52 protein-coding genes (2 of these 52 running past the window's edge) are annotated in these 56243 nt (G+C 71.0%); 33 read left to right on the top strand and 19 right to left on the bottom strand.

The window, feature by feature from the left end; all coding sequences use genetic code 11:
* Positions 1-325, bottom strand: partial view of a glycosyltransferase family 2 protein gene (locus G4G93_RS27280; protein WP_206290047.1) — the start only. 554 nt of this gene lie to the left of the window's left edge; the window shows 325 of its 879 coding nt (coding positions 1-325); the start codon lies at positions 323-325; the stop codon falls past the left edge of the window.
* Positions 315-2384 carry an HAD-IIB family hydrolase gene (locus tag G4G93_RS27275; protein WP_165089070.1) on the bottom strand — a complete coding sequence of 690 codons (2070 nt, stop codon included), beginning with the start codon at positions 2382-2384 and terminating at the stop codon, positions 315-317. The genes G4G93_RS27280 and G4G93_RS27275 overlap by 11 nt, the downstream gene beginning before the upstream one ends.
* Positions 2385-2444: 60 nt before the next feature.
* Here G4G93_RS27275 and G4G93_RS27270 point away from each other — a divergent pair, with 60 nt between their 5' ends.
* Positions 2445-3485 (top strand): glycosyltransferase family 4 protein, encoded by a 1041-nt coding sequence (locus G4G93_RS27270; protein ID WP_165089018.1) that lies wholly within the window; start codon positions 2445-2447, stop codon positions 3483-3485.
* Positions 3485-4666: a glycosyltransferase family 4 protein gene (locus G4G93_RS27265; RefSeq protein WP_165089016.1), complete on the top strand. Its 1182-nt coding sequence runs from the start codon at positions 3485-3487 to the stop codon at positions 4664-4666. Before G4G93_RS27270 ends, G4G93_RS27265 begins: the two co-directional genes overlap by 1 nt.
* Positions 4667-4749: 83 nt before the next feature.
* On the opposite strand, the gene G4G93_RS27260 is transcribed toward G4G93_RS27265, so the two are convergent.
* The gene (locus G4G93_RS27260) at positions 4750-5754 is read right to left on the bottom strand and encodes a hypothetical protein (RefSeq protein ID WP_165089014.1); all 1005 of its coding nucleotides are present in this window, start codon (positions 5752-5754) and stop codon (positions 4750-4752) included.
* A gap of 144 nt (positions 5755-5898) precedes the next feature.
* Here G4G93_RS27260 and G4G93_RS27255 point away from each other — a divergent pair, with 144 nt between their 5' ends.
* On the top strand, positions 5899-6555 hold the full coding sequence (locus G4G93_RS27255) for a hypothetical protein (RefSeq protein WP_246737034.1): 657 nt from the start codon (positions 5899-5901) through the stop codon (positions 6553-6555).
* 10 nt (positions 6556-6565) lie between these two features.
* Positions 6566-7210, top strand: coding sequence for a hypothetical protein (locus G4G93_RS27250; protein WP_165089012.1), 645 nt, complete (start codon positions 6566-6568; stop codon positions 7208-7210).
* 214 nt (positions 7211-7424) lie between these two features.
* Here the strand turns inward: G4G93_RS27250 and G4G93_RS27245 are convergent, their stop codons facing one another.
* From G4G93_RS27245 to G4G93_RS27215, 7 genes are all read right to left on the bottom strand, one after another.
* On the bottom strand, positions 7425-8087 hold the full coding sequence (locus G4G93_RS27245; protein ID WP_165089010.1) for a glutathione S-transferase family protein: 663 nt from the start codon (positions 8085-8087) through the stop codon (positions 7425-7427).
* Positions 8084-9313, bottom strand: coding sequence for an ABC transporter substrate-binding protein (locus tag G4G93_RS27240; protein WP_165089008.1), 1230 nt, complete (start codon positions 9311-9313; stop codon positions 8084-8086). Before G4G93_RS27240 ends, G4G93_RS27245 begins: the two co-directional genes overlap by 4 nt.
* 177 nt (positions 9314-9490) lie before the next feature.
* Positions 9491-11104 (bottom strand): acyl-CoA synthetase, encoded by a 1614-nt coding sequence (locus tag G4G93_RS27235; RefSeq protein WP_165089005.1) that lies wholly within the window; start codon positions 11102-11104, stop codon positions 9491-9493.
* A gap of 122 nt (positions 11105-11226) precedes the next feature.
* Positions 11227-12051, bottom strand: coding sequence for a carbohydrate ABC transporter permease (locus G4G93_RS27230; protein ID WP_165089003.1), 825 nt, complete (start codon positions 12049-12051; stop codon positions 11227-11229).
* Entirely contained in the window at positions 12048-12980 is a 933-nt protein-coding gene (locus tag G4G93_RS27225; protein ID WP_165089000.1) for a carbohydrate ABC transporter permease, read from the bottom strand. Before G4G93_RS27225 ends, G4G93_RS27230 begins: the two co-directional genes overlap by 4 nt.
* The gene (locus G4G93_RS27220) at positions 12980-14332 is read right to left on the bottom strand and encodes an ABC transporter substrate-binding protein (RefSeq protein WP_165088998.1); all 1353 of its coding nucleotides are present in this window, start codon (positions 14330-14332) and stop codon (positions 12980-12982) included. Before G4G93_RS27220 ends, G4G93_RS27225 begins: the two co-directional genes overlap by 1 nt.
* A 207-nt stretch (positions 14333-14539) precedes the next feature.
* On the bottom strand, positions 14540-15688 hold the full coding sequence (locus G4G93_RS27215; protein ID WP_165088996.1) for a sensor histidine kinase: 1149 nt from the start codon (positions 15686-15688) through the stop codon (positions 14540-14542).
* Between the two features lie 431 nt (positions 15689-16119).
* Here G4G93_RS27215 and G4G93_RS27210 point away from each other — a divergent pair, with 431 nt between their 5' ends.
* On the top strand, positions 16120-16329 hold the full coding sequence (locus tag G4G93_RS27210) for a hypothetical protein (protein ID WP_246737053.1): 210 nt from the start codon (positions 16120-16122) through the stop codon (positions 16327-16329).
* Between the two features lie 4 nt (positions 16330-16333).
* Here G4G93_RS27210 and G4G93_RS27205 read toward each other — a convergent pair whose 3' ends face one another.
* Positions 16334-16708: a helix-turn-helix domain-containing protein gene (locus G4G93_RS27205; protein WP_165088991.1), complete on the bottom strand. Its 375-nt coding sequence runs from the start codon at positions 16706-16708 to the stop codon at positions 16334-16336.
* Positions 16709-16806: 98 nt separating this feature from the next.
* On the opposite strand from G4G93_RS27205, the gene G4G93_RS27200 reads away from it, so the two are divergent.
* On the top strand, positions 16807-17823 hold the full coding sequence (locus G4G93_RS27200; protein ID WP_165088988.1) for a zinc-binding alcohol dehydrogenase family protein: 1017 nt from the start codon (positions 16807-16809) through the stop codon (positions 17821-17823).
* Between the two features lie 271 nt (positions 17824-18094).
* Here the strand turns inward: G4G93_RS27200 and G4G93_RS27195 are convergent, their stop codons facing one another.
* The 3 genes from G4G93_RS27195 to G4G93_RS27185 all read right to left on the bottom strand — a co-directional run bounded on the left by G4G93_RS27195 (position 18095) and on the right by G4G93_RS27185 (position 19250).
* Entirely contained in the window at positions 18095-18541 is a 447-nt protein-coding gene (locus G4G93_RS27195) for a hypothetical protein (RefSeq protein WP_246737033.1), read from the bottom strand.
* Positions 18542-18572: 31 nt separating this feature from the next.
* Positions 18573-18944, bottom strand: coding sequence for a hypothetical protein (locus G4G93_RS27190; protein WP_312892272.1), 372 nt, complete (start codon positions 18942-18944; stop codon positions 18573-18575).
* A gap of 90 nt (positions 18945-19034) precedes the next feature.
* The gene (locus G4G93_RS27185) at positions 19035-19250 is read right to left on the bottom strand and encodes a hypothetical protein (RefSeq protein ID WP_165088983.1); all 216 of its coding nucleotides are present in this window, start codon (positions 19248-19250) and stop codon (positions 19035-19037) included.
* Between the two features lie 621 nt (positions 19251-19871).
* Here G4G93_RS27185 and G4G93_RS27180 point away from each other — a divergent pair.
* Positions 19872-21950 (top strand): methyl-accepting chemotaxis protein, encoded by a 2079-nt coding sequence (locus tag G4G93_RS27180; protein ID WP_246737032.1) that lies wholly within the window; start codon positions 19872-19874, stop codon positions 21948-21950.
* Between the two features lie 79 nt (positions 21951-22029).
* Here the strand turns inward: G4G93_RS27180 and G4G93_RS27175 are convergent, their stop codons facing one another.
* Positions 22030-23250, bottom strand: coding sequence for an LL-diaminopimelate aminotransferase (locus G4G93_RS27175; RefSeq protein ID WP_165088980.1), 1221 nt, complete (start codon positions 23248-23250; stop codon positions 22030-22032).
* A gap of 100 nt (positions 23251-23350) precedes the next feature.
* On the bottom strand, positions 23351-23734 hold the full coding sequence (locus G4G93_RS27170) for a hypothetical protein (protein ID WP_246737031.1): 384 nt from the start codon (positions 23732-23734) through the stop codon (positions 23351-23353).
* Positions 23735-23880: 146 nt separating this feature from the next.
* Here G4G93_RS27170 and phaC point away from each other — a divergent pair, with 146 nt between their 5' ends.
* Entirely contained in the window at positions 23881-25689 is a 1809-nt protein-coding gene (gene phaC, locus G4G93_RS27165; protein WP_165088978.1) for a class I poly(R)-hydroxyalkanoic acid synthase, read from the top strand.
* 315 nt (positions 25690-26004) lie between these two features.
* Here phaC and G4G93_RS27160 read toward each other — a convergent pair whose 3' ends face one another.
* Positions 26005-27303: an OmpP1/FadL family transporter gene (locus G4G93_RS27160; RefSeq protein WP_165088975.1), complete on the bottom strand. Its 1299-nt coding sequence runs from the start codon at positions 27301-27303 to the stop codon at positions 26005-26007.
* 422 nt (positions 27304-27725) lie between these two features.
* Between G4G93_RS27160 and G4G93_RS27155 the strand changes: the two genes are divergently transcribed.
* From G4G93_RS27155 to G4G93_RS27135, 5 genes are all read left to right on the top strand, one after another.
* The gene (locus tag G4G93_RS27155; RefSeq protein ID WP_165088972.1) at positions 27726-28610 is read left to right on the top strand and encodes a fumarylacetoacetate hydrolase family protein; all 885 of its coding nucleotides are present in this window, start codon (positions 27726-27728) and stop codon (positions 28608-28610) included.
* A gap of 47 nt (positions 28611-28657) precedes the next feature.
* Entirely contained in the window at positions 28658-29284 is a 627-nt protein-coding gene (locus tag G4G93_RS27150) for a response regulator transcription factor (RefSeq protein WP_165088970.1), read from the top strand.
* Positions 29285-29520: 236 nt separating this feature from the next.
* Positions 29521-29886, top strand: a complete 366-nt coding sequence (locus G4G93_RS27145; protein WP_165088967.1) for a septal ring lytic transglycosylase RlpA family protein — start codon at positions 29521-29523, stop codon at positions 29884-29886.
* Positions 29887-30206: 320 nt separating this feature from the next.
* A complete protein-coding gene (locus tag G4G93_RS27140) occupies positions 30207-30443 on the top strand; it encodes a hypothetical protein (protein WP_165088965.1) in 237 nt (78 codons plus the stop codon).
* Between the two features lie 527 nt (positions 30444-30970).
* A complete protein-coding gene (locus tag G4G93_RS27135) occupies positions 30971-32446 on the top strand; it encodes a PAS domain-containing methyl-accepting chemotaxis protein (RefSeq protein WP_165088962.1) in 1476 nt (491 codons plus the stop codon).
* Between the two features lie 381 nt (positions 32447-32827).
* On the opposite strand, the gene G4G93_RS27130 is transcribed toward G4G93_RS27135, so the two are convergent.
* A complete protein-coding gene (locus tag G4G93_RS27130) occupies positions 32828-33046 on the bottom strand; it encodes a hypothetical protein (RefSeq protein ID WP_165088960.1) in 219 nt (72 codons plus the stop codon).
* 358 nt (positions 33047-33404) lie between these two features.
* Between G4G93_RS27130 and G4G93_RS27125 the strand changes: the two genes are divergently transcribed.
* The 20 genes from G4G93_RS27125 (at position 33405) to G4G93_RS27030 (ending at position 56107) form a co-directional block, all read left to right on the top strand.
* Positions 33405-34355, top strand: coding sequence for a glycosyltransferase family 2 protein (locus tag G4G93_RS27125; protein ID WP_165088957.1), 951 nt, complete (start codon positions 33405-33407; stop codon positions 34353-34355).
* Between the two features lie 245 nt (positions 34356-34600).
* Positions 34601-35419, top strand: a complete 819-nt coding sequence (locus G4G93_RS27120) for a GntR family transcriptional regulator (RefSeq protein ID WP_165088954.1) — start codon at positions 34601-34603, stop codon at positions 35417-35419.
* Positions 35416-36633: an ABC transporter substrate-binding protein gene (locus G4G93_RS27115; protein WP_395409707.1), complete on the top strand. Its 1218-nt coding sequence runs from the start codon at positions 35416-35418 to the stop codon at positions 36631-36633. Before G4G93_RS27120 ends, G4G93_RS27115 begins: the two co-directional genes overlap by 4 nt.
* A gap of 2 nt (positions 36634-36635) precedes the next feature.
* Positions 36636-37508 (top strand): branched-chain amino acid ABC transporter permease, encoded by an 873-nt coding sequence (locus tag G4G93_RS27110; RefSeq protein ID WP_165088952.1) that lies wholly within the window; start codon positions 36636-36638, stop codon positions 37506-37508.
* Positions 37505-38488: a branched-chain amino acid ABC transporter permease gene (locus G4G93_RS27105; protein WP_165088949.1), complete on the top strand. Its 984-nt coding sequence runs from the start codon at positions 37505-37507 to the stop codon at positions 38486-38488. The genes G4G93_RS27110 and G4G93_RS27105 overlap by 4 nt, the downstream gene beginning before the upstream one ends.
* A gap of 4 nt (positions 38489-38492) precedes the next feature.
* Positions 38493-39254 carry an ABC transporter ATP-binding protein gene (locus tag G4G93_RS27100; protein WP_165088946.1) on the top strand — a complete coding sequence of 254 codons (762 nt, stop codon included), beginning with the start codon at positions 38493-38495 and terminating at the stop codon, positions 39252-39254.
* A complete protein-coding gene (locus tag G4G93_RS27095) occupies positions 39247-39948 on the top strand; it encodes an ABC transporter ATP-binding protein (RefSeq protein WP_165088943.1) in 702 nt (233 codons plus the stop codon). Before G4G93_RS27100 ends, G4G93_RS27095 begins: the two co-directional genes overlap by 8 nt.
* A 2-nt stretch (positions 39949-39950) precedes the next feature.
* Positions 39951-41345: an MmgE/PrpD family protein gene (locus G4G93_RS27090; RefSeq protein WP_165088939.1), complete on the top strand. Its 1395-nt coding sequence runs from the start codon at positions 39951-39953 to the stop codon at positions 41343-41345.
* A 322-nt stretch (positions 41346-41667) separates the two neighbouring features.
* Positions 41668-42534 (top strand): oxaloacetate decarboxylase, encoded by an 867-nt coding sequence (locus G4G93_RS27085; protein WP_165088936.1) that lies wholly within the window; start codon positions 41668-41670, stop codon positions 42532-42534.
* Complete coding sequence (locus tag G4G93_RS27080; protein ID WP_165088934.1) at positions 42531-44216, top strand: hydantoinase B/oxoprolinase family protein; 1686 nt, start codon at positions 42531-42533, stop codon at positions 44214-44216. The genes G4G93_RS27085 and G4G93_RS27080 overlap by 4 nt, the downstream gene beginning before the upstream one ends.
* Positions 44213-46279: a hydantoinase/oxoprolinase family protein gene (locus tag G4G93_RS27075; protein ID WP_165088931.1), complete on the top strand. Its 2067-nt coding sequence runs from the start codon at positions 44213-44215 to the stop codon at positions 46277-46279. The genes G4G93_RS27080 and G4G93_RS27075 overlap by 4 nt, the downstream gene beginning before the upstream one ends.
* Complete coding sequence (locus tag G4G93_RS27070) at positions 46276-46887, top strand: cysteine hydrolase family protein (RefSeq protein ID WP_165088929.1); 612 nt, start codon at positions 46276-46278, stop codon at positions 46885-46887. Before G4G93_RS27075 ends, G4G93_RS27070 begins: the two co-directional genes overlap by 4 nt.
* Entirely contained in the window at positions 46884-48278 is a 1395-nt protein-coding gene (locus G4G93_RS27065; protein WP_165088926.1) for an FAD-dependent oxidoreductase, read from the top strand. Before G4G93_RS27070 ends, G4G93_RS27065 begins: the two co-directional genes overlap by 4 nt.
* Positions 48279-48548: 270 nt before the next feature.
* Positions 48549-49955 (top strand): 3-isopropylmalate dehydratase large subunit, encoded by a 1407-nt coding sequence (leuC, locus tag G4G93_RS27060; protein ID WP_165088923.1) that lies wholly within the window; start codon positions 48549-48551, stop codon positions 49953-49955.
* A gap of 2 nt (positions 49956-49957) precedes the next feature.
* The gene (leuD, locus tag G4G93_RS27055) at positions 49958-50566 is read left to right on the top strand and encodes a 3-isopropylmalate dehydratase small subunit (RefSeq protein WP_165088920.1); all 609 of its coding nucleotides are present in this window, start codon (positions 49958-49960) and stop codon (positions 50564-50566) included.
* A gap of 153 nt (positions 50567-50719) precedes the next feature.
* On the top strand, positions 50720-51985 hold the full coding sequence (locus tag G4G93_RS27050; RefSeq protein WP_165088917.1) for an ABC transporter substrate-binding protein: 1266 nt from the start codon (positions 50720-50722) through the stop codon (positions 51983-51985).
* A gap of 348 nt (positions 51986-52333) precedes the next feature.
* Positions 52334-53209 (top strand): branched-chain amino acid ABC transporter permease, encoded by an 876-nt coding sequence (locus G4G93_RS27045; RefSeq protein ID WP_165088914.1) that lies wholly within the window; start codon positions 52334-52336, stop codon positions 53207-53209.
* Between the two features lie 33 nt (positions 53210-53242).
* Positions 53243-54181: a branched-chain amino acid ABC transporter permease gene (locus G4G93_RS27040; RefSeq protein ID WP_165088911.1), complete on the top strand. Its 939-nt coding sequence runs from the start codon at positions 53243-53245 to the stop codon at positions 54179-54181.
* A gap of 40 nt (positions 54182-54221) precedes the next feature.
* On the top strand, positions 54222-55751 hold the full coding sequence (locus G4G93_RS27035) for an ATP-binding cassette domain-containing protein (protein WP_246737030.1): 1530 nt from the start codon (positions 54222-54224) through the stop codon (positions 55749-55751).
* Between the two features lie 104 nt (positions 55752-55855).
* Entirely contained in the window at positions 55856-56107 is a 252-nt protein-coding gene (locus G4G93_RS27030) for a DUF6894 family protein (protein ID WP_165088909.1), read from the top strand.
* A gap of 108 nt (positions 56108-56215) precedes the next feature.
* Here G4G93_RS27030 and G4G93_RS27025 read toward each other — a convergent pair whose 3' ends face one another.
* Positions 56216-56243, bottom strand: partial view of a methyl-accepting chemotaxis protein gene (locus G4G93_RS27025; RefSeq protein WP_165088906.1) — the 3' portion only. It continues 1961 nt past the right edge of the window; the window shows 28 of its 1989 coding nt (coding positions 1962-1989); the start codon falls outside the window, past its right edge; the stop codon is at positions 56216-56218.

Genomic DNA, 56243 nt, shown 5'->3' with positions numbered 1-56243 from the left:
GCGTCGCCGCCTGCGCATAGGCGGCGACGAGGCTGCGGCCCGGGATGCAGTCGACGTCGAGGAAGACCAGGATGTCGCCCGCCGCGGCCTCGGCCGCCCGGTTGCGGGCGGCGGCGAGCGGCATCGGCTCGCCCGGCACGACGAGGTGGCGGACCGGGCAGCCGGGATCCGGCAGGTCCGGCGCCGGCTCCGGCTGCATCCACGCGATCACCAGTTCGCGCGGGCGCGCGGTCTGGCGGCCGAGCCCGCGCATCAGGTTGCCCAGCCGGTCGGCCCGGCCGCGCACCAGGGTGAGCACGCTCACGGCGGCGGGATTACCCGGCATGGGAATCGAGGGGTTGCGCGAAGGCGCGGCGGAAATGCCCCACGCCCTCGATGATGCCGCGGGCATGCGAAGCGCGGGCGACGTAGGAATGCTGGAGCGCCGCGTGGCCGGCGAGGTCGTCGGAATAGTTCGCCACGATGATCGCCTGGACGCGGGCGCGCAGCATCTCGATGTCGTTGCCCGAATCGCCGGCCACGAACACCGCCCGCTCGGGCAGGCCGTAGAGCGCCCGCACGTGGTCGACGGCACTGCCCTTCGAGGCCCGCTCGGGCAGCACGTCGAGGTAGCGGCCGTGGCTGTGGATCACGCTGGCGCGCAGGCCCGTCTTGGCGATCCGGGCGCGGACCCGGGCGGCCGACGCGGCGTCGCCGAAATAGCTGAGCTTGAACGCGCGCTGCTCCAGCGGCCCCTGGGGCTCGAGCCCGTCGAGGCCGGCGAGCGCGGCCTGCAGGGCCTCCCGCTCCCAGCCGGCCGAGACCGCCTCGCGCCAGGCCGTGTCGGCGGTGTAGGTCGTGCCGTTCTCGTCGAGGTGGTAGATCTCGGAGCCGACCGAGGTGATCATCACCTGTGGGCGCGGGCTGTCCTGCTGCTCCAGAACCGCCATGGCGCTGTGGAACGAGCGCCCGGTCGCGACCCCGAAGGCGAGCGCGTCCTGCCGGCTGCGCCAGCGGCGGAAGATGCTCAAGCCCGAGTCGCAGCCGACCAGCGTGTTGTCGATGTCGCAGATCAGGAGCTGGCGCGGCGCCCGCAACGGCGGCATCGGCGCAAGGAGCGCCCGTAGCAGGGCGTGGTAGCGCGCGGCGTGCCGGTCCCAGTCATAGGCCGCCGCCGCCCGGGCCCCGCCGGCGACGCAAGCCGCATAGAGGGCCGGGTCGTCGAGGATGCGCAGGGCCGCCCGCGCGATGGCGTCGGGCCGGCGCGGATCGACCAGGATGCCGTTGCCGCAGGTCTCGACGATGTCGTTCGGCCCGCCGCTGTCGGTCGCCACGAGGGGCAGGCCGGCGGCGGAGGCCTCCAGCAGGGTCAGGCCGAAGGGCTCGTTGAGGGCCGGGTTGACGAACAGGCCGCCGCGTTCCCGGGCATGGGCGTAGAGCGCCGGCACGTCCTCGGGCCGGTGGGTCTTCGGGTAGGCGACCCGGCCGTAGAGGTCGTAGCGGTCGATCAGGACCAGGAGGTCGCGCAGGGTGCCGGCCATCTCGCCGTCGAGCGCGTCGATGTCCTGGCGGGTGCCGGCGACGAGGACGAGGTTCGCCCGCGCCTGCAGCTCCGGGCTCTCGCCGTAGGCCCGGACCAGGGCGGCGAGATTCTTGCGCGCCACCGGGCGGGCGAGCGCCAGGAGCACCGGCTTGCCCGGATCGTGCAGGAAGCGGGAGATCGTCGCATCGACCCGCGGATCGGGGCGGCTGTCGGCGAAGCGGGCGAGGTCGCTGCCCGGCGGCAGGACGCGGATCCGGCCGGGATCGTAGGCGGCATAGCCCGCATATTGCACCTCCGCCTCGTCGCGCGAGGAGGCGATGACGAGGCTCGCGCGGGCGAGGGCCGCCTCCTCGGTGGCGATCCGGCGCGCGAGGCCGGGATGGTCCGCGGCGTCCCCGCCCAGCATCACCGCCTTGACCCGGCCCAGCGAATGGGCGGTGAACACGAACGGGATGCCGAGCCGCGCCTCGACGAGCGCCGCCACCGCGGCGGCATCGGCGTAATGGGCGTGGATCAGGTCGGGAGCCCGGCCCTGCCGGGCGATCCAGGCGATCAGGCTCTCGGCGAAGCTCGCGACCTCCGCGTGCATCTCCTCCTTGGTGCGGTAACCCGGGGATGCGCTCGCCAACCGCACCAGCGCGACCTTGTCGCCGAGCCGCTCTTCGGGCACGGCGTAATCGGGGCCGGGCGGGCCGTCGAACAGGCGCGTCGCCACCACGATCCGGGCGATGCCGGGATCCTGCGCCGAGGCGGCAACGAGGTCGAGCAGGTAACGGATATGGCCGCCGGTATCGGCGGTGAGCCCATAGACGACGTCCCGGCCGCGCAGGCATCCCTGCAGGGCGACGTGTAAAACGAACATCATTCCGCTGCCGCAGCGGAGAACCCCGACGAACAGGACGGTTCGAGTGAGGTATAGTCGGTGATCCGTGTCGCCCAAGTCGCCCCGAACATCTTTCCCATCCCTCCGGAGCATCACGGCGGCACGGAGCGGGTCATTCACGACCTGAGCACGGCGCTGCGAAGCTTGGGCGTGGAGGTAACGCTGTTCGCTCCCTCGGACAGTGCGACACACTTACCCCGTATCGGTAATTACCCGAGCCTTGCCGCCCTGGAGCGGCGCTACGGCCGCGTCGCGCCCGGCGTGCCGGCCGCCCTCGACGCCCTGCAGCTCGAGGCGCTGCGCCGGCACCTCGACGCGTTCGACATCGTCCATTGCCACGGCGAGTTCGCCCACGCCGCGCTTCTCGGCGAGCGCCGCGGCCGCAGCCTGACGACGATCCACTGGCGGGTCGACGAGCTCGACCGGGCGCTGTTCTTCGAGGGGTTTCCGGACCTGCCGGTGGCGGCGATCTCGGCCGCGCAAGCGGCCGGCATCCCGGCCGCGAACCGCGCCGGCGTGGTGCATCACGGCATCGACCGCGACCGCTACGCGGCGTCCCTCCCGCCCGGCTCGCATCTCGCCTTCGTCGGGCGGATGACCGACCAGAAGCGGCCCGATACCGCGATCCGGGTCGCCCGCGCCGCCGGCCTGCCGATCCGCCTGGGCGGCACGGTCGATGCCGGCAATCCGGGCTATTTCGACCGCGCGGTGCGCCCGCTGCTCGGCGGCGACGCGGTCTATCTCGGGCCCGTCGACGATGCGGCCAAGGGCGACCTGCTGCGCGGCGCGACCGCGCTGCTGTTCCCGATCGACTGGCCGGAGCCGTTCGGCCTCGTGATGATCGAGGCGATGGCCTGCGGCACCCCGGTGATCGCCTGGAATCGCGGCTCGGTGCCGGAGATCGTCGAGGACGGGGTGACGGGCTTCGTCGTCTCGTCCGAGGACGAGGCCGTGGCGGCGCTGGCGCGGATCGGCGGGATCGACCGGGCGGGGGTGCGCCGCCGCTTCGAGGAGCGCTTCACCGCCGAGCGGATGGCGCGGGACTACCTCGCCCTCTACCGGCGCCTGCTCGCGGCCTGATGCGCACCGCCCTCCTCGCCTGGGACTACCCGCCCGCCCCGAGCGGCCTCTCGACCGCAGCCCGGGAGATCGCCGAGAGCCTCGGGCAAGCGGGCGCCGACGTGACGGTGTTCACCCTCGACCGCAGCGGAAGCGAGCGCGTCGGCGGCGTCACGGTGACGGGCCTCGCCCTGCCGCCGGCGGGCGGCCTGGCGCGTTTGCGCCTCTGGGGCTCGATCGGCCACATCGCGGCGCCGCTCGCCTTCCGGCGCGCCGTGCTCGCCGTCCACGCCCGCGCGCCCTTCGACGTCGTCGAGGCGACGAACTGGTACGCCCCGGCCGTGCTGCTCGCCGGGCGCCGCGACCTGCCGCTGGTGACGCGCTCCTCGACCCCGGCGGCCTTCACCCGCGGAACCGCACCGGATCTCCGCAACCGCCTCGACGGCGGGACCGCCGATGCCCTGGAACGGCGTCAGGCGCAGGGCAGCGCCGGCCTCATCGCCAACACCGCCGCGCACGGGGCGGTCGTCGCGCGGGCCTATCGCCTGTCGGGCCGGCAGCCCGCGGCGGTGATCGGCCTCAGCCTGCCGCCGGAGATCGCGGCGGGGGCCCGGGACGCCGCCTATCCGGCGGCGGAGGCCCCGGTGCGGCTGCTCTTCGTCGGCCGGGCCGAGGCGCGCAAGGGTTTCGACGCGCTCATGGCCGCCGCCGCGATCCTCGGCCGGGAGCAGGAGGACGGCCTCCTGCCGCCGTTCCGGCTCGATCTCGTCGGGGTGCCGCCGCAGGATCTTCCGCCCGACCTGCCCGCGACGGCCCGGTCCCGGCTCGAGGCCCGCGGCCGGGTCGATGCCGCGGCCCTGGCCGAGGCCTACACGGGCGCCCACGCGGTGCTCGCGCCCTCGCGCTACGAGAGCTTCGGTCTCGTCTACCAGGAGGCCCTGGCCTATGGCCGCCCGGTGGTGGCCTGCGCCGAGGATGCCAGCGCCCGGGCCTTCGTCGGCGCGCCCGAGGCCGGGCCGCTCGCGACGCAGGCTACCGGCCCGGCCCTCGCCGACGCCCTGCGCCCCCTCCTTTCCGACCCCGCCCTGCGGCAGGCCTACCGCGCCCGGGCGCTCGCGGCGGCCGGGCGTTTCGGCCGGGAGAGCCTGGGGCGGGAGACGCTGGACCTGTACCGGCGGGCGATCGCGGCGGCGCGCAGCTGACGCGCGTGGCCCCAGCTGCCGGTGCGGAGACGGTTCTCGGCCGAGCGCGGGCTCACCCCTCTCCCGCCCCGGACGTCGCACCCTCACGCCCGGTACGGCCGCAACAGCGCCTCCTCCTCCTCCATCCGTCCGCGCCCCGGATCGAGCGCTTCGTAGGCCCGCGAGCGGGCCCGGACATGGGCGAGGCTCAAGCCGTGGTCGATCGCCCCGGTGAGGGCGATGAGGCTGCGGGGCCAGCCCCCGTCGAGGACCGGCCGCTCGTGGACGCGGCCGGCATAGCGGATCTCCGTCCGGTTCAGCCGGTACTGCACGTCCGGATAGACGTCCGACAGGATCCCGTCGACGTGGTTGCGCCGGGCAAGCCCGATCGAGACCACCGCCCCGTCCTCGGCCAGGGCGGCGAGCGCCGGCAGGACCCGGCCGGTGGCGGGGGCGAGGCTCTCGTCGGCGTCGAGCTGGAGCATCCAGCCGTGGCGCGCGAGGGCCTGGAGGGCGTTGCGCTGCCCGGCGAAATCGCCCGCGAGAGGCCGTGCCGCGACCCGCACCGTGCCGTCGGTGAAGCCCGCGGCCGGCACCGGGCGGGGCGCGGCCTCGGGGCCGTCGGCGAGCAGGACGACGTCGTCGGTCCAGGCCGCGTGGGGACCGAGGCCGTCCAGCAGCCCGTCGAGTTCGCCGGAGCGGCAGATCAGCCCGAGGGAGACCGGGCGCCCCGCGGCCGGGGCGAGGTCGTAGAGGATGGCTTGGGCGGCGCGGGCGGCGTGGGGCTGCCGCAGGGCGGTCCGGTCCTCCGCTCCGGGCGGGCGCAGGCCGCGGCCGAGGCGGGTCGCGGCGCTGCGCAGGGTGTAGATGTCGAGGCCGTAGGCGGCCTCCGGATCGGGCGTGAAGCTCGCGCCGGCGAGGCGCCCCGCGAGGTCGCCCCAGCAGCGGTCGGGATCCGCGTCCGGTTCCGTCAGCACGCCGCAGGAGCCGCAGGCGACCGGAAAGGCGCGCTCGCGCCCGCCGGGATAGGCGAGGCGGCGCGTGCTCGGCGCCAGCATGGCGGCGGCGCACAGGAAGCAGCGGCGGGTTCGCCCGCTCTCGACGGTCATCGCGGGGTTCCCCTGCCGGCGAGGACTGGTCGGGCCGGCCTGGCGCCATACCTCCCCGGTCCATCCTCGAAAACCCCTGCCCCGAAAACCCCTGCCCCGAAAACCCCTGCCCCGAAAACCCCTGCCTCGAACCCCCCGTGCGCCTTGCCCGACGCCGTCGACCCCCTTCACGTCGCCGCATCCCTTCGGGATGCGTGGCCCGACCTGCCCGCCCTCGCCTCGGTCGCGCTCGTCGGCAACGCGCCCGGGACCGGCGGCGGGTCGGCGATCGACGCGGCCGAGGCGGTCCTGCGCTTCAACAACGCGGCCGGGTTCGGCGGCCGCGCCGGCGCGCGGGTCACCCATCTCGTCCTCGTCAACCGCGGCGGACAGATGCGCGAGTGGCTGGCGGATCCGGGCTTCATCGATCGCCCGGTCGTCCGGCGGGCGCGGGCCTTCGTGCTGCCGTTCCCGATGCTGCCCGACGCGCAGAACCGCCCCGAGCCGATCTGCTTCACCCGCGAGGCGCTGGCGCTGCTGCGGCCCCTCGGCAAGCCGGTCCACATCCTGCCCGGGATCCTGCACGACGAGGCCCGGCGCCGCCTCGGGCCGCGGACCGACGGGCGACCGAATCCCAGCACCGGCTTCCTGACGATGCTCGCCCTCCGGTTGGGGCGTCCGGCGCAGGCCGCCCCGGCCGAGGTGCACGGCTTCGGCTTCGACGGCTGGCCCGGTCATCCCTGGGCCGCCGAGCGCGCCTGGTTCGCCGACGAGGCGGCGGCTGGGCGGCTGCGCCTGCATCCCCTCGCCGCCGACGGATAATTTCTCACCCATGGCGACACTGATCACCGTCCTGAAGAGCGGCGGCCGCTACGACGCGACCTGGGTCGCGCGCCTCGCCGGCGGCGTGCGCCGCCACGCCCCGGCCTTCCGGCGGATCCTCTGCCTCACCGATCTCGACCTTCGGGTCGAGGGCGTCGAGCGGGTGGCGTTGCGGCACGACTGGCCGGCTTGGTGGGCGAAGATGGAGGCGTTCCGCCCCGGCCTCGCCGAGGGGCCGACGCTGCTCTGCGACCTCGACACCGTCCTGACCGGTCCGGCGGATGCGCTGGCCGAACCCGGCCTCGCCGCGATGGAGGATTATTTTCATAAGAACCGCGTCTCCAGCGCCCTGCTGCGCTGGCAGGGCGACGATCTCGCCGCCCTGTACGAGGCGTTCGCCGCCGAGCCGGAGCGCTGGATGGCGCCGGGCTCCTGCGGCCCGGTTCCGAACGCGGTCCACGGCGACCAGGTCGTCATCGATCACCTGCTCCGCGCCCGGGGCCTGCGGCCGGACTTCCTGCAGCGGCGCTACCCGGGCCTGCTCGATTTCTACGATCCGCGCCGCGACGCCCACGGCCCGGTCGTGATCTTCATCGGCGCGGCGAAGCCGGACACGGCCGGCGGCTCGGTCCATGCAGCCTGGGCCGGCGGCTGAGAGGAGCGACGATCCTCCATCGCGGAGCCGTCCCGGGCAGGACGAGGCGCCGGGCTTCCCTCTCCCCGACAGGGTCGGGCGCGTGCCTCGGTTCACCGCTCCCCGCCCCGATCCCGTCTCCACAGGAGAATCCGGGGCGTTCTCCGGCGGCATCGAGGCGGCGCGGGCGTTTCTCCCATGCCGGTCCCACCCGCCGTCTCAGGACGAGGCCGGGTCACCCGCCGAGCGGCGACGGCACCGGCGACACGCCCTGGTCCTCGGCCGCCCTCCGCTCGGCCGCGAGCGCCCGGGCATAGGACGGCTCTTCCTTCAGGCCCGCCCAGTAGGCCCGGGCGAAGTCCGGCAGCTGCGCGGCGAGCCCGGCGAACTCGGCCAGCATCAGGGCGTAGCCGATGCTGATGTCGGCGGCGGTGAACCGCCCGGCGCAGACGAAGCGGCGGTCGCCCAGCACCGCGCCGAACCCCTTGAGCCGCGACAGGAACCATCGCGAATAGTCCTCGACGAGGCCGGGCTGGCGCCGTTCCGGCGGCTCGAAGCGGCCGTAGCGCAGCACCAGGGTCTGCGGGAAGGTGAGCGTCGCCTCGCCGAAATGGAGCCCGTTGAGGTAGCGCCCGTATTCCGGTTCATCGGGCCGTACCCCGAGCCCCCCGGCGCCGTGGCGCGCCGCCAGATACTCGCAGATCGCCGCGGATTCGGTCATCCGCGTCTCGCCGTCCTCGAAGAGCGGGATCGTGCCGAGGGGGTTGAGGGCGAAATACTCCTTGGCGTGGACCCGGGGCGGGAACGGCAGCATCGCGAGATCGTAGGGCAGGCCCAGCGCCTCGAGGGCCCAGAGCGGCCGGAACGAGCGGGCGCCGACGCAGTGATGCAGCTTCATGGTGTCACCAAGGGGCAGTTGCCGCTCTTGAGCGGCCGGAAGGCCTGGTCGGCGGGAATCGTCGAGACCAGGCGGTAATAGTCCCACGGTCCCTTCGACTCCGAGGGCTTCTTCACCTCGAACAGGTACATCGGGTGGGTCACCCGCCCGTCGGCCCGCACCTCGGAGCGGCCGAAGAGCGGGTCCTCCGCGGGCGTCCTCCGCATCTCGGCGGTCACCGTGGCGGGGTCCTTGCTGCCGGTGGCCTTCACGGCCTTCAGGTAGTGCATCATGCCGGAATAGACGCCGGCCTGGACCATGGTCGGCATCCGGCCCTTGTAGCGCTCGGCGAAGCGGCGCGACCAGGCGCGGGTGCCGTCGTTGAGGTCCCAGTAGAAGGCTTCCGTCAGGACCAGCCCCTGCGCCACCTTCAGGCCGAGGGAATGCACGTCGCTCAGGAACACCAGCAGGCCGGCGAGGCGCTGCCCGCCCTCCGCCACGCCGAACTCGGCGCCCTGCTTGATGGTGTTGATCGTGTCGCTGCCGGCATTGGCCAGCCCGATCACCTTGGCCTTCGAGCCCTGCGCCTGGATCAGGAACGAGGAAAAATCGTTCGCCGCGACCGGGTGGCGGACCGCACCCAGCACCTTGCCGCCGTTGCGCGCGACCACCTCCGACACGTCGCGCTCCAGCGCCTTGCCGAAGGCGTAGTCGGCGGTGATGAAGAACCAGGTATCGCCGCCCTCACGCACCATCGCGCCGCCGGTGCCGTTGGCGAGCGCCCAGGTGTCGTAGGTCCAGTGGATGGTGTTGGGCGAGCAGAGGGCTCCGGTGATCTCCGAGGCGCCCGCACCCGAATTGATCATCAGCCGGTTCTTCTCGCGCACGATCTGGTGCACCGCGAGCGCTACCGATGAGAACGGCACGTCGAGCACGACATCGACGTCGTCGCGGTCGATCCACTGCCGCACGATGCCGGCGCCGACATCCGGCTTGTTCTGGTGGTCGGCCGACAGGACCCGGATGTCGAAATCCGGGTTCCGCGCCTTGAAGTCGGCCGCCGCCATCTCGGCCGCCGCCACCGAGCCCTCGCCGGCGAGATCCGAATAGGGGCCGGCGCGGTCGTTGAGGACGCCGAGGGTGACGCGGGTGGGGGGTGATGCGGCCTGGGCCGGGGCGAGGGAGAGGAGGGACGCGACGGCGAGCGCCAGCCATCGTGACGATCGGCGGAGTTTGGATGTCGGCATGGTGTCCTCCCGGTGATGAAGGGGCATCCGGTCGTTGAGCGCCGGATATTCCTCAAATCTCCATCGTCATCCCGGGGCCGCGCAGCGGAACACAGGATGACGATGTGTTCGGCACGGCAGGTTGCGCGGTGGCCATCGCTCCCGCACAGCCTCCTGTGCCGTGTCGTGTGACGGCCTTCACGCCCCTCCCCGCTCCCGCAACGCCCGCCGGATGATCTTGCCCGTGGCGGTCATCGGCAGTTCCTCCACGAAGGCGACGTGGCGCGGATACTCGTGGGCGGCGAGCCGGGTGCGCACGAAATCCTGGATCTCGCGGGCCAGATCCGGTGTGCCCTCGACTCCAGTTTTGAGCACGATGAAGGCCTTCACCGCCTCGGTCCGGACCGGGTCCGGCACGCCGACGACGCCGCAGAGCGCGACGGCCGGGTGGCGCAAGAGGCAATCCTCGATCTCGCCGGGGCCGATGCGGTAGCCGGCCGAGGTGATGACGTCGTCGTCGCGGCCGACGAACCACAGGAAGCCGTCCGGGTCGCGCCGGCCGAGATCGCCGGTGATCAGCCAGTCGCCGATGAATTTTTTGGCCGTCGCCTCCGGGTTCTGCCAGTAGCCGAGGAACATCACCGGATCGGGCCGGCGCACCGCGATGTGGCCGGTGGTGCCGTCCGGCACCTCCCGGCCCTCGCCGTCGACGATGCGCACGTCGTGGCCGGGCACCGGCTTGCCCATGGCGCCCGGACGGGCCGGAAACAGGTCGGCGCAGGACGACACGACGAGGTTGCACTCGGTCTGGCCGTAGAACTCGTTGATCGGCACGCCGAGCACCGCCTCGCCCCAGGCCAGCATCTCCGACCCCAGGCTCTCGCCGCCGCTGCCGACCGAGCGGAGGTTCAGGCCCGGATAGGGCGTGGCGCGGGTCTGGCGCATCAGCTTCATGGCGGTGGGCGGCAGGAAGACGTTGCGGACCTCCTGCTCGGCCATCAGCCGGAACGCCCCCTCCGGGTCGAATTTCTTGGCTCGGTGCGAGACCACCGGCACGCCGTGGTGAAGCGCCGGCAGCAGCACGTCGAGGAGGCCGCCGATCCAGGCCCAGTCGGCCGGGGTCCAGAGCCGGTCGCCCGGTTGCGGCAGGAAGCGCTGGGGCATCTCGACCCCCGGCAGATGGCCGAGGAGCACCCGGTGGGCGTGGAGCGCGCCCTTCGGGTCGCCGGTGGTGCCCGAGGTGTAGATGATGACCGCCGGGTCGTCGGCGGCGGTGTCGACCGGGGTGAAGGCATCGGAGGCTTGGTCGCAGAGGGCGTGGAAATCTTCCGCGCCCTCCCCCGGCCCGTCGATGCAATAGACCCGCTCCAGATCGGGGAGCGCGTCGCGGATTCCGGCCAGCAGCACGGCCCCGGCCCGGTCGGTCACCACCGCCTTCGCCCCGCTGTTGCCGAGGCGGTAGGCGAGCGCGTCGGGCCCGAACAGCACGAAGAGCGGGATGGTGATGAGCCCGGCCCGGAAGCCGGTGATGTGGGCGACCGCCGTTTCGGGCGATTGCGGCAGCAGCACGCCGATCCGGTCGCCGCGGGCGAGCCCGTGCGCGGCCAGCACGTTGGCGAAGCGGTTCGACAGCCGGCGCAGGTCGTCGAAGCCGTAACGCTGCACGGCGCCATCATGGTCGAGATGGATCAGCGCGAGCGGGTTGCCGGGGGCGTGCCGGTCGCAGACGTCGATGCCGATGTTGTAACGGGCCGGGATCCGCCAGCGGAATGTGTCGGTGAGATCGGCATAGGTGTCCGCGCGCTGCAGCATCGGCGTTCCCACCCGTCGTTCTTCATGGGGACCTCCAGGGTCCCTCGATTGAAACGATCGTTCATTCGTTTTTGAGTGTCAACAGCGGCGCAGCGAAACCGCCGCGCCGCTCTGCGGATGCCTTATCCGCCCTTCACCGCCCCCGCCGTCAGCCCGGCGACGATCTGGCGCTGGGCGAACACAGTCAGCACCAGCACCGGCAGGGTGACGATGAGCGCCGCGGCGGCGAGCGGACCCCAGCTCAGCTGGTCGAACGAGATCATGTTGTAGACTGCGACCGGCAGGGTGCGGGTCTCCCGGCCGGCGAGCACGATGCCGAAGACGAAGTTGTTCCAGGAGAAGATCACCGCCAGGATCATCGCCACGGCGATGCCGGGCTTGGCGATCGGCAGCGCCACATAGCGAAAAACCTGCCAGCGGCTGGCGCCGTCGATGACCGCCGCCTCCTCCAGCTCCATCGGCGTGGTCTCGAAATAGCCGATCATGATCCAGATCACGATCGGCACCGTGACGACGAGGTGGATGATGATCTGCGGCCACAGCGTGCCGAGGAGCCCGAGCCACTGGAACAGCAGGAAGAGCGGGATCAGGTAGGACAGGCCCGGCGTGATGCGGGCGACCAGGATCACCACCGCGGCCTTGGCGGCCTTCATCCGGGCGATGCCGTAGCCGGCTGGCACCCCGACGAGGAGGGCGAGCAACGTGGCCGTGCCGGTGACCAGCAGGCTGTTGACGAAGTAGGTCGAGAACCGGTTCGATTCGAGGACGTCGGTGTAGTTCTTCCAGGCGAAGCGCTCGGGGATCAGCACCGGCGGATAGGCGGCGTTGTCGATCTCGTACTTCACCGAGAGCGACAGCATCCAGACGAAGAACAGGATCACCGGCGAGACGATCACCAGGACGGCGAAGAGCAGGGCGGCCTGCTTGAGGAGCCAGCGAAGAGTCACGCGACCGCCCCTTGCGTGCGCTTGCGGACCACCAGCAGGGCGGCGGCGAGCGCGATGATGAGCAGGAAGAACACCACGGCGATCGCCGAGCCGTAGCCGACGTCGTAATACGCGAAGGCGACGCTGTAGAGATAGATGTTGATCGTCTCCGAGGCGGTGCCCGGTCCTCCCTGCGTGATCGCGAAGATGATGTCGAAGCTCTTCACCGCGTCGATCATCCGGATCATTGCGGCGACGAACAGGAACGGCGCGACCAGCGGCAGGGTGATGTGCCGGAACATCTGCCAGATCGAGGCGCCGTCGATCTGCGCGCTCTCATAGGGTTCGGTGGGGAGCGCCGCGAGGCCGCCGAGCACGATCAGCATGACGAGCGGCGTCCATTGCCAGGTCTCGACCAGCACCAGCGACGGGATCACCGTCGCCGGATGGAAGACCCAGAGCTGCGGCGGGATGCCGACGAGGGAGAGGAGGTAGTTCAGCACCCCGAGCTGGGGGTGGAACATCATGGTCCAGACGAGCGCGATGGCGACCGGTGTGGCCATCATCGGCAGGATGAACACGCCGCGCAGGAAGCCGCGCAACGGGAACTTGGCATGGAACACGCAGGCCGCCAGCGTGCCGAGGATCAGCGGCAGCACCACAGAGAGCGCGGTATAGACCAGCGTCTGCCACACCGCGTCGAGGAATCGCGGATCGGTCGGCAGGCGGGTGTAGTTCGACAGGCCGACGAAGGCCGGCGCCGCGCCGACCTTCCATTCGTGCAGGCTCATCCACAGGGTGAAGGCCCACGGGAAGACGATCACCCCGACGACGACGACGAGCGCCGGCACCACGAAGGGCCAGTAGCCCGGCGGGCGCCAGCGGGCGGGCGCGGCCTCGTCGGCCGATGACAGGTCGTCCGCAGGCGATGCGAGGCCGGCCCGCGCCATCACGCCTTCTCGCTGCGCTCGAGGATCGGCCGGTACTGCTCGGCCGCCTTCTTCAGCTCGGCTGCCGGGTCGGCCCCCGACAGGGTGGCGGTGACGGCGGAGCCGACGATGTCGCGGAACTCCGCCACCGGCACCACGACCGGCAGGCCGAGCTTGCTGATCTTGGCCGAGCCGATCACCGAATCGAGCCACTCGCGCGGCATCTTCACGCCTTGCTGGACTTCCGGATCGCTCAGGATCGAATCGCGGAACGGCACGCCGCCACCGGCCTGGAGCAGGCGCGCGCCCATCAGCTTCGACACCGCCCACTGGCAGTAGAGGTAGCCGGCCTCCTTCTTGGGGCTCGCCGCCGCGACGCCGATGCCGTCGCCGTAGGTGGCTGCGGCATGGTCCTTCGGCCCCTTCGGCACCACGGCGTAGCCGACCTTGCCGACGACCCGCGAGGCGTTGGGGTCTTCGAGCGGCGGCGCCCAGCCGACGCCGTCGAGCCACATCGCGGCCCGCCCTTGCGTGAACGCCGCCATCGACTCCATCCAGTTGAAGCCGACGACGCCGGGGGGCGCGGTCTTGGTCAGGAGGCGCTGGTAGAGCTTCGTCGCCTCCACGGCCTCCGGGCCGTCGATCAGCAGGTTGCCCTTGTCGTCGAGGAAGCGGCCGCCATAGGCGAGGAAGAACGCGCCCCAGAGCGCCATGTTGGCGTTGCGCAGGCCCCGGCCGACGAAGCCGTAGGTGCCGGCCTTCGGATCGGTCAGCGTCTCGGCCGCCCGCATCATGTCGTCGTAGGTCTCGGGGAGGGCGACGTTCTTCTTCTGGAACAGCTCCTTGTTCCAGTACAGGATGAAGTAGTCGACCGAGAGCGGCAGCGAGCGCATCTCGCCGTTGGGGGTCTTGGGGGTCTGGGCCTTGGCGTATTGCAGGCCGGCGGAACTGAAATCGGCCTCGTTAAGGGAGGGCTCGGTCAGGTTCGGGTCCTTCATGAACCCGGAGAGATCGGCGAGCCAGCCGGCCTTGTCGAACTGGCGTTTCTGGACGTGGTAGCTCAGATGCACCACGTCGAAGCTCGGCCGGCCGGAGGTCAGCTCGATGACGATCTTCTGGCGCTGCTGCTGCTCGGGAATCACCTCGGACGAGACCTTGATCCCGGTCAGCGCCGTGAACTCGGCGGCGCTGCGGTGGAGCAGGTCGCCCCGCGGCCCCTTGATGAGGTTGACCTCAAGCGTGGTGCCGGCGTGGCGCTTCCAGTCCACGGCCGCGAAGGCCGGGCGGGTGCCGACCAGCCCGAGTCCGGCCGCGGCAGCGCCGGAGGCCAGGATGCTGCGACGGCTCGGACCGCCGCGGGAGAACTCGCCCATCGTTTCCACCCTTGAATCTGACCCGGATCTGGCGCCCGGGCTTGGTCGAGGCGGGGCCGGTTCTCCGGTCCCCGTCGTGCCGCTCCGCCACTGGCGTCGCCAATTCGGGCGTCGCGAAGCGGCAGCGCTGCCGCAAGCGTAGTGCAAGACGCGCGGCCCTGGGAAGCGGCTCGCCGTCAGGACCCCGAAAAATCCGCCGGACGGCCGCTACGCCCTGCCGAGATCGAGCGTCAGGGCGAAGCGGGCGCCCTTCGTCCCGTCGACGGCGAGTTCGCCGCCGAGCTGGCGGGCGAGGCCGTGGATCACCCGCATGCCGAGGCTGCGGCGCGCCGCCCCCGTATCGAACCCGTCCGGCAGGCCGACGCCGTCGTCCGAGACGCTGAGGCGGACCCGGCCCTCGCCCTCGGGCAAGGCCGCGACCCGCACCGGGCCGTGGCCGCCCGGATAGGCGTACTTGATCGCGTTGGTGACGAGCTCGTTGACGAACAGGCCGAGGGGGATGGCGAGGTCGGCCGGGATCGGCATCGCCGGGGCCTCGCAGGTGACGGCGTGGCCCGGCGCGCTCTCGTGCAGCTTCTCGCACAGGGAGCCGAGGAAGCCCGACAGCTCCACCGCCGCGAGGTCGGGCTGGCGCCAGAGCTGGTCGTGGACCTGCGCCACCGCCTCGACCCGGGAGCGGGCATCCGCCAGGGCGTCGCGGGCCTGCTGGTCCTCGGTGGTGCGGGCCTGGAGCGAGAGCAGGCCCGCAACCGTCGCGAGGCTGTTCTTGACCCGGTGGCTCATCTCGCGGGTCAGCAATTCCTGCCGGTCGAGGGCGGCCTGGAGCCGGGCCTCGGACCGCTGGCGCTCGATGGCGCCGCCGAGCAGGTTGGCGAAGCCCTGCATGAAGGCGATGTCGGCCTCGTCGAACTGGCCCTCGCGGGTGTCGTCGACCTCGAGCACGCCGAAGTCGCCCTCGCGGTTGCGGATCAGCACGTTCAGCGCCCGGCGGACGCCGTGATCGGCCATCAGCTGCGGGGTGCGGAACCGGCGCTCGTTCTCGAGATGGTTGGAGATCACCGGCCGCCCGGTCTTGAGGGCGTAGCCCGCCGGCGAGGCGAGATCGGCCCCGACCAGGGCGTGGCCCACCACGTTCGGCCCCCAGCCGACGCCCGCGATGACGAGCAGCGTGTCCTGGCCCGGCTTGTATTCGAGCGCCTTGCAGAACTGGGCCGCCATGCCGTCCGCGCACAGCTCGGTCGCCTGCTGCAGCAGCCGGCCGAGATCGTCGGCGCGCAGGGCCTCGACGCCGAAATCCGACAGGATCTTCTGCTGCTTCAGGCGGTAATCGAGATCCGAACGGCTGAGCTCCGCCATCGTCTGCAATCCTGTCCTTTCGCTGCGCGAGCTGCGGGGGCTGTGCTGGGGACGATTCCGGCAGCGTGGCCGGACTCTCCGGGTGAAGTGGGGTCACGTCTCCCCGAGCGGGTCAAGCGCGCAGGCGACCGGAGCCGGACCATTTTCCGACGAGGCGGCGACCGGTTCGTCGAGGGAAAATGCGGCGAAACCAAAGACCTGGAACAGGGTCCGACGGCAACGCGATCGGGCGCTGCTCTAGGATGCCGCACTGCGCCATCCCCAGGGATGCCGCGCCCCGAGGATGGCTCCTGCCCGAGGATGGCTCCTGCCCGAAGATCCCTCCTGCCCGAAGATCCCTCCTCCCGAAGGCGATCCCCGAAAGCGGGCCTGTCCGCGCGTCGCGGGCGTTCCATATGGTGCAGTGCCGTGCACACAGGAGTGCGAGATCCGTGCCGCGCCTCGTCGCCCTCGGCATCATCGTGACGGCTGCCGTCGCGGTGGCGGTCGCCCTCCTCCGGCCGCCTGCCCTGCGGGCGCAGCAGGACGAGTCCTATTGCCGCCCGCCCCTCAAATTCGCCGCCGGCGCCTGCGTCGCCCAGTGCCCGGCCGGCTACGAGGATCGCGGCCGCGTCTGCGTCTTCCGCAGCCTGTCGCGCTGACCGGTCAGGCGGCCTCCGTCGCCTTCTCGGGCATCGCGTGGGCGTCGCCCCAGGCCTTGAGCGCCCGGATCACCGGTTCGAGGCTGCGGCCGAGCGCGGTCAGGCGGTACTCCACCCGGGGCGGCACCTCGGCATAGACGGTGCGGTGCACGAGGCCGTCCGCCTCCAGCTCGCGCAGCTGATTGGTCAGCATGCGCTGGGTCACGTTCGGCATCCGCCGGCGGAAGGCGTTGAAGCGCAAGGCTCCGTCGGGCTCCGGCGCCTCGGCCAGCAGGTGGTAGAGGATCACGCCCTTCCACTTGCCGTCGATCCTCTGGAGCGTCGCCTCGACGGCGCAGCCGGGGCTGCAATCCAGGCTGCGGTGCCGGGTGCGGGCCATGACGGTATCCTTTTCGATACTATGGGCGCTTCATGTGCGTTCTTGCGCCGCGGGAGGGTAGCGGCCATCTCGGCTCGAGTCATCCAAGGAGCCCGCCCATGCGCGCCGTCGGTTACCAGACCTCCCTGCCGATCGAGGACGAGGCCGCCCTCCAGGACATCACCCTGCCCCGGCCTGTGCCGACCGGCCGCGACCTCCTGGTCGAGGTCCGGGCGGTATCGGTGAACCCGGTCGACACCAAGGTGCGCCGCCGCGCCGCGCCCGACGCCGGCGAATGGAAGGTCCTCGGTTGGGACGCCGCCGGCATCGTCGTGGCGGCGGGGCCCGAGGCGACGCGCTTCCGCCCGGGTGACGCCGTGTTCTATGCCGGCGCCCTGGAGCGGCCCGGCACCAACGCCGAGTTCCACCTCGTCGACGAGCGCATCGTCGGCCACAAGCCGGCCTCGCTCTCCTTCGCCGAGGCCGCAGCCTTGCCGCTGACCGCGATCACCGCCTGGGAGACGCTGTTCGACCGGCTCGACATCCGCAAGGCCGTGCCGGGGGCGGCCAACGCCATCCTGATCGTCGGCGGGGCCGGCGGCGTCGGCTCGATCGCGACCCAGCTCGCGCGCCAGCTCACCGACCTCACGGTCGTCACCACCGCCTCACGTCCGGAGACGCAGGCGTGGAGCCGCGAACTCGGCGCCCACCACGTGGTCGATCACGGCGCGTCGCTGGCGCGTCAGGTCGCGGATCTCGGGCTCGGCGCCCCGGGCCTGGTCTTCTCGACCACCCACACCGACACCCATCTGGCGGCGATCGCCGAGCTGATGGCGCCGCAGGGTCGCCTTGCATTGATCGACGACCCGGCGACGCTCGACGTCTCGCTCCTCAAGCGCAAGAGCCTGTCGCTGCACTGGGAGTTCATGTTCACCCGGCCGATGTTCGCCACGGTCGACATCGCGGCGCAGGGAACGCTGCTCGACGAGGTGGCGCGCCTCGTCGAGGCCGGGCAGCTGCGCACGACGCTCGCCGAGCATTTCGGGCCGATCAACGCGGGGAATCTGAAACGGGCCCACGCGCTGCTGGAGAGCGGGCGGGCGAAGGGGAAGATCGTGCTGGAGGGATTCGCCTGAGGGAAATATCGCCGAGGACTCGATCGACCGGCATCGGTCGAGACTCGGCGCGGCCCGTCGGCCCCGAGGGGCATCCCGGGGCCGCGGCTGAGGCAATCTCGGACGGAACGCGAACCGCCCGCTTCGGAACTGCCGGAGATTCCGGCTTGCGCTCCGCGCCCCTCCGGGTCCGGGCTCCGGCGGCCTCGAAACGACCGGAAGGGTGTCGGAGGGGTTGGGGATCCTCGACGCCCATCCTCAGCGCATTACTTGCGCCAGCGCATCGTTCGCCTCAGCGCATCACCTGCCGATACGACCGTTGCGTCTTCGCCTTGGCGTGATGCCGGTGCGTGACGCCGTACCGCGCCCGCACGCTCCGCACCCGCGGGGCGTAACCGGGCTCGCCGTAATAGCCCGCAGGCGCGTAGCCGTAGCCGGGATTCTGGTACTGGTAGGCGCGCACCGGCTGCATCGGCGCCTGGATCGCGTCGTAGGGGCCGCGGCCGGTCCGGGCGCGATAGGCCGCGCCGGCGAAGTCGCCCGGGGTCGGCGGCGTGCCGGGCTGCGAGAAGCTGGTCTCGGGCCGGTAGGCCGGACCCCAGCCGATCTCGTCGTCGCCGGCCGGGTCCTTGCCCGGGAAGCCGGTGACGTAGCCGACGCTCTGGGCCGCGGCCGGCAGCGCCGTGGCGAGGGTGGCGAGGCCGGCGACGAGGCCCGCCGCGAGGAGGCGCGCACGCATGGACGTTTCCTTCGTTCAGTGGGGTCGAGGATCAGTACGCCCGGCTGCCGAGGACGTAATCGGCCATGCGGTGCGGGCGGTTGAGCGGGCCTTCGCTCACGGCATCGTTGTAATAGCCGAAGCCGGTCGGCCCGAAGGCGCCGCCATTGGTGACGGCCGCGACCGGCACCGCGCGGATCGCCACGAGGCGGGTGGGCCCGCGCGGCATCGGCCCGACGGTCACGTCGGGGGAGACCTGCAGCACGACGGGGCCGGGCGCGGCGGCGCGGTTGTAGATGTCCGGCTCGACGGTGACGGGCGGGCGCACCCGCACCGGCAGGGGCGACTGGGCGAGCGCCGGGCTCAAGCCGGCCGGGGACAGGCTTGCCAGGGCGACGAGCGGCAGGGCGAGACGACGGACCACGCGGGGCATCCTCCGGTGACGGATGCCGTGTTAACGCATGGTGAGCGGCGCCCGGTTCCGGGGCGCGGCGAGGTGTCCGGATCTAGGGTGTCAGCCCTTGGTCCGGACCACGACCTCGCGCTCGCGCCGCACGCGCTCGCAATCCGCCCAGTAGCCGTTGAGCAGCGCCGGGGTCGAGGAGCAGCGATAGGCGATGTCGGGCCCGGGGGCCGGGACCGGGTCGCGGGCGATGATCGGGTTCGGCGCGCAGGCGGCCGGGAGCGCGGCCGCGGCGGCGAGAACGACGAGCTTCAGCGAGCGACGCATCGGATACCCAGGGTGGAGCGAAACCTTGACCGCACCCTGACGCCGTGCGCAGCCCGGATCAACCCGGTGCCGGGCCCGGGCCACGGGGAGCGGACGCCTTTCCCCTCCCCTGTCTCCGACGGGCCACAAGGTGCGACGTGCTCCACGGTCCCGCCTCGGACGCCGGCAGGCGCGAGGGACGGTTCCTTCAACTCGGCCCCGTTCCTGCGTCGGCGCAGGCATGCAGCGGGGCTTCTCCCGGCAGTGGGGCGGTCCCGGCCGACGATTCATGATGCGGCGACCGGGCGACGCCAGCGCGGGATCGTCGAAAAAAGCCCATATCCCGGATAACGATGAACGAACATATTCCGATATTCAGCTCTTGTTGCCGCTTTTTACGCGAAATTGGAAGCATTGCGATTTTTTGTTAGATCAATGCCGTCGGGGCGGTTTATTAAAATTTGGAGATCGATCGATTGTTTTCATTATTTAGGGAATTCGAAAGCGGGCGGGGGTTTTGTTCCTGGGATCGGAAATGCCGTCGTGATCAGCGGGGATCGGCCGCGGGAATCGGCACCGTGCCGGGTGGTTCGGTGATGGCCGGTGGCAGAGCGGGGGCGACCAGGGAGAGATGCCTTGCTGATGAAAACGAAACTCATCCTGCTGGTCGCCGCCTTGGCCTGCCTCGCCATCGGGATGTTCGGCCGCGACCTCATCCTGTCGTGGACCAACGCGACGGCTTCGGCACGGATCAGCCGGCTGGCGGAGATCGACGGCCTCCTTCTGAATACGTCGAGTTCCCTGCGCTACGAGGTCGCCTGGGAAGACATGCTGCTGCGTGCCGAGGAGCGCGAGGCGGGAGCCATCGCCGCCAGGCTGACGGCCCTGCGCGGCGAGGTCGATCGCGGCACCCGTGCGATCCTCGAGCGCCTTCGGCAGGTCGAACCGGGGATGGTGCAGACCATCGAGCAGGTGACCGCCGACCATGCCAGGCTCCGAACCCTGCGTGACGAACTCGACCGGCAGGTCCGGCGGCCGACGCGCGAGCGCGACCAGAAGCTGAGCGGCGAATTCATCGCCCATCTGCCCAAGACCCTGAAGGTCTTCGACGTGATCGCGTCCTCGTTCGAGCGCGAGATCAGGGCCGGGGATCCCGGTCTCGTCGAGTTGGTCGAGGCCCGCCGGAAGGGTTGGGCCGCCCGCATCCTGGCGGGGGAAGCCAGCGCCGCGATCTCCCGGGCCCACACCGCGAAGCGCGGCCTGTCGCAGCAGGAGGCGGACACGATCAAGCTCCGGCACGGCCAGGTCGGCACGATGCTCCAGGAGGTCGAGCACTCGATCGGGCTGGTGGAGGGCGACACCGGTCTCGACGGCGCCTTCTCGAGCGCGAAGGCGACCTATCTGGGCGGCCGTTTCGCCGCGGAGGTCGGGCCGCTGGTGACGTCGATCACCGGCCACTACGCCCCGACGATGACGAGCGACGGTTACGCCGAGATCGCGATCCCCGCCCTCGACTCGCTGCTGGCGATCCCGAAGCTGGCGGTCGTGCGGCTCGCCGAGAAGGCCGCGGCGGCGGAAGCCGCGGCCCGGCGCAGCTTGATGCTGAGCGCGGCGGTGGCGCTGGGCGCCGTCCTCCTGTCGGCGATCGGCATCGGCTTCATCATCCGTCACGTCACGCAGCCCCTCGACCGCATGACCGGGGTGATCGGCAGCCTTGCCGACGGCGACGCCGCCGTCACCGTGCCGTACCTGACCCGACGCGACGAGATCGGGGCGGTCGCGCGGGGCATCGAGGTGTTTCGCCACAACCTGATCCGGAGTCGCGAACTCGAAGCGGAGGCCGCGCTGGCCCGCGCGGACGCCGAGACCCAGCGCCGGGCGGCGATGCACCACATGGCGGACGGGTTCGAGGAGGCCGTCGGCGGCGTCGTCCGCCTGGTAGCGGATGCCGCGTCGGAGTTGCAGGCCACCGCGCAGACGATGTCGGGCACCGCCGCCGAGACCGCCGCGCAATCGGGGGCGGTCGCGACCGCCGCCGACCGGTCCGCCGTCAATGTCGTGACCGTCGCCGCGGCGGCGGAGGAACTCGGCCAGTCGGTTCAGGAGATCGGCCGGCGCGTCCAGGGGGCGGCCGGTCTGGCCCGGGCCGCCGTCGGCGACGCGGAGACGACCACCGCCCTGGTGCAGGATCTGACCGCGTCCGCCTCCCGGATCGGCGACGTGGTGGCGATGATCTCCTCGATCGCCGGGCAGACCAACCTGCTGGCCCTCAATGCCACCATCGAGGCGGCCCGGGCCGGCGAGGCCGGCCGCGGCTTCGCGGTCGTCGCCGGCGAGGTCAAGCAGCTCGCGTCGCAGACCGCCCGGGCCACCCGGGAGATCACGCAGCAGATCGCCCGGATCCAGGAGTCGACCGGACAGGCCGTCTCGGCGATCGCGATGGTCACGGGGCGCATCGAGGAACTCGACGGCGTCGCCATCGCCCTGGCGGCCGCGGTCGAGCAGCAGGGCGCCGCCACCCAGGCGATCGTGCGCAGCGTCACCCTGGCGGCCTCCGGCACCGAGGAGGTGACGGCGAACATCGCCGGCGTCGCGGCGGCCGCGGAGGAGACCGGGGCGGCGGCCAGCCGCGTCCTGGTCTCGGCCACGGCGCTTCAGGACGAGGCGCGGCGGCTCGGCACCGAGGTCCGGCACTTCCTCGGCACGGTGCGGGCGGCGTGACCGGTCCGCGCTCCGATTCCGGGCGGGACGGGCGACGCCCGCCCCGGCCCCGGACCGGAGCGTCCCCGCCCGGTGACGATCAGCCGACCTTCTGCATCGGCACCACGTTGTGCAGTGTGCGGTCGGCGTTGTCGAAGAAGCGGCGGATGTTGCGGGCCGCCTGGCGGATGCGCTGCTCGTTCTCGACGAGGGCGATGCGCACGTAATCGTCGCCGTGCTCGCCGAAGCCGATGCCCGGCGCCACCGCCACGTCGGCCTTCTCGACCAGGAGCTTCGAGAATTCGAGGCTGCCGAGGCTCCGGAAGCGCTCCGGGATCGGCACCCAGGCGAACATCGAGGCCGACGGCACCGGGATGTCCCAGCCGGTCTTCTGGAACGCATCGACCATCGCGTCCCGGCGGCGGCGATAGGTGGCGCGCATCTCGTGGATGCACGCCTCCGGGCCGTTCAGAGCCGCGGTGGCGGCGACCTGGATCGGCGTGAAGGCGCCGTAATCGAGGTAGGACTTCACCCGGGTGAGCGCCGCCAGCAGCCGCTCGTTGCCGACCGCGAAGCCCATCCGCCAGCCGGCCATCGAGAAGGTCTTGGACAGGGAGGTGAACTCCACCGCCACGTCGATCGCGCCCGGGATCTGCAAGACCGAAGGCGGCGGGTTGTTATCGTCGAAGTAGACCTCGGCATAGGCGAGGTCGGAGAGCAGGATCAGCTCGTGCTTCTTCGCGAAGGCGACGAGGTCGCGGTAGAAGTCGAGCGAGGCGACGTAGGCGGTCGGGTTCGAGGGGTAGCAGACCACCATCGCCACCGGCTTGGGGATCGAGTGCTGCATCGCCCGCTCGGCCGCCGGGAAGAAGGCCGGGGTCGGCTCGGCCGGGACCGAGCGGACCACGCCGCCCGCCATCAGGAAGCCGAAGGCGTGGATCGGGTAGCTGGGATTGGGCACCAGCACCACGTCGCCCGGCGCCGTGATGGCCTGCGCCATGTTGGCGAAGCCCTCCTTGGAGCCGAGCGTGGCCACCACCTGGGTGTCGGGGTTGAGCGAGACGCCGAAGCGGCGCTGGTAGTAGTTCGCCTGGGCGCGGCGCAGGCCTGCGATGCCCTTCGAGGCCGAGTAGCGGTCGGTGCGCGGCTTGCCGGCGGTCTCGACCAGCTTCTCGATCACGTGGCGGGGCGCGTCGAGGTCGGGATTGCCCATGCCGAGGTCGATGATGTCGGCGCCGTTGGCGCGGGCGGCGGCCTTGATCCGGTTGACCTGCTCGAAGACGTAGGGGGGCAGTCGCTTGATGCGGTGAAAATCGGTCATGGCCGGGTCCTGGATCGGCGCCGCCGCTGCGACGCGCGTGTCACATACGCTGTCTAGAGGGGATTTCGGGCGAGAGGAAGTTCGGCGCGCCGGTCTTGCGTCACTCGGCCGGCGGGACTTTCGGCGGAGCCGGCGGCTTGACCGCGCCGCCGACCTTGGCGGCGTCGCGCCCTTTGGCCTCGTTGCGCTGGCGGCTGGCGTCGAGATCGGCTTCCAGCGCCTTCACGCCCGCGGCCGACTTGGCACGGGTCTCGCGGGGCGGGGCCGATTCGCCGACCGGCAGGAAATCGCCGCCCCCGCGGCGGGACTGGGTCACGAAGTCGGGAGCCGCGACCTCCTTGGGGCCGAAGCCGGCCGATTTCGCGGCGTCCCGCACGGAGGCGCCGTCGAGGACGCAGCCGCCGGCGGACAGGCCGATCAGGAGGGTGGCCGTGCGGATCAGGGCGGGCCGAGGACGGGGCACGGAAATGGAAAAGACGGGCATGACGTGGGGGGAACCTTGCGCAAGGGCCATGAGGCGGCGAGGAAACCCGGTCCGGTGATCTGGCGGAACCGGCGGTCTGGGACAATATTTTGTCGGAAAGGCGGCTCGCCACGGCGGGGCGCCGACAACGAGGGAGGGATGCGCGCGTGACGACCGAGAGGAGTACGGCGCCGGCTGCGCAAGTGCCAGTGGCTGACGTGGAGGCCCTGTCGCGCAATGCGGGCCTGATGACCGAGCAGTTCAGCCGGGCGCTCGCCGCCTACGCCAAGCCCCTCGAAGAGGGCAAGCCGAACACCGCTCTCGCCGAGTCGGTGACCGAGGTGGTGCGCACGCTCGGCACCGTGGCCGAGAAGTGGTTCACCGATCCCCAGAAGGCGATGGAGGCCCAGAGCCTGATCGGCGGGCAGTTCCTGGCCCTGTGGGGCTCGACGCTGCAGCGGATGCAGGGCGAGACGGTCACGCCGGTGGCCATGCCCGACCCGAAGGACAAGCGCTTCGCCGCGCCCGAATGGTCCTCGAACCCGGTCTTCGACTTCCTGAAGCAGGGCTACCTGATCACCACCCGCTGGGCCGAGATCCTGGTCGACGAGGCCGAGGGGCTCGACGACCACACCCGCGCCAAGGCGCAGTTCTACGTCCGGCAGATCTCGGGGGCGATGTCGCCGTCGAACTTCCTCGCCACCAACCCGGAACTGATCCGCGAGACGTTCCGGGAGAACGGCGCCAACCTCGTGCGCGGCATGAAGATGCTGGCCGAGGACGTCGAGGCCGGCGGCGGCGAATTGCGCGTGCGCCAGACCGACCAGGGCCAGTTCAAGGTCGGCGTCAACATGGCGAGCACGCCGGGCGAGGTGGTGTTCCGCAACGACCTGATCGAGCTGATCCAGTACGCGCCGCAGACCGACACGGTGCTCAAGCGCCCGTTGCTGATCGTGCCGCCCTGGATCAACAAGTATTACATTCTCGATCTGAACAAGGACAAGAGCTACATCGGCTGGGCGGTGAGCCAGGGCCTGACGGTGTTCGTGATCTCGTGGGTCAACCCGGACGCGCGCCACGCGTCCAAGGACTTCGAGAGCTACATGCGCGAGGGCGTCTTCTCGGCCCTGGAGGCGATCGAGCGGGCGACAGGCGAGCGCCAGGTCTCCGCGGTGGGCTATTGCGTCGGCGGCACGCTGCTCGCGGTGAGCCTCGCCTACATGGCGGCGGTGGGCGACGACCGCATCGCCAGCGCCACCTTCCTGACCACCCAGGTCGACTTCACCCATGCCGGCGACCTCAAGGTCTTCGTCGACGAGGCGCAGATCCGCTCGATCGAGGCCGGCATGAAGGGCCGCGGCTACCTCGAAGGCGCCAAGATGGCCAACGCCTTCAACATGCTGCGGCCGAACGACCTGATCTGGCCCTACGTCGTCAACAACTACCTGAAGGGCAAGGCGCCGCTGCCCTTCGATCTCCTGTACTGGAACTCCGACGCGACCCGGATGCCGGCCGCCAACCACTCGTTCTACTTGCGCAACTGCTACCTCGACAACAAGCTGTCGCGCGGCGAGATGGTGCTCGGCAACACCCGCCTCGACCTCGGCAAGGTGACGATCCCGGTCTTCAACCTCGCCACCCGGGAGGACCACATCGCCCCGGCGCTCTCGGTCTTCGAGGGCTGCCGCGCCTTCGGCGGCCCGGTCGACTACGTGCTGGCGGGCTCGGGCCACATTGCCGGCGTGGTCAACCCGCCGGCCAAGCCCAAATACCAGTACTGGACCGGGGGCCCCGCCCACGGCACGCTCCAGGACTGGATCGCGGCGGCGACCGAGCATCCGGGCTCGTGGTGGCCGTACTGGCTCCAGTGGCTCGAGCACCAGAACTCCGAGCGGGTGCCGGCGCGCAAGCCCGGCGGCGAGGCCCTGCCCTCGCTCGGCCCGGCGCCGGGGACCTACGTGCTCGAGAAGGCGTGAGATGAGGAGCGCCCCTGGGCGGTGTCCCGGGGGCGCCCGTTCGTTTCGGCGCTCTCGCCGAGGGCTGCGCGCGGTTCCTGACCGGTTTTACGCCTCGAGATCTCGTTTCACGGTCCTGTCCCATCCTCGATCTCATCCTGCGGTCGCACCTCAGGATGAGGTCGAGGATGGGATAAAGGTGTTCCTCGGAGCCAGGCAGGCGGCCTCTGTCCGATCGAACAGGATCTCAAAACGTCATGTCCCGGGCCGCGTCGTCGACGCCCCGGGACACGCGGACAGCGAAAGACGCGGCGGGGCCGGCCCGCCGCCCTCCCCTCAGTACTTGCGAACCAGCGGCACCGGGATCGGCGCAGGGGCCGGCGGGGTGTCCCAGCGGTACTTCAGGCCGACCGAGACGATGTCGGCGCTGGCGTCGGCGGTGCCCAGGAAGGCGAGCGGCGGGGTGTAGAGCGGCTCGCCCGGCACGATCGCGATCCGGTTGCGGCCGCCGACGGAGAACAGGTGCTGGTAGGAGACGTCGAACTGGATCTTCTCGTTGTAGCGGTAGCTCGCGCCGACCGAGGCGAAGTAGCGGTCGCCGTCGGGCAGGCGGGTCGAGCGGTTCGAGAGGTCGATCGGCGACTGCTCGTAGGCGAAGCCGACGCGGCCGGTCCATTGCGGGGTGAAGTCGTACTCGGCGCCGACCGAGTAGTAGAACCCGTTCTTGTAGTTCAGCGGCAGGGCCGTCACCGGCCGGCCGAGCGCCAGCGAGACGATCGCCGGCGAGCCGATCCGGGTCCAGTTGTCCCACTCGAAGCCGAAATTCAGGCGGAAGTCCTGGGTGATCGCCTGGGTCAGGCCGACCGAGACCTTCTCGGGGGTGTTCAGGCTGGCGCGGATCTGGCCGATGCCGAAGGCCGAGCCCTCGACCTGGTGGTTGATCGAGGAACGGTATCCGACGCCGACCGTGGTGCCTTCGGAGAGCCGCGCCACCAGACCGGCGGTGAAGCCCCAGCCCCAGTCGTCGCCTTTGATGAACGCCGTGTTCGCGCCGGGGGTGATGCCGGTGGCCTGGCGCAGGGTCAGCTTGAAGTATTCGAGCACCGGCCCGGCCGCGACCGACAGCCAGTCGTTGACCTTGTAGCCGATCACCGGGTTGAAGTTCAGCGAGAAGACCTTCGACGAGCGGCTGTAGGTCTGGCCGGCCCAGACGCTGTTCGGCTTGGTGATGAGGCCGAACGGCGCGGCGCCGGCCAAGCCGATGAACAGCCGGTCGTTGATCTGGTAGTTCGAGTAGGTCGCCGGCAATACCGCCGCCTGGCCGATATCGCCGGAATTGCCCAGCCCGATCAGCGGCGGGAAGGTGCCGGTGGTCGGCGTGATGGTGGCCTGGGGCACCACCAGGGTGGCGTTGAAGTCCGAGTTCCAGCCGGGCTTCATCGTGACGACGGCCGGGTTCCAGAACATCGACGACAGGCCGCCGGAGCCGGAGGCCGCGCCCGCGAAGGCCATGCCCATCGCCTGGGCGCTCTGCTCGCGCAGGCCGAACGCCCCCGCCTGCGCCGCGCCCTGCGCGCCGGCCAGAAGCGCCAACGATGCGCCGGCGAGCAGCGCCGCCCTCCTCGAACCCGTCATGACGTTACCTCGAACCCGAAATCATGTGCCGCGCGGCTTCGCAGCGCCCACAGCTTGAGCGGGATGATGCGACGGCAGGCAGTCGGCAGGCAATCCCGGCGAGGCCGCGGCTCTTCATGGTTCCGTCCGATGCAATTCCCGGACTCTACTTTTCTCCTGGTAATGGGAGGGGATAAAATAAGGAAAAATGTCCTTGTGATGCGCAGGTGCATGTAGACCTGCTTGTATTGCGGCTGCTCCCGGCGGGGGGCGTCGACACGCTTTCGCCCCAGATGTGACGAAACTGCAACGGGGCCGTGTCCCGGCCGCGCGTGTTGCGGCTTGCGGCGGCTCCGTGCGGGCGCCAATGTCCCGGCCCGCACCGGGGGTGGGCGCGACGGTCCGGCCCGCCCCCGGCGAATCGCATGTCTGGGGAGGCGACCATGAAGCTTGTGCGCTGGGGCGAGAGCGGGGCCGAGAAGCCGGGCCTCGTCGACGAGGGCGGCGCGATCCGCGACCTGTCGGGCGTGATCCGCGACATCGCCGGTCCCACCCTCGCCGCCGAGTCGCTGGCGAGCCTGCGGGCGATCGATCCCGCGACCCTGCCCGTGGTGCCGGCCGGCACCCGGCTCGGTCCTTGCGTCGGCAACGTGCGCAACTTCATCGCCATCGGGCTCAACTACGCCGACCATGCCGCGGAGACCGGCTCGCCGATTCCCGCCGAGCCGATCCTCTTCAACAAGGCGCCGTCCTGCATCGTCGGCCCGAACGACGACGTGATCCTGCCCAAGGGCTCGGCCAAGACCGACTGGGAGGTCGAGCTCGCCATCGTGATCGGCAAGCGCGCGTCCTACGTCCACGCCAACGAGGCGCTGGACTACGTCGCCGGCTACTGCGTCTGCCACGACGTGTCCGAGCGCGAGTTCCAGCTCGAGCGCGGCGGCACCTGGACCAAGGGCAAGGGCTGCCCGACCTTCGGCCCCCTCGGGCCCTGGCTGGTCACCCCGGACGAGATCGCCGACGTGCAGAATCTCGGCATGTGGCTCGACGTGGACGGGGAGCGGATGCAGACCGGCTCGACCCGCACGATGATCTTCGACTGCCGGCAGATCGTGTCCTACCTGTCGCACTTCATGCTCCTCGAGCCCGGCGACGTCATCACCACCGGCACGCCGCCCGGGGTCGGCATGGGGATGAAGCCGGCCCGCTTCCTGAAGGCCGGCGAGGTCGTCACCCTGGGCATCGAGGGTCTGGGCGAGCAGCGCCAGACCGTCGTCGCCTTCGACGACTGGACCGCCAAGGTCGCGGCCGGCGAACCGACCAACTGAAGGCAGGGCGGGCCCGCACCGACGTCGCGGGCCCCACGGAGGCCACCATGAGCGTGCTCGTCGTCGACGACCATCCGATCGTGCTGCAGGGCTGCCGCCGGGTGCTGGAGGATGCCGGCGTCGAGACCGTGCACGAGGCCACCGGCATCGCCGCCGGCTATCGCCGCTTCCGCCGCCACCGCCCCGAGATCGTGGTGGCCGACCTGACCTTCCAGGGCGCCTCCTTGAGCGGCCTCGCGCTGATCCGGCGGATCCGCTCGGTGGCGCCGGCCACCCGGATCCTGGTCTTCAGCATGCACGACGATCCCGAGATCGCGGCGCGCGCCCTCGAGAGCGGAGCGGCCGGCTACGTGCTGAAGGACACCGCCTCGTCGGAACTCCACCTCGCCTTCGAGCGGGTGCGTGACGGCGGCACCTACGTGGCGCCCTCGCTCGCCGCCGAGGTCGCCCGGCTGCGTTGCGAGGCACCGGCCGGGCCGCCCCTCACCCCGCGCGAGCGGCAGATCCTCGAGCGCCTCGGCGCCGGCCGCGCGCACGGGGCGATCGCCGAGGAACTGGGCCTGAGCTACAAGACCATCGCCAATGCCTGCACGCAGCTGCGCCGCAAGCTCGGAGCCCGCACCCTCGCCGACCTGATCCGCATCGCCCTGCGGGAGGCGGCGCGGGGCTCCTGACGAAAGGTCCGCTCCGGTCCGCGCCCGGCTCAACCTTGGCCGCATGATGGCGCCGGCGCCCGCCGGCACGCTCCGCGGTTCGACCTGCGAAAACAGTTAACGAATGTAAACCCCGACAATCCGTGAGACCAGCACATCCGAATATACGCAAGATTATCTCGATTTTCACTGTTCCATAATGTCGCCTTCTTCGGTTTTATGTTGCGCGGCGTCGAGCAACAAAACGGGAATGCGAAATGGTTTCGAAGGCAAAGCTGGCGATCATCGGCCTCGCAGCTGCGGGCGCCGTCGGAGTGACGATACAAGCCAGCACGCCCGCCGAAGCCCAGTCCGGTCGTGCCTCCTGGTACGGTCCCGGATTTCAGGGCCGGCGCACTGCGAATGGCGAGCGCTTCAACACGCACGCCCTCACGGCGGCGCATCGCCGCCTCCCCTTCGGCACCCGGGTCCGGGTGACCAACACGACGAACGGCCGCTCGGTCGTGGTCCGCATCAACGACCGCGGTCCTTATGTCGGCGGCCGGGTGATCGACCTGTCCCAGGCCTCCGCCCGGGCGATCGGCATGTCGGGCGTCGCCCGGGTGCGCCTCAGCCGGCTCTGAGCCGGTCCCGCCGCGGACGACCGGTCCGGCGGCCGGGTCTCCCTGGGAACCGGCCACGCGCCGATCTCCGGCCCATCGACCTGCCCCGCCTCGCCTGCCGTCCTGACTTGTCCGGGGCAGTCGAGGGACAGTCGAAAGCCGGCGTCTGCGTCCCGGACGGGACGATCGACCAGGCTCGGATCCAAGAAGATCCCGAGAGACAACTTGCCCGGGGGCGCGGACCTGCTAAAGCTCCGCCACGGTCGCGCTCACACATTCCGGCCAGGATTGTCTGGCCTGTACCCCGCTCCCCTCCCCATCCGCTCCTCCGGAGAGACGACGTGCTCCTGCGCTCCACCCTCATCCTCGTCCTGACCACGGGCGCTGCCCTCGCCCAGCCGATGGTCGACCGCGCGGTGCTCAAGCAGTACTGCACCGGCGACTACCTCACCTATTGCGGCAACCTCTCGCCCGACGGGCCCGAGGTGCAGGCCTGCTTCCGCCAGAACAAGGCCAAGCTGTCGCCGGACTGCCAGGCCGCGATCACCAGCTACGTGAAGGCGCAGCGCCGGGGCTGACGCCGGTCCCGCGGGCGGCGAGAGCCGCGCCGGGCCCGCGCAGCCTCACGACCGCGCGAGGTGCCCGAGGGCGGGATGACGGGGCGAGGCCGTGGCCCGGCCCCGCCGGCCTCCGGTCCGCGCCTCCGCTCGACCGGCGATGCCGCGAGGCCGACAGTATTGTGTCCTAATGGATGACGTCGCGGAGAGGCTGGGCTGAGGCTTCTCGTGCGTCCGGAGCGGTCGCAAAATATCCGCATGAGCATCGATGGCGCAGCGAGCGCCTTCGGACCAGGGTCCTGCCTGTTCCGTCGCCTTCCGTCCATCTGCGCCGACCGTGCCGACCGTGCCGATTCACGGCATGACCTTTGGGAATTCGCCGGCGTCATGTTGGAATCTAGTATGGGTTTTTATCTAAAGTTTTATAGAAGATCCTCTAGCCGGAATCGGTTTCATCATTTGAAAATCCGTGTGGATATTTCGATCTTCATCGTTCAATAACACTCGCGGCGCATCGTCCCCGGCACGTTACGCCAGAGGCCGACACCGTGTCCTTCCTCCAATCGCGCCACGCTGCGCTGCTCGCGGCCGTCGACCGGTCGCAAGGCCGGATCGAGTTCGACCCGTCCGGGACGATCCTGGACGCGAATGCGTGTTTCCTGGCACTGACCGGCTATTCCCTCGACGAGCTCAAGGGCCGGCACCACAGCCTGCTGATGCCGCCCGACGAGCGGTCGAGCCCCAATTACGCGGCGTTTTGGGACGGCCTGCGGCAGGGCCGGTTCGAGACGCGCGAGTACCGGCGCATCGCCAAGGACGGCCGCTCGATCTGGATCCAGGCCTCCTACAACCCGGTGCTCGATCGCCGCGGCCGCGTCGTGCGCGTCGTGAAGCTCGCCTCCGACATCACCGCCCGCACCGAGCGCGACGCCTTCCTGGCCGGCCAGATCGCGGCCCTCGACCGGTCGCAGGCGGTGATCCACTTCACGCCCGACGGCGTGATCACCGAGGTGAACGCCGTCTTCCTCGCCGCTTTGGGCTACACCCGCGACGAGGTGGTGGGGCGTCATCATGGCCTGTTCGTCCCCGAGGCCGAGCGGACGGGCGCGGATTACGCCGCGTTCTGGCAGGCGCTCGCCGCCGGGTGCCACCAGGCCGGCGAGTTCCACCGCATCGGCAAGGCCGGCCGGGAGGTCTGGATCTTCGGGGCCTACAACCCGGTGCTCGATCCCGACGGAAAGGTCTGCGCGGTGGTGAAGTTCGCCACCGACATCACCGGGCAGGTGCTCGACCGCCAGCGCCGCAGCGCCGGCCAGCGGGCGATCGAGGCGGACATCGCGGCGATCACGGTCGCGGTCTCGGAGGTCTCGGAGCAGGCCCGGGCCACGACCGCGCAGACGGCCCAGACCTCCGGCAACGTCGAGGCGGTGGCCGCCGGCACCGAGGAATTTGCCGCCTCGATCGCCGAGCTCGGCCGCCACGCCGAGGATGCCCGCTCGGCCTCCGACACCGCGGTGCGCAGGGCCCAGGCGGCCGGCGACATCGTCGCCAGCCTGACGCAGGCCGCCGACCGGATCGGCGAGGCGGTGTCGCTGATCCGCTCGATCGCCGACCAGACCAACCTCCTGGCGCTCAACGCCACCATCGAGGCGGCCCGGGCGGGCGCCGCGGGCCGCGGCTTCGCGGTGGTGGCCGCCGAGGTCAAGGCGCTCGCCGGCCAGTCGGCCCGGGCGACCCAGGAGATCGGGACGCAGATCGACGCCGTGCAGGGCGCCACCACGGCCGCCGTGACGGCGATCGAGGCGATCGTCGCCGCCATCGGCCACGTGAGCGAGATCTCGGTCGGCGTGTCCTCCGCCATCACCCAGCAGGCCGCCGTGACCCGCGACATGTCGGCCAACATGCAGGATGCCGCCCAGAACATCGCAGCGGTGCGCCGCAACATGGAGCACATCACCGGCTCGGCCGGCGACGTCGACGCCTCGATCCGCAAGGTCGCGCAGGCTGCCAGGGTCCTGCTCTGAAAAAGACCCGGCTTTGGAAAGGCCCTGCTCCAGGAAGGCCCGGGTCCGAGGCCTTCCCGCCTCAGGCGCTGAGCCCGAGCAGCACCACGAGGGCGATCCCGAGGGCAAGGCACGAGGCGGCGGCGAGCATGACGGGCATCCGGGGCCTCCGAAGGAGCGGCGATCGCCGTGTCCTAGTCGCGGAGTGAGGCCGCTCCGTGACGATGGGGCAGATAGCGGGGCCGTAAGCGCCTCGCGAAGCGGGCGCCGAGGCGGCGCGCCGGGCAGGCGAGCAGCCCGGCGGCCACCGAGCGGCGCGGCCTCGCCCTCGGCGGCCTCGTCGTCCCGGTCGGGGGCTGGACGCGGTCCGAGGCGCAACGCCAGGGCCGCGCCGTCCGGCCCTCAGGCCCCGGCCTGGCGGAGGCCGGCGGTCTCGCGCAGGGCCGGTGCGGCCGTGCGCGTCGGGAACGGGATGATCTGGCAGCGGCTCTCGGGCTCCGGTGCCCCGGTCTCGCGCCGGCGGGCCGAGCGCTCGACCGCGGAGGCGATCGCCAGCATCGCGCGGGGGGAATAGCCGCGACGGCGCAGCCAGGCCGGGATCGGGGTGAAGCGTGTCGTCATGGTCCGTGAGCCGATACAGGTGGGCGACGGCGTTAGTTCAAACACGGATGCCGGATGCGGAAAACGTCCCAGCGTCCCAATCTCTTGTCACAGAATCCCAAGGCTCGAGGATCGGCCTTGAAGGACCTGCGGGCGCCGCACCTCTCGCGCCCTCGTCCGTCGGCGCCCCGTTCGGCGCCTTGCGCCTCCACCCTTCGCGGTAGCGGCCCTTAAGCCCTCGGCGGGGCCGGGGAGCACCGGAAGGCGCGGCTCTCCGGTCGGGGCGGCACTGCTATGCAGGAGCCGGACCGGCGCTTCCCCCGGCGCCCGACCCCCGCGCCCGACCCCCGCCCTCGCGCCCGACCCCGGACCTCCCGCCATGGCCCCGCTCGCTTCCCCCTGCACCTCGCTCTCGGTCGTGATCCCGCTCTACCAGAAGGCGGACGTGATCGGTCAGACCATCGAGGCGGTCCTGCGCCAGACCTTCGAGGACTTCGAGCTGATCGTCGTCGACGACGGCTCGACCGATGGCGGCGGCGACATCGTCGCGGCCTTCGCCGATCCGCGCATCCGCCTGATCCGCCAGGCCAATGCCGGCAGCGCGGCGGCGCGCAACCGCGGCGTCGCCGCGGCCCGGCACGACTGGATCGCCTTTCTCGACGCCGACGACCTCTGGGCCGGGCGGCACCTCGAGAACCTCCAGGCGGCGGCGTCCCGCGGCGACGTGGTGGCGGTGTTCGCCAACCATCTGCTGGCCAGCCGCGCCGCGCCGGTGATGAAGACCGCCATCCCGGACCAGCGCGTCGACGACGTCTTCGCCTTCCTGCTCGCGACCTACCCCTATGCGGTGCATTCCAGCAGCGTGCTGGTGGAGCGCGCGGCCCTGGTCCGGGCCGGACTGTTCCCGGTCGGCGCCGTGATGGGCGAGGACACCGATACCTGGTGCCGCCTCGGGCTCGAAGGACCCTTCCGCTACGTCTCGGAACCGACCGCGGTCTACCGCGACGGCCACCCGACCAGCGTGCTCGCCCACCAGATGCGCAAGCGCCCGCTGCCGCCGCCCTTCGACCGGACGCTCACCGCCCTCCTGCGCCACGGCGCGGTCCCGGCCCGCCTGGTGCGCTCCGCCGGCCGCTACCGCAACTTCCTGATGCTCGAATACGCCCGCCAGCTCCTCGATGTCGGCGATGCCGAGGCGGCGCGCGACATCCTGCGCCGGCATTGCCGCCTCGCCGACGATCCGATGCGCTACGCCAAGCGCTTCCTGCGGACGTGGTCGTTCGGCCACCGGCTCTACGCGCTGTCGCGGCAATGGGTACCGTTGCGGTAGGACGAACCTCGCCGTCTCGATCGAACCTGTTTGAGCGGGCGACCCTGTCGACACCTCTCCGGGGAGGTGTGTCGGGACCGCCTCGTCGCATGTCGGGCGCCCCCCTGCGGAGCGCCCGGAAATTCATGTGCGTTCCCGCTACCTGTCCCAATTGACGGACAGCAACCTGTCTGCATAATCGGACAGGTGAGCGCCGGCGGATGACCGCGGACGGCTCATGCAAGCCACGAGCCAGGGATGGCCCCGTGACCTCCGCGATCGAGCCCCACAAGGCGCGCCGGCTCTACCTGCTGCTGCGCGACCAGATCACCAGCGGCCGGCTGCCGAGCGGCGCCCGGCTGCCGGGCGAGCCGGCGCTCGCCGCCGAGCACGGCCTGGCGCGGGTCACCGTCCGGCGCGCCCTCGACCTGCTCGCCGGCGAGGGCCTGGTGCGCCGCCGGCCCGGCTCGGGCACCTTCGTGCAGGGCCCCGACGGCGCCCGGCCGGTGGTCGGAGACCTGTCGAACCTGCTCTCGGGGCTGATCGCCATGGGGCGGGCCACCGGGGTGCGCCTCCTGTCCTTCGAATATGTGGCCGCCCCGGCGGCGATCGCCGAGGCGCTGCTGCTCGAGCCCGGAGAGCGGGTGCAGCGCTCGGTGCGCGTGCGCCTGATCGATGGCCGGCCCTTCTCCTACCTCACCACCCACGTGCCCGAGCGGGTCGGCCTGTCCTACTCGGAGGCGGATCTCGCCGCGACGCCGCTCCTCGAACTGATGGAGCGCTCCGGCGTCACCGCCGACCGGGCGACGCAGGCGATCGGCGCGACGCTGGCCGGCCCCGAAGTGGCGGCCGCCCTCGACCTCGAGGTCGGCTCGGCGCTGATCGACCTGACCCGGGTGGTGTTCGATCCGGCCGGCCGCGGCGTCGAGCACCTGCACGCGCTCTACCGGCCGGACCGCTACGCCTTCCAGATGGACCTCCTGCGCACCGGCGATGCCGGCCAGCGGCGCTGGACGCCCGCCTCGCCCCGCCCGGTCAAGCCCGAGACCCGTCCCCGTCCTTCCCACAGGAGGCCCGCCCCGTGACCTCGATCCTCACCCCGTCCCGCCGCGCCGTCCTGCGCACCGGCCTCGCCGCGACCTCGCTCGTGGCGATGCCGGCGATCCTGCGGGCGCAAGGCGCGACCGTGAAGCTCGGCATCATCCAGCCGGTGACCGGGGCGCTCGCCAATGACGGCGACCTCGGCAAGCTCGGCGCGGAACTCGCGGTGCAGGACATCAACGCCGCCGGCGGCCTCAAGAGCCTCGGCGGAGCCAAGCTCGAGATCGTCTTCGCCGACAGCCGCTCCAGCCCCGAAGTGGCCGCGCAGGAGACCGAGCGCCTGAACGGCGAGGGCGTGGCGGCGATCGTCGGCGGCTTCGCCAGCGGGCTCTGCGCCACGGCGAGCCAGGCCGCCTCGCGCTACGACCTGCCCTACCTGATCGATGTCGGCGTCGCCGACCAGCTGACCCAGCGCGGCCTCAAGAACACCTTCCGGTTCTCGCCGAGCTTCGGCATGGTGACGAAGGACGCGCTCCAGCGCCTCGTCGCCCTCAACGACGCCGCCGGCAAGCCGGCCCGCACGGTGGTCATCGTGCACGAGGACGGCCTGTTCGGCTCCGGCCTCGCCAAGCTGCTCCAGGCGGAGCTGCCGAAGCTCGGCTTCGAGATCCTCGAGACCGTGTCGCACCCGACCCCGGCCCGCGACATGGCGAACGTCGTCCTGCGCATCCGCTCGCTCCAGCCCGACCTCGTCATCCCGTCGAACTATTACGGCGAGTTCGTGCTGCTCGCCCGCACGATGCTCCAGCAGCGCGTCCGGCCGAAGGGCATCTACGCGATCCTCGGCGGCGGCGCCTCGTCCCTGCGCTTCGTCAAGGAGTTCCCGCAGGCGGCCGAGGGCATCATGGATTGCAACCACTGGCCCGATCCGAAGAACCCGCTGACGGCCGAGTTGCGCAAGCGCACCGAGGCGGCGGGCCGTGCCTTCGCCTACAACGTGCCGATGAACTACTCCGCCGTGCGGCTGATGGCCGAGGCGATCGAGAAGGCCGGCGGGCCCGACCGGCTCAAGATCATCGAGGCGCTTTCCACCCAGAGCTTCACCAGCGGCGTGATGCCCTACGGCCAGTCGAAATTCGTCAACGGCCAGAACACCTCGGCGCTGCCGCTCAACACCCAGGTCCAGGGCGGCGACGTCAAGGTCATCGCGCCGCCCGACTTCGCCCAGGCGAAGGCGAACTTCCCCTTCAAGGCGTGACGATGTACGCGCCCCAGATCCTGATCGAGGCGGCCCTCAACGGCCTGATGACGGGGGCGGTCTACGCCCTCATCGCCCTCGGGCTGACCCTGGTCTACGGGGTCCTGCACATCATCAACTTCGCGCATGGGGCGCTGCTCACCGTCGCGATGTTCGCGGTCTGGGGCGCCTTCGCGCTGTTCCACGTCGATCCCTATCTGGCGATGGTCGTGATCGTCCCGCTGATGTTCGGCCTCGGCTACGGCCTGCAGCGCTTCGTCATCGGCCCGGCGAGCCACGGCAACGACAACAACGTGCTGCTCGTCACGCTCGGTTTGTCGATCGTGCTGGAGAACGGGCTCCTCGCCCTGTTCAGCTCCGACACCCGGGCGCTCGATTCCGACGCCGCGCTCCAGGTGATCGAGCTGGGTCCCCTCCTGCTCTCGACGCCGCGGGTGATCGGCTTCGTGGCGGCCATCGCGGTGACCGGCCTGCTCTGGCTCGTCCTCAACCGCACCGACACCGGCCGGGCGATCCGGGCGGTGGCGCGGGAGAAGCTGGGGGCCCGCCTCGTCGGCATCGAGGTCGACCACGTCTACGCCGTCACCTTCGGGCTCGGCTGCGCGTGCCTCGCCGTCGCCGCCTGCCTGTTGATGCCGACCTATTACGTCAACCCGCGCTCCGGCGCCGCCTTCGTCCTCGTCGCCTTCACCATCGTGGTGCTCGGCGGCATGGGGTCGATCGCCGGGGCGCTGGTCGGCGGCCTCGTCATCGGGGTGGTCGAGAGCTTCTCGGGGCTCCTGCTCGGCGACAGCCTCGGGCAGATCGGCATCTTCCTGATCTTCATCCTGGTGCTGCTGGTGCGGCCGACCGGCCTGTTCGGAGCCCGCGCATGAGCGCCCGCGACCTCCTCCCCGCGATCGTCGTCCTGGCGGTTCTGGCCGCCCTGCCCTTCCTCGGGCTGTCGGGCGCCCTCCTCAACTTCCTCGTCACGACGCTCATCATCGCGCTCGCGGGCTTGGGCTGGAACGTGCTCGGCGGCTTCGGCGGCCAGTACTCCTTCGGCCACGCCGCCTTCTTCGGTACCGGCGCCTACGCCACCGCCATCCTCCAGATGAAGCTCGGCTGGAACGCCTGGGGGGCGCTCGGGGCCGGGATCGGCCTCGGGGCGCTCGTCGGCCTCGCCATCGGCTATCTGAGCTTCCGGGCCGGCCTGCGCGGCTCGTACTTCGCCCTCGTCACCCTCGCCTTCGCGGAGGTCTTCCGCATCCTGGCGAACGCCGCCGACTTCACCGGGGGGGCCGCCGGCCTGCTCCTGCCGCTGCGGCCGGGCCTCGCGACCCTGCAATTCGCCGACCGGCGCTTCTTCGTCCTCCTGCTCGTCGCCTTCGTGGGCGTGGCGCTGCTGGCCTCGCGCTGGCTGGAGCGCTCGCGCTTCGGCGCCCACCTGATCGCGGTGCGCGAGAACGAGGAGGCGGCACGCGCCTTGGGCGTCGATGCCCTCGCGGTGAAGCTTCGCGCCATCGCGCTCTCGGCGGCGATCACGGCCGCGGCCGGCGGGCTCTACGTGCAGTACTTCCTCTACCTCGATGCGGGCGTGGCCTACGGCACCTGGATCTCGGTCGAGGCGCTGCTGGCGCCGATCGTCGGCGGCATCGGCACCGCCTTCGGGCCGCTCGTGGGCGCCATCGCGCTGCAGGGCCTCGGCGAGCTGACCAAGCACCTCGCCGGCGGCATCCCCGGCATCGATCTCGTGGTGTTCGGCGCCTGCCTGATCGCCGTCATCGCCTTCGCGCCGCAGGGGCTGCTCGGCCTGCGCCCGTTTCGCCGCAGGCGGAAGGCCCGCGACGCCCGCGCCGCCACGGTGGGAGCCTGATCCGATGCTCGCCGTCGATTCCCTCACCAAGCGCTTCCAGGGCCTCGTCGCGGTCGACCGCGCGTCGCTGGAGGTTCCGGCCGGCTCGATCACCGGGCTCATCGGCCCGAACGGCGCCGGCAAGACCACCCTGTTCGGGATGATCTCGGGCTTCCTCGCTCCCAGCGAGGGCCGGGTGCTGTTCGAGGGTGAGGACGTGACGAGGGTGGCGCCGCACCTGCGGGCGCGCTGCGGCATCGCCCGCACCTTCCAGATCGTCCAGCCCTTCGCCGGGCTCACCGTTGCCGAGAACATCGCGGTCGGCGCCTACTTGCGCCATCCGCGCCGGGCGGATGCCGTCGCCAAGGCTCGCGAGGTCGGGACCCGGGTGGGTCTCGGCGACCAGCTCGACAAGCCGGCCGCCGACCTGACCGTCGCCGGGCGCAAGCGCCTGGAGGTGGCCCGGGCGCTCGCCACGGAGCCGCGGCTCCTCCTCCTCGACGAGGTGCTGGCCGGTCTCAACCCCTCGGAGATCCGCGACATCCTGCCGGTGGTGCGCGCGATCCGCGACGGCGGCGTCACCATCCTGATGATCGAGCACATCATGCAGGCGGTGATGACCCTGTGCGAGGAGGTCTACGTCCTGGCGCAAGGCAAGATGATCGCATCGGGCCCGCCGCGCCAGGTCTGCGCCGACCCGCAGGTGATCGAGGCCTATCTCGGCAAGGGCGCGGCCGCCCGGATGAAGGCCGAGGATTCCATCAATGGCGAGGCGGTCGATGCTTGAGGTCTCGGGCCTTCGCGCCGGCTACGGCGCCACCGAGGTCCTGCGCGGCCTCGACCTCTCCGTGCAGCCCGGCGAGATCGTCGCGGTGCTCGGCGCCAACGGCGTCGGCAAGACGACGCTCAACAAGGTCCTGTCCGGGGTGGTCCCGGCGCGCGCCGGCGAGATCCGCTTCGACGGCAAGCCGATCGCGAGGGCCTCGGCCTCGGCGATCGTCGAGGCCGGGCTGATCCACGTGCCGGAAGGCCGCAAGATCTTCCCGAACTTGAGCGTCCGCGAGAACCTGGTCCTCGGCAGCTACCGCCGCGGCCGGGCGCGGCGGGCGCAGAACATCGAGCGGGTCTTCTCCACCTTCCCGCGCCTGCGCGAGCGGGCGGCCCAGGCCGCCGGCACCCTCTCGGGCGGCGAGCAGCAGATGCTCGCCATCGGCCGCGGCCTGATGGCCGAGCCGCGCCTTCTCATCCTCGACGAGCCCTCGCTCGGGCTCTCGCCGCTCCTCGTCGAGGAGATGTTCACGCTCGTCCGCACCCTCAATCAGGAAGGACTGCCGATCATGCTGGTGGAGCAGAACGTGGTGCAATCGCTCGATCTCGCGACCCGCGCCTACATCTTGGAGAACGGCACGGTCGCGCTGGAAGGCGATGCCGCGACGCTCGCCGCCGACCCGGCCCTGCGCCGCACCTATCTGGGACTGTGACGATGGGCATCGTCACTCCCGGCATCGTCCCGGCCACCACGCTGCTCGCCGAGCCTAGCCCCGCCTGGCTCGGCCGCTGGACGGCGTTCGCGGCCGGCCTTACCCCCGCCGACATCCCGCAACCGGCGCTGGACCGCGCCCGCCTCGTCCTCCTCGACTGTCTCGGCGTCATCGCCGCCGGGATGCGCGAGCCGGAATGCCGGGCGCTCGCCGAGCGCCTCGCCGCCCGCCGCTGGGGCCGGGCGCCGGCGATCGGCAGCGGCCTGTCGCTCGATCCCCGCGACGCCGCCCTCGTCAACGGTGCCGCCGGCACGACGCTGGAACTCGACGAGGGCAACCAGTACGCCCGCGGCCATCCGGCGATCCACGTCGTTCCCGCGATTCTGGCCGCCGCGCAGGAAGCGAGATCGTCGGGCGCCGAGCTGATCGCGGCGCTCGTCCTCGGCTACGAGATCGGCGCGCGGATCGGCATCGCCTCGAAGCTGCGGGTGACGATGCACCCGCACGGCACCTGGGGCACGGTCGGGGCGGCGCTCGCCGTGGCCAAGCTCTTCCGGGCCGATGCCGCGATGATCGGCCGGGTGATCGGCCTCGCCTCGTCGCTGGGCCTCGGCACCAGCCGGCGCACGATGCTGGAGGGGGCGACCGTCCGCAACACCTATGCGGGCTTCTCCAACCAGCTCGGGCTCACCGCCTGGGACCTCGCCGAAAGCGGCTTCCTGCCGGAGCGCGACGGGATTGGCACCGTCTATGGCGGCATCCTGGCCAACGATTTCTCCGCCGACGCGATGGTGGAGGATCTCGGGGTGCGCTGGGAGATCGCCCGCAACTACTTCAAGCGCCATGCCGCCTGCCGCTACACCCACGGCGCCCTCGACGCCCTGGCGCAGATCCGGGACGAATCCGGCCCGATCGACCCGGATTCGGTGCGCTCGGTCGAGGTCGCCACCTATGTCTGGGCGGCGCAGCTCGACCATCCGGCGCCCGGGACGATGCTGGCGGCGAAGTTCTCCCTGCCCTTCGCCCTGGCGGCGGCCATCGTGCGGGGCGAGGCGAACACCGATGCGTTCCGCGACGAGGCGCGGGCCGACCGCCGCATCCTGTCGCTGGCCCGCCGGGTGATGGTGCAGGAGGACCCGACCATGACGGCGCAACTGCCGGGTCTGCGCCCCGCCAAGGTCACGCTGACGCTAGCCGACGGCCGCAAGCTCTCGGCCCAGGCGTTCACCAATCGCGGCGACACCGAGGATCCGTACTCGGCCGACGACGTGCGGGAAAAATTCCGGGCGCTCGCCGGACCGGTCTGGGGGGCGGAGCGGAGCGAGGACGTCATCCGGGCGGTGGCGGGGATCGAGAAGGTCGAGGGGATTGGGGAGCTGTTGGCGTTGATCGTGTGATGCGCGTCGATTGATGGCCTAACCAGATTATAAAAATCGATTTATCCGGAAAAAATCCCACATTCGTGACCATCAAATATTGTCGATGATTTCAAAAAATTCTTGTTCGCACCCAATGCGATGCAAGCACACGCGCTCCCCTCCCCCGTGTGGGGAGGGGCTTAGGGGTGGGGGTGGTGCCGCGTAAAGCGCGAGCTTCATCCGGCACCACCCCCACCTCCGGCTCCTCCCCGCAAGGGGGAGGAGAGGTGCCCTGCCCGCGGGGAGAGGAGAAGCGCGCTCGAACGAATGCGATGAAACCGAACGAGGAACACCCCGCGTCATGTCCCTGAAATCCCGTCTCGCCGAGGACCGCGTCCTCGTCGCACCGGGCGTCTACGACGCCCTCACGGCCTCCCTCGCCACGGATGCGGGCTTCGAGGCCCTGTACCTCTCGGGTGCGGCCATCGCCTATACCCGTCTCGGGCGGCCCGATATCGGCCTCGTCTCGATGAGCGAGGTCGCCGAGACCGTGACCCTGGTGCGCGACCGGGTGGCGACGCCGCTCGTGGTCGATGCCGATAACGGCTACGGCAACGCGCTGAACGTCGAGCGCACCGTGCGGCTGTTCGAGCGGGCCGGCGCCAGCGCGATCCAGCTCGAGGACCAGAGCTACCCGAAGCGCTGCGGCCACCTCCAGGACAAGACGCTGATCGGCAAGGAGGAAATGGTCGGGAAGGTCCGGGCGGCGCTCGACGCGCGCCGCAGCGCCGAGACCCTGATCGTCGCCCGCACCGATGCGGTGGCGGTCGAGGGCTTCGAGCGCGCCATCGAGCGGGCCCAGGCCTATGCGGAAGCCGGCGCCGACGTGCTGTTCGTCGAGGCGCCGCGCTCGGCCAACCAGCTCGCCGAGGTGACGAAGGCACTCGGCACCACCCGGCCCCTTCTCGCCAACATGGTCGAAGGCGGCGACACGCCGCTGGCCTCCGCCGCCGATCTCGGGGCGCTGGGCTTCCGCCTGGTGATCTTCCCCGGCGGCATCGTCCGGGCCCTCGCCCGCACCGCCCAGGCCTATTACGGCTCGCTCGCCAAGGCCGGCACCAACACCCCGTTCGCCGACCGGATGTTCGATTTCGGCGAACTCAACGCGCTCATCGGCACGCCCGAGATGCTCGCCCGCGGCCGCGCTTACGAGGGAGCGGGACAATGACCCCGATCGATCCCGTCACCCTGGCGGTGCTGAAGGGCCGCCTGGAGCAGATCGCCGACGAGATGGACGCGACGCTCTACCGCTCGGCCTTCAACCCGATCATCGCGGAGGCCCGCGACGCCTGCCACGGCCTCTACCACGCGACCACCGGCGACACCCTGGTCCAGGGCACCAAGGGCCTGCCGATCTTCGTCGGCGCCATGGCCTTCGCGGTGAAGGCGGTGATCGCCAAGGTCGAGCGCGAAGGAGGCCTCGAGCCCGGCGACACGTTCCTGTTCAACGATCCCTACAGCGGCGGCACCCATCTCAACGACTTCCGGCTCGTCCGCCCGGTTTTTCGCGACGGCAAGCTCTTCTGCTGGCTCGCCTCGGTCGGCCACTGGCTCGATATCGGCGGCAACGTGCCGGGCGGCTACAACCCGAAGGCCACGGAGAGCTTCCAGGAGGGCGTGCGCTTCCCACCCGTGAAGCTGTTCTCCGCCGGGCGCCTGAACCAGGACCTCGTCGACATCCTGGCGGCCAATACCCGGGTGCCGACCTCGAACTGGGGCGACCTCAACGGCCAGCTCAACGCCCTCGACCTCGGCGAGCGCCGCTTCACCGCCCTCCTCGACGAGTACGGCGACGCCACGGTGGATGCCGCCTTCGCGGCCTTCTCCGACCGGGCCGAGGCGCTGATGCGCGCCGCGATCCGGGCGCTTCCCGACGGGACCTACGGCTTCTCGGACGTGCTCGACAACGACGGCATCGTCGACGAGCCGCTGACCATCGCCCTCGACCTGACGATCGAGGGCGACAGCATGGTCCTCGACTTCTCGCGCTCGTCGGCTCCCGCGCAAGGGCCGATCAACATCTCGTACGCCACCACCGTCGCCGCCTGCTACGTGGCGCTGAAGCACATCTTCACCGAGGTGCCGGCCAATGCCGGCTGCCTGCGGCCGATCACCTTCACGGTGCCGGAGACGACCTTGCTCGGGGCCGGTGCGCCGAAGCCGATGGCGGGCTACACCGAGACGATCCTGCGGCTGATCGGCGTGGTTCTGGGCGCCCTGGCCGAAGCCGATCCGGAGCGGGCCACCGCCGCGCCGTTCGGCACCATCAACGCGCTCTCGCTCGCCGGCCACCGGGCGGACGGCTCGCGCTGGGTGATGTTCTCGTTCTTCGGCGGCGGCCTCGGGGGCAACCCCGAGACCGACGGCCTCAGCCACGCCAACAACCCGATCTCGACCGCGACGATCCCGCCGGTCGAGATCCTGGAGGCGGCCTATCCGGTGGTCTTCACCCAGTGGGCCTTGCGCCCCGACAGCGCCGGGGCGGGCGCCCATCGTGGGGGCTTGGGCGCCGTCTACGAGATCGAGACCCTGACCGATGCCGACGTGTTCCTGCTCGGCGAGCGCGGCAAGGTGGCGCCGTTCGGCGTCAAGGGCGGGCACTCGGCGGCGCTGAACCGCTTCGCCTGGCAGGCGCCGGAAGGCTGGGCGAGCCCGCCGATGGTCTCGAAGGTCACCGACGTGCGGATCAGGGCCGGCGAGCGGGTGCGGCTCGAGACCCCCGGTGGCGGCGGCTTCGGCCACCCGGCCGAACGCGACCGTGAGGCCCTGCAACGCGACCTGCGCCTCGGCTACGTGAGCCGAGAGGCCGCCGCCCGCGACTACGACCTGACGACCGGAGACGAGCAATGACCCCCCGTGCCATCGTCGGCGTCGATGTCGGCGGCACCTTCACCGACCTGTTCTATTACGACGAGGCCGCCGGCCGCTTCCAGACCGGCAAGGTCCCGTCGAACCGCGGCGACGAGGCGGTCGGCTTCCTCGCCGGCCTGAAGGGCTTCGGCCCGGTCGCCGGGCTCGCCTCGATCGTCCACGGCACGACGGTGGGCACCAACGCGCTGCTGGAGCGCAAGGGCGCCCGGATCGGCCTCATCACCACGCGCGGATTCCGCGACGTGCTGGAGATGCGCCGCCGCGACCGGCGCCATACTTGGGGCCTGTGGGGCGACTTCGTCCCCGTCGTCGATCGCGACCTCCGCCTGGAGGTCGACGAGCGGACGCTCGCCGACGGCACGATCCGGCAGGCGGTCGATCCGGCCCAGGTGGCGGAGGCCGCCCGCGCGCTTCTCGCCGACGGCGCCGAGGCCCTGGCGATCTGCTTCGTCAACGCCTACGCCAACCCGGAGAACGAGCGGGTCGCCCTCGAAGCGGCGAGTGCCGTGTGGCCGAACGCCAATGTCGAGCGGTCCTCGGGCATCCTGCCGGAGATCCGCGAGTTCGAGCGCACCTCGACCACGGTGCTCAACGCCTATCTCCAGCCGGTGGTCGGCAGCTATCTCGGCAAGCTCGACCGGGCGCTGGATTCCGAAGGTTTTTCCGGCCGCTTCCACATCGTCCAGTCCAACGGCGGCGTGATGTCCACCGCCACCGCCCGGCGTCTTCCCGTCCGCACCGCCCTCTCGGGGCCCGCGGCCGGCGTGATCGCGGCGGCGGCCATCGCCAAGGAGGCCGGCTTCCCGAACGTGATCACGGGCGATCTCGGCGGCACCTCCTTCGACGTGTCGCTGGTGGTCGAGGGCGAGACGGCCCTGGCGGCCCAGACCACGATCGATTTCGGCCTCGTCATCCGCACGCCGATGATCGAGATCAGCACGATCGGGGCCGGCGGCGGCTCGATCGCCCATGTCGATGCCGGCGGCCTGCTCCAGGTCGGGCCGGAAAGCGCCGGCTCGCGGCCGGGCCCGGTCTGCTACGGCCAGGGCAATACCCGCCCGACGCTGACCGACGCCAACGTGGTCTTGGGGCGCATCAACGCCGAGCGGCCGATCGGCGGGGCGTTGAAGCGTCTCGACGTCGAGGCGGCGAAGGCGGCGATCCACGAGCACGTCGCCGCGCCGCTCGGCCTCGACGTGATGGCGGCGGCGGAAGCGATCGTGCGGGTCGCCGACGGCAAGATGGCCGGCGCGATCCGCCTCGTCTCGATCGAGCGCGGCCACGACCCGCAAAAGTTCGCGGCGGTGCCGTTCGGCGGCGGCGGGGCCTTGCATGTCGGCGCACTCATCAAGGATGTGGGCCTGCGCGGCGCCCTGGTGCCGCGCTATCCGGGCGTCACCTCGGCGCTGGGCTGCGTCATCGCCGATATCCGGCACGATCAGGTCCAGACCCTCAACCTGTCGCTGGCGAACCTCGATGCCGCCGCCCTCGACCGGCGCATGGTGGCGGAAGCGCAGGCCGCCCGCGAGGTCGTCGAGGCCGCCGGCCTCACGGTCTCGCGCATCGACACGGTGTTCGAGCTCGACATGCACTATGTCGGCCAGACCCACACCGTCGCGGTGGCCCTGCCGGTGACCGTCGAAAACGGCACCACCGGCGTGACCACGGCGATCATCCAGGCGGCGTTCGAGGCGGCCTACCGCACCTCGTTCAGCCGCCTGCTGCCGGGCCTCGGCACCCGGATCGTCAACCTGCGCACCGCGGCGATCGGGCGGCGGCCGCATTTCGACCTCGCCGCCCTGGCGCCCGGTGCCGATGCCTCGCTGGACTCTGCCCGCCTCGGCAGCCGGCCGGTCTGGTTTTCCGGCGCCTGGCACGAGGCGGCGGTCTATGCCCGCCTGGCCCTCCCCGTCGGCGCCGAGATCCCGGGACCGGCGATCCTGGAGCAGCCGGACGCGACCACCGTGGTCGATCCCGACCTGACGGCCCGGGTCGACCGGCTCGGCAACGTCGTGGTCACCCGCACGGGAGAGCCCGCATGAGCCACGGTCCGATCCCGATGGAGCGCACGGCGCTCCTGATCTGCGACCTGCAGAACGACTTCCTTCACCCGGACGGCGCCTACGGCCGGGCGGGGCAGACCGCGCCCGAGATCGCCGCTGTGCCGGCGACGGTGCGGCCCCTCGCCGGACTGATCCGGCAACGGGGTGGGTTCATCGTCTCGACCCACTTCACCCTGGTGCCCGGCAAGGGCGGCGAGCCGATGATCTCGCCCCACCTGCGCGAGCTGCGGCCGTTCCTCAGGAAGGGCGACTTCCTGCCCGGCGCCTGGGGCCATGCCCTCGTGGACGAACTCCAGCCCGCCGACCTCACGGTCGAGAAGGTCGCCTATTCGGCCTTCTACATGACCCGGCTCGAATGGGTGCTGCGCAAGGCCGGGATCGAGCGGCTGATCGTGTCGGGCATCGTCACCAATGGCGGCGTCGCCTCGACGGTGCGCGACGCCCATGTCCGCGACTTCTCGGTCACGGTTTTGTCGGATGCCTGCGCGGCCTTCACGCCGGCGGTCCACCAGACCGCGATCGACGCCCTCAAGCCGGTCTGCCGGGTGGCGACGGTCGCGGAGATCCTGACGGAGCTGTCCGCATGAAAGTCGAGCCCGCGGAAGGGACCACCTTCGACATCGACGTTCCCGTGGCGGTGATCGGCGCCGGGGCGGCCGGGCTGGTGGCGGCGCTCGCCGCCCACGAGGCCGGCGCCGAGGTGCTGGTGATCGAGCGCGATCCCGTGCCCCGCGGATCCACCGCCCTCTCGGCCGGGCTGGTCCCGGCCCCCGGCACGCGCTGGCAGCGCGAGGCGGGCCTCGAGGACAGCCCGGAGCTGTTCTCCGCCGACATCATGGCGAAGGCGAAGAACGAGCCCGATCCGGCCCTCGTGGCACGCCTCGCCGGAAGCGTGGGTCCGGCCCTCGAATGGCTTAGCCACCGGCACGGCCTGCCCTTCTCGGTCATCACCGATTTCCGCTATCCGGGCCACTCGGCGAACCGCATGCACGGCTTGCCGAGCCGGTCGGGCGAGGAACTGGTCGACCGGCTTGCCCGGGCGGTCGAGGAGACCGGCATCCCGATCCTGTGCGATGCCACGGTCGACACGCTCTACCGGGACGGCGACGCGATCCGGGGCCTCGGCCTCGTGCGCCCCGACGGCTCGCGCGAGCGCGTCGCCTGCCGCGCCCTGGTCCTCGCCTGCAACGGCTACGGCGGTAACAAGGCCCTGGTGGCGCAGCACGTGCCGGACCTCGCCGGCGCGCTCTATTTCGGCCACGAGGGCAACCAGGGCGACGCGCTGCTCTGGGGCGAGGCCCTGGGCGCCGCCACCCGCCACCTCTCGGGCCACCAGGGCCACGGCTCCGTGGCGCATCCGCACGGCATCCTGATCACCTGGGCCACGGTCACCGAGGGCGGGTTCCAGGTCAACGCGGAGGGGCGCCGCTTCTCGAACGAGAGCAAGGGCTATTCCGAGCAGGCGGCGGAGGTTTTGCGCCAGCCCGGCGGCAGCGTCGTCACGGTGTTCGACGCGCGCATCGCCGGGATCGCCCGCCAGTTCGAGGACTTTCGGAGAGCCGAGAGCGCCGGGGCGATCGTCGAGGCGGAGACCATCGCCGAACTGGCGGCGCGGCTGCACCTGCCGGAGGCGGCGCTCGTTGGGACGCTGGCGGAGGTCGAGGCGCTGAAAGCCGCGGGTGGGCGGGACGCCTTCGGGCGCTCGTTCGCGGGCGTGCCGGCGCTGACCGCGCCCTACCGGGCGGTGCGGGTGACCGGGGCGTTGTTCCACACGCAGGGCGGGCTCGTGGTCGACGACGACGCGCGGGTGCTGAAGACGGACGGCAGGCCGATCCCGAACCTGTTCGCGGCGGGCGGCGCCGCCTGCGGCGTCTCGGGGACCGGGCCCGGGGGGTACCTCTCGGGCAACGGGCTCCTGGCGGCGGTCGCGCTCGGGCGCATCGCCGGGCAGGCGGCGGGGGCGATGGGAGCTGGATAGCAGGTGACCGCGAGTCGCGGCCTCGCACTCGACCAGTCCGGCGCGGGTTATCCCCCTCTCCCCGCGGGCGGGGAGAGGAGAAACCCGCATCGTCTCATGGTCCCGGACAGACCTGCCATGTAGGACCGGGAGGAAGTTTTTCGCCTGGAAATAGAATTTCCAACAGCGATGCGAACGCTTTCTCTCCCGTTTCGCTGAAACGCCAAAACCGGATCGCAACCATCCCTCATCTCCCATTCCCAATCCAATGAACAAGACGGAGGACGCCCGATGACCCCGCAACCCCGCACCCTCCTCGACAAGGTCTGGGACGCCCACGTCATGGCGACCCGTCCCGACGGGCAGGCGCTCCTCGCCATCGACCGGCACCTGCTGCACGAGGGCTCGTTCCACGCCTTCGGCATGCTCGACCATGCCGGCCGCCCGATCCGCCGCCCGGACCTGACCTTCGCTGTCGCCGACCACTACGTCCCGTCCCGCGACCGCCAGGGGCCGATCCCGGACCCCGAGATCGCCAACATGGTCTCGACGCTGGCCCGGAATGCCGGCCGGCACGGCATCCGGCATTTCGGCCTCGATGATCGTGCGCAGGGCATCGTCCACGTGCTCGCACCGGAGCAGGGCCTGACGCTGCCGGGCCTCACCATCGTCTGCGGTGACTCCCATACCTCCACCCACGGCGCCTTCGGGGCGCTCGGCTTCGGCATCGGCGCCACGGAAGTCGCCCACGTGCTGGCCACGCAGGCCCTGTGGCAGCGCCGGCCCAAGACCCTCCGGGTCGGCATCGACGGCGTGCTCGACCCCCACGTCACCGCCAAGGACGTGATCCTGGCGATCATCGCCGTCATCGGTGCCGGCGGCGCGGTCGGGCACGTGCTCGAATATGCCGGCAGCGCCATCCGCGGCCTGTCGATGGAAGGGCGTCTCACCATCTGCAACATGTCGATCGAGGCCGGCGCCCGGGCCGGAATGATCGCCCCCGACGACACCACCTTCGCCTTCCTCGAAGGCCGGCCCTACGCGCCGGCGGGCGCCATGTTCGACGAGGCGGTGGCGGCCTGGCGGCAACTCCCCAGCGACGCGGGCGCCCGGTTCGACCGCGAGGTGACGCTCGACGCGAGCGCCATCGCCCCCACCGTGACCTGGGGCACCAGCCCCGAGACGGCGCTCCCCGTCACCGAAAGGGTGCCGGATCCGGGCGCGGAATCCGATCCCACCAAGGCCGGGCAGATGCGGGCGATGCTCGACTATATGGGCCTCACCCCCGGCATGCCGCTCGAATCGGTCGCGATCGACCGGGTGTTCATCGGCTCCTGCACCAATTCGCGCATCGAGGACCTGCGCGCCGCGGCAGGCGTGCTGCGCGGCCAGAAGGCCCTGGTGCCCGGCCTCGTCGTGCCCGGCTCCGGCCCGGTGCGGCGCCAGGCCGAATCGGAAGGGCTCGACCAGGTGTTTCGCGAGGCCGGCCTCGAATGGGGCGAGCCGGGCTGCTCGATGTGCGTCGGCATCAACGGCGACCTCGTGCCGGCGGGCGAGCGCTGCGCCTCGACCACCAACCGCAACTTCCCGGGCCGCCAGGGCCCGAATGCCCGCACCCACCTGATGAGCCCGGCCATGGCCGCCGCCGCCGCCGTCACCGGCCGCCTCACCGACATCCGCCGGCTCGGGAGCCGCTGACCATGCAGCCCTTCACCACCCTCCAGGCCGTCGCGGTGCCGCTGGCGGTCGCCAACATCGACACCGACCAGATCCTGCCGGCCCGCTTCCTCAAGAAGCCGCGCAGCGCCGGCTACGGCAACTTCCTGTTCCACGACGAGCGCCGGCGCAGCGAGGCGGTGCCCCTCGACGAACCGGCCTATGCCGGGGCCGGCATCCTGGTGACGGACCGCAATTTCGGCTGCGGCTCCTCGCGGGAGGGCGCCGTCTACGCCCTGGTCGATGGCGGCATCCGCTGCGTGATCGCCCCGAGCTTCGGCGACATCTTCGCGTCGAACGCGGCCAAGAACGGGCTCCTCACCGTGACCCTGCCCGAGGAGGCGGTGGCGGCCTTGCGCACCCGCCTCGCGGCCGAGCCCGGCGCCGCCGTGACGGTCGACCTGCCCGCCCAGACCGTGACCGACCCGGACGGCGCGGCGGTCCCGTTCGAGATCGACCCGTTCAAGAAGCGCTGCCTCGTCGAGGGGCTCGACGACGTGGCCCTGACCCTCGAACATGCCGACGCCATCGCGGCCTACGAGGCAAGGGCGGCGGCGGAGACGCCGTGGCGGGTGCCGGCGACCGTCGGGTGACCGGGATGGTCCGCAGCCATGCGCTCACGCGATGGCTCGCGGGTCCATCGTTCAAGCCTGCGATCAGCATCTTGTGATCGATCCCACTGCCGTTACACTCTCCCTCCGAGCCGCGACGCCATCAATCAAACAGCGGCCGGAAGAGGGAACGTCATGCTGGAATGCGCACCCGTCGCCAGGCGGCGGCTCGTCCGCGCGTTGCTTGGTTCGACCATCCTGTTGGCCGCCAACGCCTCGCTCTCAACCGTTCAGGCCGCCGACCCGATCCGCATCGCGGTGATCGCGGAGGCGCAGGCGATCGCCGGGGCCTCGATCCCCCAGGCGGCGCAACTCGCCGCCGACGAGATCAACGCCAAGGGCGGGATGGACGGGCGCAAGATCGAGATCATCACCTACGACAACAAGAGCTCGGCCGCCGACTCGGTCCGCGCCTTCCAGCGCGCGGCGAGCGAGGACAAGGCGCACGTCGTCATCGCCAGCTACATCAGCGAAGTGGTGCTGGCGCTCCAGCCCTGGTCGGCCCGGCTCAAGCTGCCCTTCATCACGCCGGGTGCGGCCTCGAACGAGATCCCGCTCAACGTCCACAAGGACTATGCCCGCAACAAGTATTCCTTCCACGGCTACCTGACCTCGAAGGCTCAGTCGCAAGCGGTCTGCGACGCCGCCAAGGCGATCCTGGTCGAGGGGCGGCAGATGAAGACCGCCGTCATCATGAGCGAGGACGCGGCGTGGACGAAGCCCCTCGACGAGGGCTACAAGGACTGCTTGCCGAAGGTCGGGCTGAAGGTGCTCGACCATATCCGGTTCTCGCCGAGCACGACCGACTTCAACCCGATCTTCAGCCGCATCGAGGGCGCCAAGCCCGACGTGATCGTCACCGGCATCTCGCATGTCGGCGTGCAGCCGACGGTGCAGTGGCGCAGCCAGCAGGTGCCGATCCCGATGGTCGGCATCGCCTCGCAGGCGACGAACTCCACCTTCTGGAAGGAGACGAACGGCGCCACCGAGGGCGTGCTGTTCGAGATGTTCGCAGCCCCCGGCACCAACGTCACGCCGAAGACCGCGCCCTTCGCGGAAGCGTTCAAGGCCAAGTACGGCAGCTATCCGGGCTATGCCGGCTACACGGCCTATGACGAGGTCTACTACATCGCCGACGCGGTGAAGCGGGCGGGCTCCACCGATCCCGACAAGCTCGTCGACGCGCTGGAGAAGACCGACTGGGAGGGCACCCTCGGGCGCATCCAGTTCTACGGCAAGGACGACGAGTTCACCCACTCGATCAAGTACGGCCCGGGCCTCGTCTCCGGCATGATGATGCAGTGGCAGGACGGCAAGCAGCTGGCGGTCTGGCCCTCGACCGTCGCCAACGGGACGATGACCTTCCCGAGTTTCGTCAAGGCCGGGACGGCGGCGAACTGAGGTTGATCCCGCGAGTGCGGGATCGTCTCACCACCTGACCTTGCAGTTTGGCGCACCGGGTTGCGCGCTTCTCCCCTCTCCCCGCGGGCGGGGAGAGGGCTTCGATGACCTTGTCGTCATCGAAGCGAGGCGGCAGCCGAGGGTGAGGGGGTGTTGACGAATGAGACTCCTCCGAAAACACCCCCTCACCCTCGCGCTACGGGCTTGCCGAGCCCTCTGAACGGGGGCTCGGCCCTCTTCCCGCCCGCGGGGAGAGGGGAAGACCCGCGCTTCATCCGGCGATGTGTGGATGCGTCAGCCCGCTCGGGAGTGGCGCGCCTCGCCCCCTCCTCACTCCCCGCGAGCGACATGACCGCGATCCAGATCCTCATCGACGGCTTCGCCATCTCGGCGCTCTACGCGCTCGGCGCCACCGGCTTCACCCTCATCTTCGGCGTCTCGGGCGTGCTCAACCTCTCGCACGGGGCGCTGATGGTCACCGCCGCGGTGGTCGCCTGGGCGGCATCGAGCGAGTTCGGCCTCGGCTCCTATGCCGGCGCCGCTGCGGGCGTCGCGGTCTGCACGCTCCTCACGCTCGCCACCTATGGCGTCGTGGTCCGCCCGATCGACAAGTCCCGGGCGATCCCGCCGGAAGAGAAGGAGATCTTCATCCTCACCGGCACGCTGCTCTGGGGCATCATGATCCAGGAATTCATCGCCTACCTGTTCACCAGCAACGCCAAGACGGTGATGCCGATCGTCGAGGGCGTGGTCACCATCGCGGGCGTGCGCACGCCGTGGAACCAGGTCTTCACCGCCGTGGTGTGCTGGGCAACGATCGGGCTGCTCTGGCTCCTGGTCAACCGCACCCGCACCGGCAAGGTGCTGCTCGCGGCGTCCATGAACCCCCGCGGCGTCACGCTGCTCGGCTTCGAGCTGTCGAAGATCTACGTGGCGATCTGGATCATCTACGGCGTGCTCGCCGGCATCGCCGGCGTCCTGCTCGGCCAGTTCCTCGGCGTGTCGAGCTACAGCGTCGGCCCGCTCACCGCCAGCGCCTTCTCGATTGTGGTGCTGGGGGGCCTGGGCAGCGTCTCGGGCTCGCTGATCGCGGCCTACGTCGTCGGCTACCTCGAGACGCTCACCGCCTACCTCGTCTCCCCGGCCTACCGGACCATCCCCGCGCTGCTGCTGCTCGTCGCCGTGATGTATGTCCGCCCGCAGGGCCTGCTCGGGCGCCGCTGACGCCTGGCCGCACTCTTGTCCAATAGAGGCCCCATGCTCGCCAAGACCTTCCGCAATCCGCTGTTCTGGCTCTGCCTGATCGGCCTCGCGCTCGCCAGCGTGCTGCCGCTCTGGGTCTCGGGCTACATCCTCGGGCTCCTCACCGTCGCCTATTACTTCGGCGTGTTCTCGATGGCCTGGGACCTGCTGTTCGGCTTTGCCGGCGAGGTCAATTTCGGGCCGACCTTCCTGATCGGCTTAGGGGCCTACACCGCCGGCATCCTCAACGGCCACGGCGTCGGCATCCCGCTCTGCCTGCTCGCCGGCACCGTCGCGGCGGTGATCGGCGGCCTCGTCCTGGCGCTTCCCGCCTTGCGGGTGCGGGGCCCGTATTTCGGTCTCACCACCGTCGTGGCGGTGCTGATCCTGCAGAACCTGATCGTCGTCTTCGCCGACACCACCGGCGGCGAGATCGGTCTGACGGTGCCCGACGTCATCAGCATCGACGCCGCGACCAATTACTGGATCGCGCTGGGCTTCATGGGGGTGAGCGGGCTCATCCTCTACGCCATCGCGGTCTCGCCGGTCGGCCTGATCCTCCAGGCGAGCGGGCAGGACCCGGTCGAGGCCGGCGCGCTCGGCTTCAACGTCGCCAAGCACAAGCTCGCGGCGTTCTGCGTCAGCGCGGTCTTCTCGGGCCTCGCGGGCGCGCTGTTCGTCTTCTACATGGGCACCGCCTCGGTCGGCACGCTGGTCGACGTCTCGGTCGGCGTCCAGGTCATCATCGGGGCGGTGCTCGGCGGGCGGCGCACCATCGTCGGCGGCGTGCTCGGCGCGGTATTCCTGATCGCCGCCGGCGAGCTGCTGCGGCCCCTCGGCTCGCTCTCGACCTTCGTGGTCTCGGCCGCGGCGCTCGCCGTGATCCTGTTCGTGCCGTCGGGCCTCCTCGGGATCCTCACCCGTCAGGGTCACCGAGACGGGCAGCGCGCCTGATGCCCCGCCCCTTCCCTGCTGTTCCACAAGGTCTGCGTTCATGAGTGCGGCCGGCCTCGCCCCCTCCACCGCCCCCCTGCCCGCCTCGCCCGGCCGCGTGCCCGAAGCCGGCCCGCCGCTCCTGGCGGTCGAGGGGCTGACCAAGCGCTACGGCGGCCTCGTCGCGGCCAAATCGATCGGCTTCACGGTGCGGGCCGGCGAGATCGTCGGGCTGATCGGGCCCAACGGCTCGGGCAAGTCGACGGTGATGAAGCTCATCATGGGGCTGGAGCGGCCGAATGCCGGCAGCATCCGGCTCGACGGCACCGAGATCGCCGGCTGGCCCTCGCACAAGGTGGCGCGGGCCGGCATCGGCCTCGTCTTCCAGCATTCGCGGCCGCTGCACCGGCAGACGGTGCTGGAGAACATCAAGCTCGCGCTGCTCCCCGACAGCCTGATCCGGCTCTTCGCCGATCCGGGCGTCGAGAAGCGCGCCCGCGCCATCGCCGAGCGGGTGGGTCTCGGGGCCGTGATGGACCGCCGCCCCGGCACCCTGCCCTTCGCGGATCTCCGCCGGATGGAACTCGCCAAGGCGATCGCCCGCGACCCCAAGGTGGTGCTGGTCGACGAGCCCTTCGCGGGCCTCACCTCCGGAGAGGTCGCGGATTTCTCCGCCCTGATCCGCGGCTTTCGCGACGAGGGCAAGGCGGTGCTCCTCGTCGACCACAACGTGAAGAGCGTGTCGGCCCTCGTCGACCGGGTCTTCGCGATGTATCTCGGCGAGCGCGTCGCCGAGGGGACGGCCGCCGAGGTGATGCGCAACGAGACCGTGCGCCGGGTCTATCTCGGCGGCAGCATCGAGACCGCGTCCCGGCCCGAGGCGAGCTTTTCCGGCGTTCCGCTCCTCAAGGTCGAGGGGCTCGACGTGCTCTACGGCAAGGCTCAGGCCCTGCGCCGGGTCGACCTCCACGTCCACGAGGGCGAGTTCGTCTCGGTGGTCGGCCTCAACGGCGCCGGCAAGACGACCCTGTTCAACGCCATCTCGGGCCTCGTCCCGCATTCCGGCCGGATCGGCTTCGCCGGGGAGTCGCTCGCGAAGCGCACGCCCGCGAGCATCGCGCGTCACGGCATCGTCCAGGTGCCGGAGACCCGCGAATTGTTCGGCGAGATGAGCGTGCGCGAAAACCTCGATCTCGGCGGCCAGCATCTGCCGAAAGCGGAGAGCGCGCGCCAGCTCGAATGGCTGTTCGAGCTCTTTCCGATCCTCAAGAGCCGCGGCGGCCAGATGGCCCGCACCCTGTCGGGAGGCGAGCAGCAGATGCTCACCATCGCCCGCGCCCTGATGATGAAGCCGCGCCTGCTGATCCTCGACGAGCCGACGCTGGGCCTCGCCCCGGTGATCCTGGAGCAGCTCTCGAAGGCGCTGGAGCGCCTGCGCCAGACCACGCCGATCACCGTGCTGCTGGGCGAGCAGAACGTCACCTTCGCGCTGCCCCATGCCGACCGGGTCTACGTGCTGGAGCATGCCCGCATCGTCTGGGAGGGCCCGCCCGACCGCTTCGCGGCGGAAGCCGGCACCGGCTACCTGTAGGGGGATCGCCGAAGGGATGAATCCGGGAACGCTTGACCCGGGTTAAGGCGGCCGGAGACCAGGGGCCGTAATCGTGCAGGACAGCCACCCCAGGAGAGAGCGGCATGTCCTGCTACTACTTCCATTTCCAGGTCGGCAGCCGGCTCATCCGGGACACCCGCGGCGTCGAGCTCGAGGAGCCGCGCGAGATCATCACGTGCTCTGCGCATATCGCCGGGCTCTTGAAGCGGCGCGCCTGCCGTGAGCCCGAGTGGAAGGAGGCGATCATCCACGTCGAGGACAAGGAGCGCCGCTTCAGCCTGTTCCTGCCGATCGCCCGGTTCGCCGAGGCGATCCCGAGGTTGCAGGCGCATTAGAGCCCGGCCCGATCGCGGTGCGATCGGGCCGGGCTCCGGGTCTTTTCGTGCCGCGTTTTCTGCGCCGAACCGGTCTCCACCTCGTCGGAAAGACGGTCGAGCCGGGCTCTACGCCGCCTTGATCTCCGCCACGAAC

The sequence above is a fragment of the Methylobacterium sp. DB0501 genome, assembly GCF_011043735.1.
GTDB classification, from domain to species: Bacteria; Pseudomonadota; Alphaproteobacteria; order Rhizobiales; family Beijerinckiaceae; genus Methylobacterium; species Methylobacterium alsaeris.
This window is presented reverse-complemented; position numbering and strand designations above follow the sequence as displayed.

Excerpts from the sequence above, each read along its gene's own strand:
- G4G93_RS27090 (WP_165088939.1), top strand. The coding sequence starts at position 39,951 with ATGGGCATCGTCACTCCCGGCATCGTCCCGGCCACCACGCTGCTCGCC.
- G4G93_RS27195 (WP_246737033.1), bottom strand. The coding sequence starts at position 18,541 with ATGCGTGCGCGCCTCCTCGCGGCGGGCCTCGTCGCCGGCCTCGCCACC.
- G4G93_RS27040 (WP_165088911.1), top strand. The coding sequence starts at position 53,243 with ATGCTCGCCAAGACCTTCCGCAATCCGCTGTTCTGGCTCTGCCTGATC.
- G4G93_RS27050 (WP_165088917.1), top strand. The coding sequence starts at position 50,720 with ATGCTGGAATGCGCACCCGTCGCCAGGCGGCGGCTCGTCCGCGCGTTG.
- G4G93_RS27275 (WP_165089070.1), bottom strand. The coding sequence starts at position 2,384 with ATGTTCGTTTTACACGTCGCCCTGCAGGGATGCCTGCGCGGCCGGGAC.
- G4G93_RS27145 (WP_165088967.1), top strand. The coding sequence starts at position 29,521 with ATGGTTTCGAAGGCAAAGCTGGCGATCATCGGCCTCGCAGCTGCGGGC.
- G4G93_RS27250 (WP_165089012.1), top strand. The coding sequence starts at position 6,566 with ATGGCGACACTGATCACCGTCCTGAAGAGCGGCGGCCGCTACGACGCG.
- G4G93_RS27110 (WP_165088952.1), top strand. The coding sequence starts at position 36,636 with ATGTACGCGCCCCAGATCCTGATCGAGGCGGCCCTCAACGGCCTGATG.
- G4G93_RS27200 (WP_165088988.1), top strand. The coding sequence starts at position 16,807 with ATGCGCGCCGTCGGTTACCAGACCTCCCTGCCGATCGAGGACGAGGCC.
- G4G93_RS27105 (WP_165088949.1), top strand. The coding sequence starts at position 37,505 with ATGAGCGCCCGCGACCTCCTCCCCGCGATCGTCGTCCTGGCGGTTCTG.
- G4G93_RS27175 (WP_165088980.1), bottom strand. The coding sequence starts at position 23,250 with ATGACCGATTTTCACCGCATCAAGCGACTGCCCCCCTACGTCTTCGAG.
- G4G93_RS27085 (WP_165088936.1), top strand. The coding sequence starts at position 41,668 with ATGTCCCTGAAATCCCGTCTCGCCGAGGACCGCGTCCTCGTCGCACCG.
- G4G93_RS27075 (WP_165088931.1), top strand. The coding sequence starts at position 44,213 with ATGACCCCCCGTGCCATCGTCGGCGTCGATGTCGGCGGCACCTTCACC.
- G4G93_RS27125 (WP_165088957.1), top strand. The coding sequence starts at position 33,405 with ATGGCCCCGCTCGCTTCCCCCTGCACCTCGCTCTCGGTCGTGATCCCG.
- G4G93_RS27160 (WP_165088975.1), bottom strand. The coding sequence starts at position 27,303 with ATGACGGGTTCGAGGAGGGCGGCGCTGCTCGCCGGCGCATCGTTGGCG.
- G4G93_RS27030 (WP_165088909.1), top strand. The coding sequence starts at position 55,856 with ATGTCCTGCTACTACTTCCATTTCCAGGTCGGCAGCCGGCTCATCCGG.
- G4G93_RS27240 (WP_165089008.1), bottom strand. The coding sequence starts at position 9,313 with ATGCCGACATCCAAACTCCGCCGATCGTCACGATGGCTGGCGCTCGCC.
- G4G93_RS27150 (WP_165088970.1), top strand. The coding sequence starts at position 28,658 with ATGAGCGTGCTCGTCGTCGACGACCATCCGATCGTGCTGCAGGGCTGC.
- leuD (WP_165088920.1), top strand. The coding sequence starts at position 49,958 with ATGCAGCCCTTCACCACCCTCCAGGCCGTCGCGGTGCCGCTGGCGGTC.
- G4G93_RS27070 (WP_165088929.1), top strand. The coding sequence starts at position 46,276 with ATGAGCCACGGTCCGATCCCGATGGAGCGCACGGCGCTCCTGATCTGC.
- G4G93_RS27265 (WP_165089016.1), top strand. The coding sequence starts at position 3,485 with ATGCGCACCGCCCTCCTCGCCTGGGACTACCCGCCCGCCCCGAGCGGC.
- G4G93_RS27260 (WP_165089014.1), bottom strand. The coding sequence starts at position 5,754 with ATGACCGTCGAGAGCGGGCGAACCCGCCGCTGCTTCCTGTGCGCCGCC.
- G4G93_RS27225 (WP_165089000.1), bottom strand. The coding sequence starts at position 12,980 with ATGGCGCGGGCCGGCCTCGCATCGCCTGCGGACGACCTGTCATCGGCC.
- G4G93_RS27080 (WP_165088934.1), top strand. The coding sequence starts at position 42,531 with ATGACCCCGATCGATCCCGTCACCCTGGCGGTGCTGAAGGGCCGCCTG.
- G4G93_RS27035 (WP_246737030.1), top strand. The coding sequence starts at position 54,222 with ATGAGTGCGGCCGGCCTCGCCCCCTCCACCGCCCCCCTGCCCGCCTCG.
- G4G93_RS27155 (WP_165088972.1), top strand. The coding sequence starts at position 27,726 with ATGAAGCTTGTGCGCTGGGGCGAGAGCGGGGCCGAGAAGCCGGGCCTC.
- G4G93_RS27220 (WP_165088998.1), bottom strand. The coding sequence starts at position 14,332 with ATGGGCGAGTTCTCCCGCGGCGGTCCGAGCCGTCGCAGCATCCTGGCC.
- G4G93_RS27205 (WP_165088991.1), bottom strand. The coding sequence starts at position 16,708 with ATGGCCCGCACCCGGCACCGCAGCCTGGATTGCAGCCCCGGCTGCGCC.
- G4G93_RS27170 (WP_246737031.1), bottom strand. The coding sequence starts at position 23,734 with ATGCCCGTCTTTTCCATTTCCGTGCCCCGTCCTCGGCCCGCCCTGATC.
- G4G93_RS27065 (WP_165088926.1), top strand. The coding sequence starts at position 46,884 with ATGAAAGTCGAGCCCGCGGAAGGGACCACCTTCGACATCGACGTTCCC.
- G4G93_RS27100 (WP_165088946.1), top strand. The coding sequence starts at position 38,493 with ATGCTCGCCGTCGATTCCCTCACCAAGCGCTTCCAGGGCCTCGTCGCG.
- G4G93_RS27235 (WP_165089005.1), bottom strand. The coding sequence starts at position 11,104 with ATGCTGCAGCGCGCGGACACCTATGCCGATCTCACCGACACATTCCGC.
- G4G93_RS27095 (WP_165088943.1), top strand. The coding sequence starts at position 39,247 with ATGCTTGAGGTCTCGGGCCTTCGCGCCGGCTACGGCGCCACCGAGGTC.
- G4G93_RS27130 (WP_165088960.1), bottom strand. The coding sequence starts at position 33,046 with ATGACGACACGCTTCACCCCGATCCCGGCCTGGCTGCGCCGTCGCGGC.
- G4G93_RS27215 (WP_165088996.1), bottom strand. The coding sequence starts at position 15,688 with ATGGCGGAGCTCAGCCGTTCGGATCTCGATTACCGCCTGAAGCAGCAG.
- leuC (WP_165088923.1), top strand. The coding sequence starts at position 48,549 with ATGACCCCGCAACCCCGCACCCTCCTCGACAAGGTCTGGGACGCCCAC.
- G4G93_RS27245 (WP_165089010.1), bottom strand. The coding sequence starts at position 8,087 with ATGAAGCTGCATCACTGCGTCGGCGCCCGCTCGTTCCGGCCGCTCTGG.
- G4G93_RS27180 (WP_246737032.1), top strand. The coding sequence starts at position 19,872 with ATGAAAACGAAACTCATCCTGCTGGTCGCCGCCTTGGCCTGCCTCGCC.
- G4G93_RS27185 (WP_165088983.1), bottom strand. The coding sequence starts at position 19,250 with ATGCGTCGCTCGCTGAAGCTCGTCGTTCTCGCCGCCGCGGCCGCGCTC.
- G4G93_RS27045 (WP_165088914.1), top strand. The coding sequence starts at position 52,334 with ATGACCGCGATCCAGATCCTCATCGACGGCTTCGCCATCTCGGCGCTC.